General features: G+C 71.7%; 50 protein-coding genes and 5 pseudogenes (2 of these 55 running past the window's edge). 32 read left to right on the forward strand and 23 right to left on the reverse strand.

Going from position 1 to position 55,578, the window contains the following annotated elements; genetic code table 11:
* Window positions 1-87, forward strand: the 3' portion of a protein-coding gene (locus ACF1GV_RS18405; RefSeq protein ID WP_391681776.1) for a PucR family transcriptional regulator. The gene continues 1,209 nt to the left of window position 1, outside the view; the window shows 87 of its 1,296 coding nt (coding positions 1,210-1,296); its start codon lies beyond the left edge, outside the window; the stop codon is at window positions 85-87.
* Entirely contained in the window at window positions 84-749 is a 666-nt protein-coding gene (locus ACF1GV_RS18410; protein WP_391681778.1) for a TetR/AcrR family transcriptional regulator, read from the forward strand. Before ACF1GV_RS18405 ends, ACF1GV_RS18410 begins: the two co-directional genes overlap by 4 nt.
* A 357-nt stretch (window positions 750-1,106) precedes the next feature.
* Here ACF1GV_RS18410 and ACF1GV_RS18415 read toward each other — a convergent pair whose 3' ends face one another.
* The 5 genes and pseudogenes from ACF1GV_RS18415 to ACF1GV_RS18435 all read right to left on the reverse strand — a co-directional run bounded on the left by ACF1GV_RS18415 (window position 1,107) and on the right by ACF1GV_RS18435 (window position 4,764).
* The gene (locus tag ACF1GV_RS18415; RefSeq protein ID WP_391681781.1) at window positions 1,107-2,336 is read right to left on the reverse strand and encodes a cytochrome P450; all 1,230 of its coding nucleotides are present in this window, start codon (window positions 2,334-2,336) and stop codon (window positions 1,107-1,109) included.
* Between the two features lie 209 nt (window positions 2,337-2,545).
* A pseudogene (locus ACF1GV_RS18420) lies at window positions 2,546-2,857 on the reverse strand (8-amino-7-oxononanoate synthase); the annotation flags it as partial.
* 519 nt (window positions 2,858-3,376) lie between these two features.
* On the reverse strand, window positions 3,377-3,556 hold the full coding sequence (locus tag ACF1GV_RS18425) for a hypothetical protein (protein ID WP_391681783.1): 180 nt from the start codon (window positions 3,554-3,556) through the stop codon (window positions 3,377-3,379).
* A 263-nt stretch (window positions 3,557-3,819) separates the two neighbouring features.
* Complete coding sequence (locus ACF1GV_RS18430) at window positions 3,820-4,203, reverse strand: hypothetical protein (RefSeq protein WP_391681786.1); 384 nt, start codon at window positions 4,201-4,203, stop codon at window positions 3,820-3,822.
* A gap of 267 nt (window positions 4,204-4,470) precedes the next feature.
* The gene (locus tag ACF1GV_RS18435) at window positions 4,471-4,764 is read right to left on the reverse strand and encodes a hypothetical protein (RefSeq protein ID WP_391681788.1); all 294 of its coding nucleotides are present in this window, start codon (window positions 4,762-4,764) and stop codon (window positions 4,471-4,473) included.
* Window positions 4,765-5,537: 773 nt separating this feature from the next.
* Here ACF1GV_RS18435 and ACF1GV_RS18440 point away from each other — a divergent pair.
* Complete coding sequence (locus tag ACF1GV_RS18440) at window positions 5,538-5,990, forward strand: universal stress protein (RefSeq protein WP_391681791.1); 453 nt, start codon at window positions 5,538-5,540, stop codon at window positions 5,988-5,990.
* Between the two features lie 28 nt (window positions 5,991-6,018).
* Here ACF1GV_RS18440 and ACF1GV_RS18445 read toward each other — a convergent pair.
* The 4 genes and pseudogenes from ACF1GV_RS18445 to ACF1GV_RS18460 form a co-directional block, all read right to left on the reverse strand.
* A pseudogene (locus tag ACF1GV_RS18445) lies at window positions 6,019-6,172 on the reverse strand (AAA family ATPase); the annotation flags it as partial.
* 250 nt (window positions 6,173-6,422) lie between these two features.
* Window positions 6,423-7,175 carry a glucose 1-dehydrogenase gene (locus ACF1GV_RS18450; protein ID WP_391681794.1) on the reverse strand — a complete coding sequence of 251 codons (753 nt, stop codon included), beginning with the start codon at window positions 7,173-7,175 and terminating at the stop codon, window positions 6,423-6,425.
* A gap of 363 nt (window positions 7,176-7,538) precedes the next feature.
* Window positions 7,539-9,947: a glycoside hydrolase family 65 protein gene (locus ACF1GV_RS18455; protein ID WP_391681797.1), complete on the reverse strand. Its 2,409-nt coding sequence runs from the start codon at window positions 9,945-9,947 to the stop codon at window positions 7,539-7,541.
* Window positions 9,948-9,975: 28 nt separating this feature from the next.
* Window positions 9,976-10,875: a universal stress protein gene (locus ACF1GV_RS18460; protein WP_391681800.1), complete on the reverse strand. Its 900-nt coding sequence runs from the start codon at window positions 10,873-10,875 to the stop codon at window positions 9,976-9,978.
* A 334-nt stretch (window positions 10,876-11,209) separates the two neighbouring features.
* Between ACF1GV_RS18460 and ACF1GV_RS18465 the strand changes: the two genes are divergently transcribed.
* Together ACF1GV_RS18465 and ACF1GV_RS18470 are read left to right on the forward strand one after the other, a co-directional pair.
* Entirely contained in the window at window positions 11,210-11,665 is a 456-nt protein-coding gene (locus ACF1GV_RS18465; protein ID WP_391682920.1) for a Crp/Fnr family transcriptional regulator, read from the forward strand.
* Between the two features lie 26 nt (window positions 11,666-11,691).
* The gene (locus ACF1GV_RS18470) at window positions 11,692-12,363 is read left to right on the forward strand and encodes a CBS domain-containing protein (protein ID WP_391681803.1); all 672 of its coding nucleotides are present in this window, start codon (window positions 11,692-11,694) and stop codon (window positions 12,361-12,363) included.
* 4 nt (window positions 12,364-12,367) lie between these two features.
* Here the strand turns inward: ACF1GV_RS18470 and ACF1GV_RS18475 are convergent, their stop codons facing one another.
* Window positions 12,368-13,285 carry a pyridoxamine 5'-phosphate oxidase family protein gene (locus tag ACF1GV_RS18475; protein ID WP_391681806.1) on the reverse strand — a complete coding sequence of 306 codons (918 nt, stop codon included), beginning with the start codon at window positions 13,283-13,285 and terminating at the stop codon, window positions 12,368-12,370.
* Window positions 13,286-13,398: 113 nt separating this feature from the next.
* On the opposite strand from ACF1GV_RS18475, the pseudogene ACF1GV_RS18480 reads away from it, so the two are divergent.
* Window positions 13,399-13,747: pseudogene (locus ACF1GV_RS18480) on the forward strand (CBS domain-containing protein); the annotation flags it as partial.
* Here ACF1GV_RS18480 and ACF1GV_RS18485 read toward each other — a convergent pair.
* Window positions 13,747-14,365, reverse strand: a pseudogene (locus tag ACF1GV_RS18485) (universal stress protein); the annotation flags it as partial. The pseudogenes ACF1GV_RS18480 and ACF1GV_RS18485 overlap by 1 nt on opposite strands.
* Window positions 14,366-14,588: 223 nt before the next feature.
* Between ACF1GV_RS18485 and ACF1GV_RS18490 the strand changes: the two are divergent.
* From ACF1GV_RS18490 to ACF1GV_RS18510, 5 genes and pseudogenes are all read left to right on the forward strand, one after another.
* Window positions 14,589-15,458: a universal stress protein gene (locus tag ACF1GV_RS18490; protein ID WP_391681809.1), complete on the forward strand. Its 870-nt coding sequence runs from the start codon at window positions 14,589-14,591 to the stop codon at window positions 15,456-15,458.
* 79 nt (window positions 15,459-15,537) lie between these two features.
* Window positions 15,538-17,013, forward strand: coding sequence for an AAA family ATPase (locus tag ACF1GV_RS18495; RefSeq protein ID WP_391682923.1), 1,476 nt, complete (start codon window positions 15,538-15,540; stop codon window positions 17,011-17,013).
* 167 nt (window positions 17,014-17,180) lie between these two features.
* The gene (locus ACF1GV_RS18500; protein WP_391681811.1) at window positions 17,181-17,747 is read left to right on the forward strand and encodes a hypothetical protein; all 567 of its coding nucleotides are present in this window, start codon (window positions 17,181-17,183) and stop codon (window positions 17,745-17,747) included.
* Window positions 17,744-19,360, forward strand: a complete 1,617-nt coding sequence (locus ACF1GV_RS18505) for an FAD-dependent monooxygenase (RefSeq protein ID WP_391681813.1) — start codon at window positions 17,744-17,746, stop codon at window positions 19,358-19,360. The genes ACF1GV_RS18500 and ACF1GV_RS18505 overlap by 4 nt, the downstream gene beginning before the upstream one ends.
* Window positions 19,361-19,470: 110 nt before the next feature.
* Window positions 19,471-19,782, forward strand: a pseudogene (locus tag ACF1GV_RS18510) (alcohol dehydrogenase); the annotation flags it as partial.
* 146 nt (window positions 19,783-19,928) lie between these two features.
* On the opposite strand, the gene ACF1GV_RS18515 reads toward ACF1GV_RS18510, so the two are convergent.
* Window positions 19,929-20,894 (reverse strand): pirin family protein, encoded by a 966-nt coding sequence (locus tag ACF1GV_RS18515; protein WP_391681816.1) that lies wholly within the window; start codon window positions 20,892-20,894, stop codon window positions 19,929-19,931.
* An 87-nt stretch (window positions 20,895-20,981) separates the two neighbouring features.
* Between ACF1GV_RS18515 and ACF1GV_RS18520 the strand changes: the two genes are divergently transcribed.
* The 4 genes from ACF1GV_RS18520 to ACF1GV_RS18535 all read left to right on the forward strand — a co-directional run bounded on the left by ACF1GV_RS18520 (window position 20,982) and on the right by ACF1GV_RS18535 (window position 23,082).
* Window positions 20,982-21,476: a MarR family winged helix-turn-helix transcriptional regulator gene (locus tag ACF1GV_RS18520; RefSeq protein ID WP_391681819.1), complete on the forward strand. Its 495-nt coding sequence runs from the start codon at window positions 20,982-20,984 to the stop codon at window positions 21,474-21,476.
* Window positions 21,473-21,925 carry a MarR family transcriptional regulator gene (locus ACF1GV_RS18525; protein WP_391681821.1) on the forward strand — a complete coding sequence of 151 codons (453 nt, stop codon included), beginning with the start codon at window positions 21,473-21,475 and terminating at the stop codon, window positions 21,923-21,925. The genes ACF1GV_RS18520 and ACF1GV_RS18525 overlap by 4 nt, the downstream gene beginning before the upstream one ends.
* 68 nt (window positions 21,926-21,993) lie before the next feature.
* The gene (locus ACF1GV_RS18530) at window positions 21,994-22,374 is read left to right on the forward strand and encodes a tetratricopeptide repeat protein (RefSeq protein ID WP_391682925.1); all 381 of its coding nucleotides are present in this window, start codon (window positions 21,994-21,996) and stop codon (window positions 22,372-22,374) included.
* A 60-nt stretch (window positions 22,375-22,434) separates the two neighbouring features.
* Window positions 22,435-23,082, forward strand: coding sequence for a peptide deformylase (locus tag ACF1GV_RS18535; RefSeq protein ID WP_391681824.1), 648 nt, complete (start codon window positions 22,435-22,437; stop codon window positions 23,080-23,082).
* 53 nt (window positions 23,083-23,135) lie between these two features.
* On the opposite strand, the gene ACF1GV_RS18540 is transcribed toward ACF1GV_RS18535, so the two are convergent.
* On the reverse strand, window positions 23,136-24,566 hold the full coding sequence (locus tag ACF1GV_RS18540) for a dihydrolipoyl dehydrogenase family protein (protein WP_391681827.1): 1,431 nt from the start codon (window positions 24,564-24,566) through the stop codon (window positions 23,136-23,138).
* A 182-nt stretch (window positions 24,567-24,748) separates the two neighbouring features.
* Here ACF1GV_RS18540 and trxA point away from each other — a divergent pair, with 182 nt between their 5' ends.
* Complete coding sequence (gene trxA, locus ACF1GV_RS18545) at window positions 24,749-25,135, forward strand: thioredoxin (RefSeq protein ID WP_363266095.1); 387 nt, start codon at window positions 24,749-24,751, stop codon at window positions 25,133-25,135.
* A gap of 107 nt (window positions 25,136-25,242) precedes the next feature.
* On the opposite strand, the gene ACF1GV_RS18550 is transcribed toward trxA, so the two are convergent.
* A complete protein-coding gene (locus tag ACF1GV_RS18550) occupies window positions 25,243-26,277 on the reverse strand; it encodes a LacI family DNA-binding transcriptional regulator (protein WP_391681830.1) in 1,035 nt (344 codons plus the stop codon).
* Between the two features lie 120 nt (window positions 26,278-26,397).
* On the opposite strand from ACF1GV_RS18550, the gene ACF1GV_RS18555 reads away from it, so the two are divergent.
* Both ACF1GV_RS18555 and ACF1GV_RS18560 read left to right on the forward strand, forming a co-directional pair.
* Window positions 26,398-27,081, forward strand: coding sequence for a TetR/AcrR family transcriptional regulator (locus tag ACF1GV_RS18555; protein WP_391681832.1), 684 nt, complete (start codon window positions 26,398-26,400; stop codon window positions 27,079-27,081).
* A 20-nt stretch (window positions 27,082-27,101) separates the two neighbouring features.
* Window positions 27,102-28,238: an FAD-dependent oxidoreductase gene (locus ACF1GV_RS18560; RefSeq protein ID WP_391681834.1), complete on the forward strand. Its 1,137-nt coding sequence runs from the start codon at window positions 27,102-27,104 to the stop codon at window positions 28,236-28,238.
* A gap of 176 nt (window positions 28,239-28,414) precedes the next feature.
* Here the strand turns inward: ACF1GV_RS18560 and ACF1GV_RS18565 are convergent, their stop codons facing one another.
* Window positions 28,415-29,074 carry a TetR/AcrR family transcriptional regulator gene (locus ACF1GV_RS18565; protein ID WP_391681836.1) on the reverse strand — a complete coding sequence of 220 codons (660 nt, stop codon included), beginning with the start codon at window positions 29,072-29,074 and terminating at the stop codon, window positions 28,415-28,417.
* A 116-nt stretch (window positions 29,075-29,190) separates the two neighbouring features.
* Between ACF1GV_RS18565 and ACF1GV_RS18570 the strand changes: the two genes are divergently transcribed.
* Complete coding sequence (locus ACF1GV_RS18570; protein ID WP_363266090.1) at window positions 29,191-29,754, forward strand: NAD(P)H-dependent oxidoreductase; 564 nt, start codon at window positions 29,191-29,193, stop codon at window positions 29,752-29,754.
* Between the two features lie 169 nt (window positions 29,755-29,923).
* Here the strand turns inward: ACF1GV_RS18570 and ACF1GV_RS18575 are convergent, their stop codons facing one another.
* On the reverse strand, window positions 29,924-30,292 hold the full coding sequence (locus ACF1GV_RS18575; RefSeq protein WP_363266089.1) for a hypothetical protein: 369 nt from the start codon (window positions 30,290-30,292) through the stop codon (window positions 29,924-29,926).
* Window positions 30,293-30,398: 106 nt separating this feature from the next.
* On the opposite strand from ACF1GV_RS18575, the gene sigJ reads away from it, so the two are divergent.
* From sigJ to ACF1GV_RS18610, 7 genes are all read left to right on the forward strand, one after another.
* Window positions 30,399-31,319 carry an RNA polymerase sigma factor SigJ gene (gene sigJ / locus ACF1GV_RS18580; protein WP_391681839.1) on the forward strand — a complete coding sequence of 307 codons (921 nt, stop codon included), beginning with the start codon at window positions 30,399-30,401 and terminating at the stop codon, window positions 31,317-31,319.
* A gap of 427 nt (window positions 31,320-31,746) precedes the next feature.
* Window positions 31,747-37,920 carry a DNRLRE domain-containing protein gene (locus ACF1GV_RS18585; RefSeq protein WP_391681842.1) on the forward strand — a complete coding sequence of 2,058 codons (6,174 nt, stop codon included), beginning with the start codon at window positions 31,747-31,749 and terminating at the stop codon, window positions 37,918-37,920.
* Complete coding sequence (locus ACF1GV_RS18590) at window positions 37,914-38,414, forward strand: hypothetical protein (protein WP_391681845.1); 501 nt, start codon at window positions 37,914-37,916, stop codon at window positions 38,412-38,414. Before ACF1GV_RS18585 ends, ACF1GV_RS18590 begins: the two co-directional genes overlap by 7 nt.
* Before the next feature lie 136 nt (window positions 38,415-38,550).
* Window positions 38,551-40,074 carry an alpha-N-arabinofuranosidase gene (locus tag ACF1GV_RS18595; protein ID WP_391681847.1) on the forward strand — a complete coding sequence of 508 codons (1,524 nt, stop codon included), beginning with the start codon at window positions 38,551-38,553 and terminating at the stop codon, window positions 40,072-40,074.
* Window positions 40,075-40,216: 142 nt separating this feature from the next.
* The gene (locus tag ACF1GV_RS18600) at window positions 40,217-41,224 is read left to right on the forward strand and encodes a LacI family DNA-binding transcriptional regulator (protein WP_391681850.1); all 1,008 of its coding nucleotides are present in this window, start codon (window positions 40,217-40,219) and stop codon (window positions 41,222-41,224) included.
* A 129-nt stretch (window positions 41,225-41,353) separates the two neighbouring features.
* On the forward strand, window positions 41,354-42,247 hold the full coding sequence (locus tag ACF1GV_RS18605; protein ID WP_391681852.1) for a hypothetical protein: 894 nt from the start codon (window positions 41,354-41,356) through the stop codon (window positions 42,245-42,247).
* A 14-nt stretch (window positions 42,248-42,261) separates the two neighbouring features.
* Window positions 42,262-42,765, forward strand: a complete 504-nt coding sequence (locus ACF1GV_RS18610; RefSeq protein ID WP_391681855.1) for a hypothetical protein — start codon at window positions 42,262-42,264, stop codon at window positions 42,763-42,765.
* A gap of 57 nt (window positions 42,766-42,822) precedes the next feature.
* On the opposite strand, the gene ACF1GV_RS18615 is transcribed toward ACF1GV_RS18610, so the two are convergent.
* The 3 genes from ACF1GV_RS18615 to ACF1GV_RS18625 all read right to left on the reverse strand — a co-directional run bounded on the left by ACF1GV_RS18615 (window position 42,823) and on the right by ACF1GV_RS18625 (window position 46,742).
* A complete protein-coding gene (locus tag ACF1GV_RS18615; protein WP_391681858.1) occupies window positions 42,823-43,512 on the reverse strand; it encodes a restriction endonuclease in 690 nt (229 codons plus the stop codon).
* Window positions 43,513-43,594: 82 nt separating this feature from the next.
* Entirely contained in the window at window positions 43,595-45,169 is a 1,575-nt protein-coding gene (locus ACF1GV_RS18620; protein WP_391681861.1) for an amidohydrolase, read from the reverse strand.
* A gap of 58 nt (window positions 45,170-45,227) precedes the next feature.
* Window positions 45,228-46,742 carry an APC family permease gene (locus ACF1GV_RS18625; RefSeq protein WP_391682928.1) on the reverse strand — a complete coding sequence of 505 codons (1,515 nt, stop codon included), beginning with the start codon at window positions 46,740-46,742 and terminating at the stop codon, window positions 45,228-45,230.
* 116 nt (window positions 46,743-46,858) lie between these two features.
* Between ACF1GV_RS18625 and ACF1GV_RS18630 the strand changes: the two genes are divergently transcribed.
* On the forward strand, window positions 46,859-47,476 hold the full coding sequence (locus ACF1GV_RS18630; RefSeq protein ID WP_391681864.1) for a TetR/AcrR family transcriptional regulator: 618 nt from the start codon (window positions 46,859-46,861) through the stop codon (window positions 47,474-47,476).
* On the opposite strand, the gene ACF1GV_RS18635 is transcribed toward ACF1GV_RS18630, so the two are convergent.
* Window positions 47,477-47,950 (reverse strand): hypothetical protein, encoded by a 474-nt coding sequence (locus ACF1GV_RS18635; RefSeq protein WP_391681867.1) that lies wholly within the window; start codon window positions 47,948-47,950, stop codon window positions 47,477-47,479.
* Between the two features lie 184 nt (window positions 47,951-48,134).
* On the opposite strand from ACF1GV_RS18635, the gene ACF1GV_RS18640 reads away from it, so the two are divergent.
* Window positions 48,135-48,515, forward strand: a complete 381-nt coding sequence (locus ACF1GV_RS18640) for a luciferase family protein (protein WP_391681870.1) — start codon at window positions 48,135-48,137, stop codon at window positions 48,513-48,515.
* Here ACF1GV_RS18640 and ACF1GV_RS18645 read toward each other — a convergent pair.
* Window positions 48,415-49,116, reverse strand: coding sequence for a DUF664 domain-containing protein (locus tag ACF1GV_RS18645; RefSeq protein ID WP_391681872.1), 702 nt, complete (start codon window positions 49,114-49,116; stop codon window positions 48,415-48,417). The genes ACF1GV_RS18640 and ACF1GV_RS18645 overlap by 101 nt on opposite strands.
* On the opposite strand from ACF1GV_RS18645, the gene ACF1GV_RS18650 reads away from it, so the two are divergent.
* The 4 genes from ACF1GV_RS18650 (at window position 49,040) to ACF1GV_RS18665 (ending at window position 54,673) form a co-directional block, all read left to right on the forward strand.
* A complete protein-coding gene (locus tag ACF1GV_RS18650) occupies window positions 49,040-49,228 on the forward strand; it encodes a hypothetical protein (protein WP_363266074.1) in 189 nt (62 codons plus the stop codon). The genes ACF1GV_RS18645 and ACF1GV_RS18650 overlap by 77 nt on opposite strands.
* Window positions 49,229-49,332: 104 nt before the next feature.
* A complete protein-coding gene (locus ACF1GV_RS18655) occupies window positions 49,333-51,660 on the forward strand; it encodes a SpoIIE family protein phosphatase (protein WP_391681875.1) in 2,328 nt (775 codons plus the stop codon).
* A gap of 93 nt (window positions 51,661-51,753) precedes the next feature.
* On the forward strand, window positions 51,754-53,199 hold the full coding sequence (locus ACF1GV_RS18660) for a glyceraldehyde-3-phosphate dehydrogenase (protein ID WP_391681878.1): 1,446 nt from the start codon (window positions 51,754-51,756) through the stop codon (window positions 53,197-53,199).
* A gap of 169 nt (window positions 53,200-53,368) precedes the next feature.
* Window positions 53,369-54,673: a M20 family metallopeptidase gene (locus ACF1GV_RS18665; RefSeq protein WP_391681880.1), complete on the forward strand. Its 1,305-nt coding sequence runs from the start codon at window positions 53,369-53,371 to the stop codon at window positions 54,671-54,673.
* A 20-nt stretch (window positions 54,674-54,693) separates the two neighbouring features.
* Here ACF1GV_RS18665 and ACF1GV_RS18670 read toward each other — a convergent pair whose 3' ends face one another.
* On the reverse strand, window positions 54,694-55,107 hold the full coding sequence (locus tag ACF1GV_RS18670) for a VOC family protein (RefSeq protein WP_391681882.1): 414 nt from the start codon (window positions 55,105-55,107) through the stop codon (window positions 54,694-54,696).
* Window positions 55,108-55,190: 83 nt separating this feature from the next.
* Window positions 55,191-55,578: the end of an arylamine N-acetyltransferase gene (locus tag ACF1GV_RS18675; protein ID WP_391681885.1), read on the reverse strand. It continues 530 nt past the right edge of the window; the window shows 388 of its 918 coding nt (coding positions 531-918); its start codon lies off the right edge, out of view — the gene reads right to left on this strand; it ends in the stop codon at window positions 55,191-55,193.

The raw sequence follows: 55,578 nt of genomic DNA on the forward strand, positions 1-55,578 counted from the left end.
AATCCGCGCCGGATCGCCGACCTCCTGGACCTACTGGTCGCCCTCGCCATCCGCGACGGGGCCACAGAAGGCGGGGACAGCCAGTGAGCGGCATCGTGGAGACCGCCGGGACCGAGCCGACGCGTCAACTGCCGGACCACCAGGGCGGCTCGGGCCTGTCCGAGGGGAGCGCCGTGCAAGACCCGACGCTCCGGCGCGCACTGCTGGACGCCGCGCTGGAGGTGTTCACCGAGCGCGGTTACACCGATGCCTCTCTCACCGAGATCGCGACGCGCTCCGGCATCGCGCTGGGCAGCCTCTTCCAGCACTACGGCGGCAAGCGCGGGCTCTACCTCGCCCTGTGGGAGGAGTTCCGGGAGGAGCAGGAGCGCAGGACCGCGGCCACGCTGGCCGCCGAGCGCGGCCGTGGTGTGGCCGACCCCGTCGTCCTGTTCGTGGCGGGAGCCAGGGCGTACCTGGACGGTGTGTGGGACAACCGGCGGCTCGGCAGGCTCCTGGTGGAGGACGACGCCCCGGCGGGGTTCGACGCGCTGCGCCGCCAGTGGGACCGCGCCTGGGTACGGCGCAACGCCCGGCTCCTGGAGGTCGACGAGCGGCATCGCGCCGGCCGGGTCCGGGTGAGCGTGCTGACCACCGTCATCGGAGGGGCGGCACGCGAGCTGGGGGACTGCGGCGACGAGACGGAGGCCCGGGAGATCGTGGACGAGGTGTGCGGCATCCTGATCCACCTGACGGCACCCGCCGCCTGAGAGGCCCGGCGGGCGGCTCGGCGGGGAGGCTCCGCGCTGCGGACCCGCAGGTGATCTCGGTCCGGGCTACTTCCCCAAGCCGGACGCGGGCCTCAACGACGTGTCGAGCACCGAGTCCAGAGAGCGCCTGCCGTCCTCGCCGGCCGGAAGGGTCTCCGGCACGGCGTGGGCCAGTTGCGTGTGTCCGAGGTAGCCGGTGTACGCCGGCAGGGCACGGCGGCGGGTCTCGTCGGCGCGTAGCTCCAGGCCTACGCGAAAACACCACCGCCGGCGCCCGTTGCGGGGCGCCGGCGGTGGTGTGTGCTCGTCGATCGAGCCCGAGGAGGGGGCCAGGCGGCTGGACCTGTCGTCCTGTCCTCAGGCACGCCTGACCGGGAGGCGGCGGGGACCACGGACCAGGAGGCCCGGACGGTAGGGAATCTCACCCGGATCCTCGGCGAGCTGGAGGCCGGGCAGGGCGTCGAAGAGGACCGGGAGCGCGACGGCCGCCTCCAGACGGGCCAGCCGGGCTCCCACACAAAAGTGCGGGCCGTGCCCGAACGCCGCGTGGGGCGCGGCCCGCGTCCCACCGGCGGCGGGCCGGTACCGGTCGGGCCGGAAGGCGTCCGGATCCGGGAAGTGGGCCGGGTCCCGGTTCGCCGCGGCGAGGACGGCCAGGACGGAGGCGCCGGCCGGTATGAGCCCGCTCCCGCCGAGGTTCACCTCCTGCGTCGTACGCCGCCAGGTCGTGGCCTCCAGCGGGCTGGCGTGCCGCAGCGCCTCCTCCACCACCGCCGTCCAGCGCGTGGCGTCCCGGCGGGCGGCGGCCAGCTCGCCGGGATGGGTGAGCAGCAGCAGCGACGCCGACGCGAGCAGGTTCATCGTCGTCTCGTATCCCGCGAACAACAGCAGAAACGCCATGGCGAGCAGCTCGCCGTCGTCGAGCCCGCCCTCGGTCACGTCGTGCACGAGCGCACTGAACAAGTCCTCGCCCGGCCGGCGCCGCTTGTCTGCGATCAGTTCCGTGAAGTAGGCGTGGAGCCGGATCCACGCCTCGTCGACCGCCCCGGCCGGAAGCGCGTCCGCGGGCGAGCCGACCCGGTAGGTCCACTTCCGCAGATCGTCCCGGTCTGCTTCGGGCACGCCCAGCACCTCCCCGATCACCAGCACCGGCAGCGGGAACGCGAACGCGTCGACCAAGTCGACCACCGCGCCGTTCTGCGTCCGGGTCGCTGCCTTCGCGATCAGCTCGGACGCGAGCTGCTCGATCCTCGGCCGCAGCGCGTCCACCCGGCGCGGGGAGAAGGCGGCGGACGTCAGCCGCCGTAGCCGGGTGTGGTCGGGGGCGTCGGAGTTGAGCATGTGGCGGGCCAGGCAGGCTCGGGCGCGCTGCGCCGGGGAGTCCGGCCTCGGTCTGCCCGCGCCCGGGGGTGGCACGTTCGAGAAGCGGGAGTCCGCGAGCACCGCGCGAACGTGCTCGTAGCCGGTGACGAACCAGGCGTGGGTGCCGTTGGCCAGCGCCACCCGGACAGCCGGTCCCTGTGTGCGAAGCCGCGCGTAGTACGGGTAGGGGTCGCGCGCGAAGGCGGGATCTGCTGGGTCGAGCACGTGCGTATGTCCTTTCGTGGTGCATGGGGCGCTCACCCGTGCCCGCGGCGGCGTCGGGCCACGGGTGGGGCATGGACGATTCTCGGTGCACAACCGAGGAACCGGATGTGCGATGGAGCACCCGGCAGGGACAGGTGGTGGACATCACTGCCCCGACGGCTCGTCCACCGGCTTCACGCCGGGCGGCTCGCGCGACCGCTTCTTTGTGATCAGTCGGCCGGAGCCGTCCGCACGGTCACCGCCGCCTCCGTGATCTGCTCGTCCGTCAGGTCGGCTCGGGCTGTCAGGCGCAATCACGAGATGCCGTCGGGCACGGACGGCGGACGGAAGCAGCCCACCGCCAACCCGGGCGCGCGACAGTCGGCGGCCCAACGCACCGCCACCTCCGGCGTGGGGGCGGGCACGGAGCTGACAGCGACGTCCGGACGGACCGCCGCCAGGCCGGCGTCGGTCAGCCGCCGGTGCAGTGCCGGGCCCGGCACAACCACTCGGCTGGTGAACACAGTTCGTGGCTCCACTCGATCGTCGCCCGCAGCGTCTGATGCCGTTCATCGACGGCGCGCGACGACTTCAGAGGTCGGAACGGGTTCTCCAGCCTGCTCGAGATCTGCTGAGGGGAGAGCACCCTGAGCCGAGCCGCCGCCAGCTCGATGGCCAGGGGAAGGCCTTCCAGCCGCCTGGCGATGTCAGCAACGGCATCCGTGTTCTCAGCGGTGCGCTGGAGTCCGGGGACGATCGGTCTGCCACGGTTGATGAAGAGGGCAACGCTTTCGAACCTCGCCAGGTCTGCCGGTCCGAGGCCCCGCCATCCAAAGGGAAGGCGAGCCCTTCCACATGCACGAGCTGCTCGCCACCTACACCCAGTGCCTGGCCAGAATGTGGCAAGCACACGCACGTGTCTTGTGCGTGATCTGCGACGGAAGACTGCCCGATGAGGACGTTGGCGCTGGCATCAGGCGAGAAACCGTAAACGCGTGCACGACCCGGGTATATGGCTGCGCGCCGCCCGAAGGCCGGCACCCAGTGGTGCGCGCTAAGGGTCAGTGCCGCCCCAGCGCTCTACGAATGAGCAAGTACGCCCCTGCTGCGATCAAGGCCACCCCCATGAGGATCAAGAGCATCCCGGCAGCAATCAAAAAAGCTCCGAGAGCGATCAAAATCGTCCCGAGGACAAGCAAGATCGTCCCGATGACGAGAAGAAGGGTAGCGAGGACGATCACGGCATTCTCCTGTCTCCACTCCCGACTGTGGACCCTCCTCACGGCCAGTGCAAACACTCGGCGGGACGGCCTCTCGGCACCTTGACACCGTCGCGTCCTGACCGCCACATCGGATGGGGAAACCATGGGAGAACCACACAGACGCCTACCCACGCGTAGCGCCGCGCCGCTTGCAGATGTGCAGGTCGGGGGCGTTGTCTCGAGCTATGCATCACGTTCAGATGCCATGACAGGGAGCCGCCACCATCATGACGCCTGCGAGGTCACGTGAGATCACGGCTTTGGGCCCTGCCGGCCGCAGAGACCTGGTCATCACCGCACACCCAGGCAAGAGCCGTGCGAACCCCGCGCACGAAGTCAAGGCTGCCGGGCTGATCATCAGGGATTTCGAGCAGGACAGCAGCCGCGTCCAACTCAGACGTCAGCCGAGGCAGATCAAGGGCGCCACGGCCGCCTCGGCCGGTCACCGGGGGATTCTCGATACGCCCGAGCGCCCACTCGTACGCCGCAGTCGCCCCGATGAAGAACTGCGCCGAGCGCTCCGCGCCGTTGACCACCAGTTCGTCAAGTGCACGTTCAACTTCGGCGAACGGCCTCGCGCCCACCCTCGTGACACCGCTTCCATTCCTGTCCTCAGGCAAAGTCATGTCCTCGGCATTCCCCCTTCGCCGGTCTCTGGGCTCCGCCCTTCGGGTGGGCTCCTCAGGGATGCGGCGACGCGCAGGGCTCACGCCGGCCGATCTGAGCGGCTCACGGCGCCGTGTCTGTCTGTACCGGCGGGCGAATCAGGGGAGGTTCCGGTGCAAACGCAGGTGGTGCCCCGGTCACCGATGTGGAGCGGACGTCCCTCAGGCCCCGATCCTTTGACGGTACACAGGGCTGTCGTGTGCGCCCGATTGCGCGAGCCGGAATGATCAAAAGGGAGCCGTGCCCTCGCCCAGGAAGGGAACGGACAGGCATTCCGCGTCCTCGTCCCAGCCCGGCTCCACATGGAGGAGACGGATGTGACGCTCCTGGCCACAAGACAGGCGGAGTCGCACGCCCGCCTCCCCGCGCGCATCGTCGACCAGTCCGGCCGGAACCCGATACAGGATTCCGCCCCACCTGCTCACCTCGCCGGCCAGAAGCAGACCGAGATCCACTTCTGCCGGTACCCGCCGGTCTCCCACGATCAGCGTGGCGTAGTCGCAATAGAACGCCCGCGTCATGACCCCAGCGTGCACCGCGAGGGCACACATGGCGAGGTCACCGCTTTTCGGCGAGCTGCTCAGCCCTGCGCCGCCGACGCAGCCGCAAGCCGAGGCGCCGCGGGCTCGGTGCCGCAGGTGAAGGGCCGCCGGGCCCGAAGGTCACCGCCGCCTGACCCATGAGGTACAAGCCGGGCACCGACGACCGGAGCTAGGCATCCAGGATGCGGGAAGCTCCCCCGTTCGGCTCTGTGCGGCCCGTAGATCCGGCGCGAGAAAGTCCAGCGCGCCGAGCCGGACCCGGTAGCCCGCGGCGGCCAGGACGTGACCGGCCCCCTTCTGTGAACCCACCCCTTGATGTCCCGCGTGGTGAGGGCGACCCCCGTCGCCGGACCGCGCTGCCCGCGGCGGAACGGGACGAGTCCCTCCAGGCGCAGCCTGAGTCACCAGGATCCAAACGGTCCCAGCACCCGCCTGACCAACCGAAGTCGCGCAACCGCGGACAGGAAGCGGAAGGCCGCCGCGTGGTGCACGAGCCCGTACTGGCCAGGACCGGCCCAGCGGAGTGTCCGACTGCCGGCGCGGGGGCGGTGCCGGAGCCGCACCGAAGACCAGCCGCCGACCACGGATGAGCATCCGCACCCGCGCTCCCGCCTCGCCCAACAAAGCCGCGCTCTCCTACGCCGACTGGCCGGCGCCGACGACAACCACGACCCTGCCCCGGCCCGGTTGGCGCTATGCCGAAGGGCCGGGCAGCGTAGAGGTAGCACCGTCGAGAGCGGGGTGAGGTCACCATGCAATCCACCGAGCCGGAGCGTCGGGTGGTGGTGGGGGTCGACGGGTCTCCGTCGTCGTACGAGGCGCTGCGATGGGCGACACACTATGCGCAGACAGTCAACGCCGTCGTGGAGGTGATTCATGCCTGGGACACGCCCTCGGCCATCAGCTGGAGCGGACCGGCGATTGACCCGGAGTTCGACCTTGAGCAGGCCCAGCAACGCTTCGCCGAGGAACTGCGCGCCGTCTTCCCGGATGAGCGGCCCGCGACTCTGCAGGAGCGGCTCGTCGAAGGCGACCCTTCTGAAGTGTTGATCAGGGCTTCTGAGGGGGCGGAAATCCTCGTCGTGGGCCGGCGCGGGCGAGGCAATTTCGCCCGGGCCATGCTCGGATCCGTCAGTCAGCGTTGTGCCCAACATGCTGTCTGTCCGGTCGTCGTGGTCCCGCAGGAGCGAGATCCGGCACACTGAAGCCTCGCGTCCTTCCGCTGCCACCGCCCTCGCAGCCGGCGAGAGTATGGGCGGTGGCAGGGTCGATCTCCGAGTTGGCGTCCAAGTCGAAGGTCCGTAACGACTTCCCCCGAGGAAAGCCGGCTCTCCCCCATCCGCCGCTCGGAGCGACGCCGTGCCCGGTCGTCGCAGTCGGCCGTCAGGGGCACCCGCGCTCCTGCCTCTACGGCCTCAACACCGTCCTTCGCCTGCACTACCCAGGAAGAGGAGAACTACTTCTCCCTCGCACCATAGGCGCCGCTGCCGCTCGACTGCCGGGCCGATCAGCGGAAGGACGATGAGCAGGCGTGCTGCGCGGCCGCACGGTCACCGGACAGCCTGCCCGGCTCGGGCGCCGCATCACGAGGACCTGCGGCAGGCTGCTGTTCGGCCCGGACGGTTTCCCTGGCCGGGTCATTGGGCGGGCGTGAGGACGGTCGGAGGACCGGCGGTGACACCGCCGTCCAGGACGAACTCCACGCCGGTCGAGAAGGTGGCATCGGCGGCGATGAAGAGCACCATACGGGCAACCTCCTCCGGCTCGCCGAACCGCGGGAGGGGCTGGCCGGCGGTGAAGGAGTCGTCGAAGTCGGCCGTCATCGCGGTGCGTACCGCACCCGGGTGAACCGAGCAGACACGGATCCCGGCCGGGGCCATTTCCAGTGCCGCGGCCTTGGTCAGCCCGCGCAGGCCCCACTTGCCGGCCACATACGCCCCGATGCCGGCATAGCCGGTGATGCCGGCGATCGAGGAGATGTTCACGATCACACCGCCGCCGGCCCGCCGAAGGGACGGTGCCACCGTACGCATGCCCAGCCAGGCACCCTGAAGGTTGACGTCGATGACCCGCCGGAAGGACTCGAGGCTCTGTTCCTCGATCGTGCCCCACTCGAGGATCCCGGCGTTGTTGACCAGCACCGAGACCGGCCCCAGGTCCCGCTCCGTCTCCTCCACCACCGTCCGCCAGCCGTCCTCGGTGCTGACATCCAGGTGCGCGTACCGGGACGGGCCGCCGAGCTCCGCCGCCAGTTTCTCCCCGTCGGCGTCGAGGATGTCGGCGACCACAACGGTCGCGCCCTCGGCCGCGAACAGACGGGCCACGGCGGCGCCGATCCCTCTGGCACCACCGGTGACGATCGCCACCCGCTCGTCGAGACGTCCCATCATGACCTCCTGGTGCTTGCGTCGGTGGAGCTCTGTGAGAGCGGGCTGGCCGCAGCCGACTCGTCCGATCGGTCACCGGGGCCGCGACCCGACGGCCGACAGGCCGGTCAGGGGGCCGCGCGGATCACTCGGCGAAATGGCCCACCTGGTCCTCGGACGGGTGAGGTGCGTGGTCTGCCTCTCTGATCTGCCGACGAGGCGGCCCCGGAGCCTGGCTCTCCCTCCGGAAGAGTCCTTTAGACCAGTGTCGATTCCGCGCATCCCGCACGCATGCCGGGCGACAGGGGCTCACGCCACCGGGGGCCCGGTGCCCGGGAGGGCCGTTCCGCTCCCACGGCGACCAGCAATGACGTAGTGCCGCGCGGCTCAGCTCTCCGGCAGCACCAGCGTGCAGGTCTCGCCGGGTGCGATGGTGACGGCCCGGTCGGCCAGCACGACGCGGATAGGTGACTCCTCCGAGTCGGGGACATCGATCTCCAGTTGTCCGCTCCGGCGCTTCAGGCCGACGCCACCGTGACCGCGATAACGCAGCGAGAAGCCGTACTCGGAGAGCGCCGGCAGAGGCACCGGGTCGAACCACAGGGCGTCCTCGCGGGTCTGGAGCCCCGTCAGGCCGCGCTGGACCAGGTCAAGGGTTCCAGCCATGGCTCCGAGATGGATACCTTCACCGGTCGTGCCGCCCTGAATGTCGGCGATATCGGCCTTCAGGGCCTCCTGAACGTACTGCCATGCCTCGGAACGTCTGGCCTTTGCGAGGACCAGGCCGTGAACGAGACCGCTGAGGGTGGAGCCATGGCTGGTGCGCCGCAGGTAGTAATCGACGGTCCTGCGCCAGATCTCGTCGTCCAGGTGGTATCCGAGACGTCCGAACAGATCCACGAGCTCGGCGGGTGAGAAGAGGTGGCCGAGCATGAGGACATCGGCCTGCTTCGACGCCTTGTAGCGGTTGACCGAGTCGCCCTCGGCCTCGAGGATCCGGTCCAGCCGCCGGATGTTGTGGTATCGCGCCCGGTAGGCGTCCCAGTCCAGTTCAGCGAGGTCGCCGTAGCCGGCGAACTGGCTGATGACGCCGTCGTGGAACGGCACGAGAAGGCGCCGGGAGACGTCCTCCCACGTCGACAGTTCGCCGCTGTGCAGGTCGATGCGTTCGAACAGTTCCTGCCGACGCCATGCGGGCAGGCGTCGTACGAGCTCCAGCGCGCGGGTGAGGACCCATGCGGCGGTGACGTTGGTGTACGCGTTGTCGTCAAGGCCCGGCCGGGCGGCATCCGGGTAGCCGTCGTGGTACTCGTCGGGGCCGACCACACCACGGATGCGGTAGCGGCCGAGTCCCTCAGCGAGCTGCGCGCCGTCCGCCCAGAAGCGGGCGATCTGCAGCAGCATCTCCGCGCCCTTGGTGTGCAGGTACTCGGTGTCACCGGTCGCTTCGCAGTACTGCCACACGTTGTAGGCGATGGCCGAGCCGACGTGGTGCTGGAGCCGGGAGTTGTCGGGCAGCCAGCGGCCGGAACTGGGATTGAGATGCAGCTGCTGGGTCTCTTCGCGCCCGTCGCTGCCGGACTGCCATGGGTACATGGCCCCGGCCCGTCCTGCCGCACCGGCCGAGCGGCACGCCTGCGGCAGGCGCCGGTGCCGGTAGTCCAGCAGCGCCCGCGAGACCTCGGGGAAGTGCAGGTTCAGATATGGCAGGACGAACAGCTCGTCCCAGAAGACGTGGCCCCGGTACGCCTCGCCGTGCAGCCCCCGGGCCGGCACTCCGACGTCGAGTTCCGCGGTGTGCGGCGACAGCGTCTGCAGGACGTGGAAGAGATGGAGGCGCAGAATGCGGCCCGCCTCCCCGGGCACCTGGATGTCCGCTCGCCGCCACAACCGCGCCCACGCGGCGACGTGGGATTCCAGCAGCGCCGAGAAGCCGGGAGCCTCGGCCAGCCGGTTCAGCGCCGCACCAAGCGGGTCACTGATCGCCGCGTCGCGTGAGGTGTGCAGTGCGACCGTCTTCTCGACAACGGCGGGCCGCCCCGGAGCGACGGGTACCACCAGCCGGTGCACGGCGCGGCGGCGGGAGGAACCCTGCTGAGACGACGTGGGCGGATGTCCGACGGCCACCGTACGGGCTGCCATACCGATACCGACGTAAGAGGCGCTGGTCCGGCACCGCAGCCATGTCGTGTCGTCTCCGTCCGCCCCGGTCCGCACATGGGCCAGGTGGCTTCGGTTGAGGGAGCGGTAGCGGTGGACATTGCCGTTGGTCACGTCGCCGTCGAGGACGGACTCGACCTCGATCTCCCCCGTCCAGTCCTCGGTGGTGAACACGGTCTGCAGCGCGGCCAGGTGGGGATCGGCCATGTGCACCAGACGTACCTGTTTCACCCTCAGCACGCCCGCCTCGCCGGCCCGGAACGAGAACGTGCGGGTGAGTGTGGCGCGGTGCAGGTCCAAGGTGTGCCGGTGGTCGTAGGGGTGCCGCAGGTCGGGAGAGAACCACGGGACCGCCGCTCCGTCGGCGGAGCGCGGACGAAACCGCAGGAGAAGCCAGTTCGGGAGGTTCACCAGATCCTCGTTCGTCACCTGGCGCCCCGCCACGGTCGACTCCAGGCGGTTGTACACCCCTGCCGTGTAGGTGGCCGGATAGTGCACCAGGCCCGCCCTGCACTCGGGCACCGCACCGCGGGTGGCGAAGTAGCCGTTGCCGAGCGTGCACAGCGACTCACGCAGCCGCTCGACGGCAGGGTCGTAACCGTCGTACTCCCAGATCCACTCGTCCGTCGGCCTCACCCTCTTCCGCCACCACTCGTGCGTGAGTTCAGGCCCGCTGCGGGACGACAGCCACCGGGCACTCGGCGTGATGAAGCAGGGCATGGGCGACCCTGCCGAGTTGCAGGCCGAAGTGGCCGTGCCGCCGCAGGGCGCCGACGATCACCAGGTCGGCGTCGGCCGCTGCGTCCAGGAGAACCTTGTGGGCAGGGCCTTCCACCGCTCGGCGGCGTACTTCGACGTCGGGGTGATTCCGTGCCGCGTCACGCAGTGCGTCGGTGAGGAGGGTGGAGGCACGTTCCTCGTGGACACGGGGGGCGACTTCGCGCTGGGCGTCTCCCGGGAGGGAGTCCGTGAGAGGTTCACCCGCGTGCTCATGAGCGGGGTAGCGCCAGGCCCGCACGGCGTCCACGGCGCTGCCGCGCACCTGCGCCTCGTGAAAGGCGAACCGGACGGCGGCCGAACCATCGGTAGAATCCCCGACTCCGAGGACCAGCCGGCCGAAAGAGCTCTGCTGGTTCCGTTCCCCGCCTCGGACCACGATGACTGGGCACACGGCGCGGGCCGCCACCGTGAGGCTGACCGACCCGAGCAAAGTCCCGGTGAGCTCGCCACGGCCGCGGGAGCCTGTGACCAGGGCGAAGGATTCACTGCCCGCGTGCAGCAACACGGAGACTGGGTCGTCGGGCAGCACCTCGCTCGACACCTTCAGCTCCGGGTGGCGAAGTTGCGCGCGTTCCGCGCAGGACGCTGCGATGTGCTCCGCCATGATCTCTTCGGACGGGCGGTTGGTGGTGAAGGACGGGCGGCCCCCTTCGTACCGCTCCCACAGGGATGCATGGACCAGCCGCAGCGGTAGTCCGTGGCGTGCGGCCTCGTCCGCCGCCCAGTCCACGGCCTGCAGGCTGGAATCCGATCCGTCGACCCCCACGACCAGCGGAAGCTCCATCGTCGACACCGCCTTCCCGCACGGCAACCACGAGACGTCCTGTGAATACCGTCGCACCACCCTGGGCGCGTCGCGACACGTGAACCGGCTTCGATGCGGTCGGGTCGGCTTCGGGAGCAGACCTCCGTCCCGGTTGCACCGCGCCCGTTTGCGGCCATCGTGGAATTACGGCCCAAAGGAACACACCGCTGGGGCGGCCCCATCGCCGACGCGGCCACCAAGCCGAAGAAGACCGCGGCCCGCAGGGTGAGAGGTCCGTGATCGGATGCCAAGCCGACCGGACGCGAAGCCCGCCCTCCACCTTCGAGGCCATGGAGAAGGGAAGGCCATCGTGGTGACCAGGCCCGGCGTTTTCGGCGCCCTGACCCAGGAACATCGCGAGCAGCTGATGACGCTCGCCCGCGAGGTGTCGTTCGAGACGGGCGAGCGCATCTTCAACGAGGGAGGAAGGGCCGACCGTTTCTGGATCATCCACACGGGCACGGTCGCACTCGACGTCCACGTGCCCGGCCGGCAGGCAGCGGTCATCGAGACCCTCGGCGCCGGACGACTGCTGGGCTGGTCCGCGCTGGTCCCTCCCTGCCACTGGCACATGGGGGCGGAGGCCGCCAGCCCGGTGCGCGCCTATGAGTTCGATGCGGAGGCGGTCCGTGAGATGTGCGTCGAGGACCCGGCTCTGGATCACGAGCTGTGCACCTATGTCACCGGCGTGATCGCGCGCCGGCTCAGGTCCGCCCGGGTGCGCCTGCTCGACCTGTACGCGCCCCACGGTGCGGGCGAGGTGCCCTGACACGACAGAACGAGGTGTCCGGAGACATGCCCGAAACCCCGCACATCGTGAGCGATGTGATGACCCAGACGGTCGTGGCCGTAGGACGCGACGCGTCCTTCAAGGAGATTGTCCGGACCATGGAGCAGTGGAAAGTCAGTGCCTTGCCGGTCCTGGAAGGCGAAGGGCGCGTCATCGGCGTCGTCTCCGAAGCCGACCTGCTGCCCAAGGAGGAGTTCCGCGACACCGACCCCAGCCTCTACGAGCAGCGCGGACGGCTCTCCGACGTGGCCAGGGCCGGCGCGGTGACGGCGGAGGAGCTCATGAGCACTCCCGCCATCACCGTTCACCCTGACGTCACCCTGGCTCATGCGGCCAGGATCATGGCCCTCCGGCGCGTCAAGCGGCTGCCGGTGGTCGACGACATGGCCATGCTTCAGGGCATCGTCAGCCGTGCCGATCTGCTGAAGGTTTTCCTGCGGTCGGACGAGGACATCGAGGAGGAGGTCCGCCGCACCGTGGTGTCCTACCTCTTCCCGGCCACCAGCCACGCCATCCACGTGAACGTGCATGAGGGCGTCGTCACCCTGCGCGGGCACATCCGTGACACCTCGCTCATCTCGGTCGCCGTGCGCCTGGTGCGCGCTGTGGAGGGGGTCGTGGACGTCGAGCCTCATCTCGAGTCCACCGCTCCGGGCCACCCGGAGGGCTCGCCGTGACCGCTCACTTATCGTCCGAAGTGATACGGCGTCCCGTGAGGCGCATGGGCTCGATCGACACCCACATCTCGCGTTCGCCCCCCGCCCATGGCGTGGTGTGAGCGCGGTCGACCAGCTGCCTCACCGCGCCGGCTTCGGTGACCACCCGCGCGGGTCCGACGACGAGCACGCTCCAGCCCTGGCTCAGCGCCTCGTCCACGTGGTCGACCTCGAAGGCCACTTCCGATCCCACAGTCCGCGCCGGGATCGAGTCCGGCGCGGTCCGGAACGCGATCGCGCCGTCAACGATCTCGTAGTTGACCGGAACCACCGCCGGCCCGCCCGGCGTCGACACCGCGACGCGCCCCACACCGTGTGTCGAGAGCAGGTGGCGGCAATCTTCCGGACCGAGATCCCGCAGCCGAGGGTGCAACAGCGCCTGGCCCTGGCCTGGGGGGAGATCGATGCCTGCCCCGCGCAGCGCGGTGGCTGTGGTGCCCAGCGCATCGGCCAACCTGATGAGGGTCGCCACACTCGGGTCGGCGGGCTGCTCCTCCAGGTACTGCAGGTAGTGGGGCGACATGCGGGCGCGGCGGGCTGTCTCCCCCAAGCTGAGCCGCTGCTTGTGACGCTCGGCGGCCACACGTCGGCCTATGTCACCGGGGTTGTGTTGCCCGGTTGGCGCGACGGCTGCCGACACGGTCTCCGCCGCAGTCGCGTCCGGTTGGGGAACTCGGTGCCCGGTTTCGGGCTGTCCGTGCTCGACATGGCGGATGTGTGCGTCGGGCCCGGGGAAGACCAGCGTCACTTCGTCCGTGTCCGACCAGCGCACATCGTACGGAGGTGTTCCGTCCTCATGATGGAGACCGACGATCTCGCCGTCGCGCCTGGCCCAGGACTTCGGGCTTTCGATGACGAGTTGGTCGCCGAGGTGAGCTCGCATGGTCGCCGCCCTCTCCTCAGATGGTGCTGTATCCAACGTGCCACGCGCGCCACGCCGCCGCATCGGACGACAGGCGCCTTTCACGCGCGAGCGGCTCACAGCCGGGAGGCGACATGCACCGCCGTACGGTTGCAGAGCTCATGACCCGGAGCGTCGTGCGGGCCGCGGCGCGACATGCCGTTCAAGGAGATCGTCAAGCTGCTCGCAGAGAACGACGTCACCGCGGTGCCCGTGGTCGACGACCTGGACCACCCCCTGGGCGTTGTTTCCGAAGCCGACCTGCTGCGCAAGTCCTCGGCCCAGTCCGACCTGTCCGGCCTGACACCGGTCCCCCGCCTCGATGAATGGGAGCGTGCCAAGTCTGAAGGTGTCCGGGCCGAGGAGCTGATGTCTGCTCCCGCCGTTTGTGCGCGTCCCGAGTGGACCGTGATCGAGGCGGCGCGCCTCATGCCGGCCCACAACAGCTGCAGACCGATGTGCCCATGCCGCCTGCGAGCCCCGACGACGAGCAGATCAGCGCCGGCCGCGGCGTCCAGGAGCGCCCGTCGCACCGGACCCTCGACGACCTCGCTGCTCACCGGCACGTCTCGATACCGCTCCGCCGCCTCGCGCAGCGCCTCGGCGAGCACCTGCGCCGGCGGGCGACGCGGAGCCTGAAGGGCATACCCGGACAGGCCCGGAGGCGCGGGGTTCCCGACCGGGACGCTCCAGGCGTGCACCGCCACCAGCCGGCACCGTCGCACGTGGGCCTCACGGAACGCGAAGTCCACGGCCGTACCGCTGCCCTCCCCGTCCTCCACACCGACGACGATGTTCCCGAACCGGCTGCCCCGGTGCTCCACCCCGCCGCGCACGACGACGACCGGGCAGTCGGCGTGAGCGGCGACGGCCAGACTCACCGAGCCCAGGAGCATCCCGGCGAGGTCTCCGAGCCTTCTGGAGCCGAGCACCAACGCGTAGGCATTGCGCCCCTGTCCGGCCAGGGCGGACGCCGCGTCGGACCGCCTCGTCGGCGGCCCAGTCCACCGCCTCCAGGCTCGCCTCCGACCCGTCGACACCGACCACCAGGGGCATCGTCACCGCACCTGTCTCCTCCCTGTGCCGGATCCGGTTGTACCGGACCCCGCGCCGGAGGTCCTCTCCTCCGCAGGTCCACATGCGCCACGGAGGGGATTGGGGTACTCCTCGAAAGAGAGAACGCACCGCTCTGCGTGTCGGCGCTGTCCGGACCGTCCACGCCATCGGACTCGTTCACCGTCATCCACCGTCGTTTCCAGCTCCCTACGAGACGGAGGCCGCCGCCATGGAGCCAGTCGTCACCGTGGGCCTCGACGGCTCACCCGAGAGCCTCGCCGCTGCCCACTGGGCCGCCGACGAGGCGGAGAAGCAGGGACTCACCCTGCGTCTGCTGCACGCGTGGCCGCTGCTGGCGCCGGAACCGATCAGCATTCCCTCGGAAGTCGATCAGAACTACTGGGCGAAACGTCTCGTCCACACGGCGCGGGCGGAGCTCCAGGCACGCCACCCGGCTCTGTGCGTCGTCGGGAACCTGGTCGCCGACGACGCCCAGGACGCGCTGCTCCAAGCGGCGTCGGACTCCGCCATGCTCGTGCTCGGTTCGCGAGGGCTGGAGTCCGTCGAGAGCTACTTCCTCGGTGACGTCAGTATGCCCGTCGCGGCACGGGCCGAGCGGCCGGTGGTGCTGGTCCGCACCGCCGCGCGCGAGGAGGGGCCGCCCCCGTCGTCCGTGAGCCGCGTGGTCGTGGCCTTGAAACTGCACACGTCCTCCGACGACCTGCTCGACTTCGCCTTCCATGCCGCAGCGGCCAGAGGTGTTCCTCTCGTCGCCGTCCACGGCCGAAGCGTGCCGCTTCACGCACGCGTGCCCTGGGGTGTGGACCACGGCATCACCGAAGAGATCACGCAGGACGCCCATCAGCAGCTGAGCCAGGCGCTCAGGCCCTGGCAGGAGAAGTACCCGCAGGTGGAGGCGGCAAAGAGCATCCGTCTGGCAAGTCCAGCCAAGGCCGTCGTAGAGGCCGCCGAAGGAGCCACGCTGCTGGTCGTCGGCCGGCGCAAGCGCAGTCCGGACCCGGCGCCGCACCTGGGTCCGGTGGCGCAGGCCGCCATTCATCACGGTCACTGCCCCGTCGCAGTCGTCCCGCATGACTGAGAACGGCCTTCCCCGGACAGGCGCCTCCGCGCCGCGGACCGGTGCTGAGCACGACGTCCAGCCGCCGCCGCGGGCAGAGGTGTACGAGACCCACAGCGCGATCGTGTTCTTCGCCGGCGACCGCGCCTACAAGGTCAAGAAGCCGGTCGACCTGGGGTTCTTGGACAACACCACGGTGACGGCGCGCCGGGCCGCGTGCGAGCGCGAAGTCGCTCTCAACCGCCGCTTCGCCCCCGACGTCTACCTGGGCCTGGGCGAGATCCGCAGCCCCGATGCCACGGAAGCCGAACCGATGGTGGTGATGCGCCGGATGCCCGCGGACCGCCGCCTGTCCCGGCTGGTACGGCAAGGGGCGGCCGTCGACGATGTCCTGCGGGCCGTCGCCCGGCACCTCGCCGCTTGGCACGCGGAAGCACCCCGCGGCCGGGACGTGGCGGAACAAGGCACGCGCGACGCGCTGTCCTCGCGCTGGGAAGCGAGCTTCGCGCAGGTCGACGCGCTGGCCGTGGACGGCCTCGTGCCCGACGGGGTGACGGAGATCGAGCGGCTCGTGCGCCGCTACCTCGCAGGCCGCGAGCGGCTGTTCGACGCCCGCATCGAGCAGGGCCGGGTGGTCGACGGTCACGGCGACCTGCTTGCCGAGGACGTCTTCTGCCTTGACGACGGCCCACGCGTGCTGGACTGTCTGGAGTTCGACGACCGCCTCCGCTACGTCGACGGCCTCGACGACGCCGCCTTCCTCGCCATGGACCTGGAACAGCTCGGCGCACCGGATGCCGCGGCGTACTTCCTCGCCAGGTACAGCGAGTATTCCGGCGACCCCGCGCCCCCTTCCCTGTGGCACCACTACGTCGCCTACCGCGCGTTCGTCCGCGCCAAGGTCTCCCTGATGCAGGCACGGCAGGGAGCGCCCGGAGCGGAGACAGCGGCGCGGCGACTGGTCTCGACGGCGCTGCGCCACCTGCGCACCTCCGCCGTCTGCCTAACGCTCGTCAGCGGGCTCCCGGGCAGCGGGAAGTCCACCCTCTCCGGGGCCCTGGCCGACCGGCTGGGGGTGACGCTGCTCAGCAGCGACCGCCTCCGCAAGGAGCTGGCGGGCATCCCCGCGGAGCACTCCGCGGCGGCCGATTACGGCGAGGGTCTGTATACGCCCGAGTGGACCGCCAGAACCTACGCCACTCTGCTCGACCGTGCGGCGGCCCTGTTGTCCTCCGGCGAATCCGTCGTCCTGGACGCCTCCTGGTCCGACGTGGCGCAGCGCGAAGCGGCCGTGCGCATGGCCGAACGCGCCAGCGCCGACCTCGTGGCCCTGCACTGCCACGTTCCCCACGACGTGTCAGCGGCCCGCTTGTCCACGCGCGGGTCCGGCCCGTCCGACGCCGACCTCGGCATCGCCACTGCCATGGCTGCCCGGGAATCGCCGTGGCCCGAAGCTGTCGCGGTCGACACCCGCGGCCCGTTGGAGTCCACGGTCGCCCAGGCATTGGCCGTCATACGCCCCTGGGGCACTGGCCAGGCCCCGGCCTTCCGCCGCCCTTACATGGAGCCGGGCTGAAGGAGTGCTCATCCCCGCGGGCGTCCGGGGATGAGCACCGCGTCGCGTCTCCACTTTCGCGGGAGGTGGTGGATTCCCTCATGGTGGGTTGTACGGGGAACGTCTGACCGGCAGGGGCAGTGGTCTCGGTGCCGTGCCCCGTTACGGCTTCTCGCAAGGAGGCCACCATGGGCGAACAGAGACCGCTCGCTCCCGGCGAGGCATGGCGGGCCGTTGTCTCATGCTTCCTCGCCACGTCTGCGCTGCTCGCCCGACGCCGGATCCGCCTGCCGAAGGAACGGGTGGGGATGCGGATCCACTTCGCCGACGGCACCTCGGCCCGGGTGTACCGGGAGACTCGCCTGGGCAGCGGCCTGGCGAAGGACCCGTGCACGCTGGTGGTCACCTTCAGGCTGCGCCTGGTGCGCGGGCCCGGGCACGCGCTGTTCCGCAGGGAGAGCCTGCTGAACACCCCGCTCTTCGTCGGGTTCCCCGGTTTCACCTCGAAGCTGTGGCTGGCCCACGACGAGCAGGGCCGCTACCGCGGTGTGTACGAGTGGGACGACCCGCAGCGCGCCGAACACTACGCGCGTTCCCTGTGGCGGGTTCTTGCCCTGGTCAGCGCGCCCAGTTCGATCAGCTATGCCATTGTGCCCGGGGTGCGCCGCGACGACATGATCACAGCGCCCGGTCCGGTCGAGGCCCATGCGTCGCCCGACGCCGCGGCATGGTGGCGCGTTCAGGCCGGGATGTGACGACAGCGGTGGACATCCTGGTCGTCGGCGCCGGTACGACGGGCCTCACCCTGGCGCTACAGGCTCATGCCCATGGAGCGCGGGTCCGCGTCGTCGAGCGGCGTACCGAGCCGTTCCGGCCGTCCCGCGCGCTCATCCTGCACCCGCGCACCCTGGAGGTCCTGCGCCCACTCGGCGTCACGGACGCGCTGCTGGAGCTGGCGGACACCGCCCCGACGGCACATCTGCATCTCGGCTCGCACGTCGTCGAAGCCCGGCTCGCCGACCTCGCCCTGCCCGACACAGCCTTCCCGCACCTGTCACTCCTGCGGCAGATGGACGTCGAAAGAGTGCTGACGCGGGCGCTCGCCGAGCGCGGGGTTCCGGTTGAACGGGGCACCGAACTGCTCAACGCCCGCGACGACGGGGACAGCACGCATGCCGTGCTGCGATCACGCGACGGCATCCAGGAGATCCGCTGTCCCTTCGTCGTCGGCTGCGACGGCCCGGCCAGTACCGTGCGGGGCTGTGTCGGCATCGGGTGGCACGGCAGGCCCTACGCCGAAGAGGTAGTCCTGGCGGACCTCGAACTCGACCTCGACGGCATGTCCGGCCCCTTCGGGGTTTCCTGTGCTCAGGTGTTCGCGGGACGCCAGGGACTGTTGTTCCTCTTCCCACTCGGAGAACAGGCCACCTGGCGGCTGCTGGCCACCCGGCCCTCCGCCGGCGGGGCCGGCCACAACTTCGGCGAGCCGGGATCCGCCGTCCCGCCAGCCGAGCTTCAGCGCCTCCTGAACGACGCGGGGATGCCGGCCCGGATCGAGCGTGTCGCGTGGTCCGCGCGGGTGCCGCTGCAGTGCCGCCTCGCCCGGCGATTCCGGCGGGGACGGCTCTTCCTCGCGGGGGACGCGGCGCACAACTACTCGCCGGCCACCGGCCAGGGCATGAACTCCGGCATCCAGGACGCGGTGAACCTCGGATGGAAGCTCGGCTTCGCGGTGAGCCGCTCCAGGAGGGAGTCCGCCGACGGGACGGGTGCCGGGAAGAGGGGCGCCGACACGCTGCTCGACTCCTACGACATTGAGCGCAGGTCGGCTGCATACCGACGGCTGATCCTCACGCACGCGGCGTTCTGGGCAGAGGCATCCACCGGCCGGATTCCCTCATGGCTGCGCGCGGTGGCCGCTCCGCGCGCGGCCCCGGCCATACCCGCCCTCCTGGGCCGGCAACGGCCGGTCGCCGAAGCCGTCCGTCTCATCTCCCAGCTGCGGGTGAACTGTCGGCACAGCCCTCTCTCGGTGGAGGGCACATCGCGCCTGCGTGGCGCTCCTCGCCCTGGAGACCGTCTGCCGGACGCGACCGTCAGCGTCGAAGGAGTTCCCCGGCGGCTGCACCAGTTGCTGGCCCGTCCGGGCGTGCACGTGCTGCTGCAGTGCGACGCCGACTCGCCGCCGGAAACGGTGCTCGGCCCCCTGGTCACCGTCGTCCGGCTGGCGAACAGCCCCGGTCGCGGTCTGCTGGCCGTCCGCCCGGACGGACACGTCGGCTTCCGGAGTGGGACCGCCGATCCGGCCGCCCTGACCGGCTGGCTGTCACTGGTCTGCGCGCCGGCGTCTGCACCCGTCCGGCCATGACCGGCTCCGACGGCGGTCACAGGCTGAGGTCGCGGTTGCCCAGGAGTTCTTCCAGGGCGACGGTGAAGAGGGGCGGCCGAGCCGGCCAGGGAGTGGGTGACCATGCGTCGCTCAAGGACGCCGTCCTGCTCGCCGAAGTACTGCCCACCGCCTACGAGGTGGGGGTGCGGAACGGACACGTGCTTCCGGGAGACACCGTCGTGGTCGTGGGAGCCGGTCCCGTCGGGCTCGCCGCGGTCATCACCGCCCGGACCTACTCACCGCGCAGAATCATCGCGGTGGAAATGTCCTCCCCCCGGCTGGAGGCCGCCCACCGGCTGGGTGCCGACTCCGCCGAGGTGCCCCGCCGGCTCATCGCCGGTCTCGCCGACGGACCCGGCGCCGATGTGGCCATCGAGGCCGCCGGAGGTCCGGAGAGCTTCACCCCGGACACACCCTGGAATGCCGCAGCACCGCGCGTGGGGCTTGCCGCACACCGCGCCACCCCCGCACACGCGATGGAACAGCGGAAGAAGACGCACCACGGCAAATGGCCTACCGTAACCGAGCGATCAGCCCTTTACCCAGGTCAGCGGACCCGCCCCCGCGGCTTGAGCGGTGTCGCCGGCAGGTCTGGGGCCGGCAGCGGCTCCCCGTCGTACCCCTTCACCTCCCCGAACCGTGTCCCTTCCGTCCAGTCCCGGCGGGCCTGCTCGATCTCCTCCTGGGAGCGCCCGATCCAGTTCCAGAACATGATCAGCTCCTCCTCGAACGGCTCGCCGCCCAGGAGCATCAGGCCCGCCTCCGACTCGGCCCGCAGAGGGAGTTCCGTGCGGCCGCAGCCCAGGTAGAGCATCGATCCGGGGAGGAGCGGTACGCCGGCCACGTGGGCCTCGCCCGACATGGACAGCACCGCGTACTCGAAGTCCGCTTCCAGAGGCAGGCGGACGTCCGCGCCACGGGTGAGGGCGAGGTCGGCGCCGACGAGGGGTGTGTACGTCGTTCCGGGGGACGTCGCGCCGTCCAGGTCGCCGAGAATCAGGGTCGCCGTGAGGCCCGGTGCCGTGACCATCGGCAGGTCGGCGTGGTACTCGAAGCGCGGGTCGGTGTGCCGGTGGGGGCCGGGGAGGGCAAGCCACAGTTGCGCGCCGTGCAGGAAACGGGCGTGCGAGCGCGGGCTCTCCTCCGAGTGGCTGATCGCCCGGCCGGAGGTCATCAGTCCCAGTTGCCCGGGACGGATCAGCTGGAGGCTGCCCGTGGAGTCGCGGTGCAGCACCTCGCCCTCATGCAGCCAGCTCACCGTCTGCAGGCCCATGTGCGGGTGTGGGGGCACCCGCATGCCGGGCTCGTCGGCGATGTCGTCGGGGCCGTAGTGGTCGACGAAGCACCAGGCGCCCACCATGCGGCGACCGAGATTGGGCAGCAGCCGGCGGACCTCGGTGGACTCGCCGAGCGGGACACGGCGCGGACTGAGGAGTTCGCGGACCGGCTCGGCCACCACGAATCCACGCCCGCCGCACACGGCGGGCACCGCACGGCGATCGAGATTGCTCATACGGAACAACGTAGTCCTGCCGGACTTGTCCCGTCAGTCGGGAGAACATAGTAGCCATGGACATAGTTGCCATGTACTGTATTTGCCATGAGCAGCAACGCGTTCGCCGGCCCGACCCCCGGTTATCTGGTGTGGCGCCTGTCGACCAAGTGGCGGGTCGCCGTCGATCGCGCCGTCGCCCCGCTGGGGCTGACCCACGCGCAGTACTCGCTCGTGGCCTCCCTGCACGGCATGCAGCGTACGGGCGAGCGCCCCAGCCAGCGGCGACTCGCCGACCACACGGGGCTGGAACCGCTGTACGTGTCGAAGCTGGCCCGCTCCCTCGAGGCCGCCGGGCTGCTGGAGCGCGCCCGCGATCCACGCGACCCGCGCGCGGTGCAGCTCGCGCTGACCGAGCAGGGGCGGGCGACCACCGAGCGGGCGATCGAGGTCGTCCAGCGCCTGCTCGACCAGTTGCTGCAGCCGCTCGGCGGCCTCGGCAGTCCCCGCACCCGGCAGTTCACGAGCGAGCTGACAGCCCTGCTCGACACACCGCTCGACCCGTCGAACGTCCACGGCGACACCGACAAGGAGCAGTCATGACCACCACCGCACCGCTCGCCGACAGCCGCGCCATCGGGCTGGCCCACTACGCCGCACGCGCGGTTCTGGAGCAGGTGATGGGCCGGCACGGCCTGAGCTTCCTGCAGACCACCGTGTTGCGGCCGCTCGCCGCGGCCGGGGAGCCACTCTCCCGGGACCGGCTCGTCCAGAGCGTCGTCGACGCCGTCAAGATCACTGCCCTGGAGGCGGACCGGACCGTCGACGAGCTGATCGGGCGGAGGCTCCTCACCGTCGACGAGAGCGACACCGTCCGGATGACGGAGGAAGGGCGGGAAGTGTACGACGCCGGGGCCGCCGAGACCGCGCAGGCATCGGCGCGCGTCTGGGCGGGCATCCCCGAGGCGGACCTGGTCGCGGCCGGCCGGGTGCTGGCCCTGGTGACCGAGCGGGCGAACGCCGAGCTGCACGCCCTTGGACGCAACCAGTGAAACAACCAGTGGAATATTGAACCAACCCCGTCGGTTGTCGGCCCCGAAGGAGGTCGGCCGTGCAGACGATGTTCAACGCGGCGCAGCAGCCGCAGCAGTCGCAGGAGTCCGCGTACTACACCCACGGAACGCCCGCGGAGCGCTGGGAGCGTGCCCGGATGTTCTTCGACGCCAAGGACTACGCCGCCGCGGCGCGGGTGCTGGGTCCGTTGGTCGAGGAGGTGCCGGAGCAGACCGGTCCGCGTCTGCTGCTGGCCCGCGCCTACTACCACTCCGCTCAACTGGGGCGTGCTGAAAGCGAGTTGCGGCTCATCGTGGAGCGCGACCCGGTGGAGCACTACGCCCGGCTGATGCTGGGCCGCACCCTCGAACGCCAGGGCCGTGGCGCGGAGGCCGACACCCATCTGCGGATCGCCTCCGCCCTCGCCGGAGCCTTCGAGGAGGAGTGAGTCCGTCGCCATGGCCCGGAGGGCGCCCGTCGCCTCTCCGGGCCATGGCATGCTGGCGCGATGGCCCCACCCCGTGATCACGCACCCCTGGCCGAGCGGATCGAGGAACTGCTCGCCCCCGGCGGCCCGTTGCCCATCGTCGCGGCGGGCGACCCTGTGCTGCGCCGCGGCACCGAGCGGTACGACGGACAGCTCGCCCCCGCGCTGCTCGCCCGCTTCGTCGAGGCGCTGCGCGTCACCATGCGCGCGGCGCCCGGCGTCGGGCTGGCCGCGCCGCAGGTGGGGGTGGAGCTGCGGATCGCGGTGATCGAGGACCCGGCGCCGGTGACGGAGGAGGTACGGGTGGCGCGAGGGCGCGTCCCGCAGCCGTTCCGGGTGCTGGTGAACCCCTCGTACGAGCCCGTCGGACCCGAACGCGCCGCCTTCTTCGAGGGCTGTCTCAGCGTGCCCGGCTGGCAGGCGGTCGTGGCGCGGCACGCACGCGTGCGGCTGACCGGTGAGGACGAGCACGGCCGGGCCCTGGACGAGGTGTTCGCGGGCTGGCCGGCGCGCATCGTGCAGCACGAGACGGATCATCTCGACGGCACGCTGTACCTGGACCGGGCCGAGCCGCGGTCGCTGTCGTCGAACGAGGCGATGGCCGAACGGTGGAACCAGCCGACACCGGACACCGCTGCCAGGGAACTCGGCTTCCGGCTGCCCCACTGAGTGCTGTCCCCGGACGCCGGCCCTCCCCGAAGTGACCGGCGCCCGTGGGGTGTTCAGCCCCGGTACGCCTCCAGCAGCCGCAGCCACACCTCGCTGATGGTCGGGTAGGACGGCACAGCGTGCCACAGCCGGCCGACGGGGACCTGACCGGCGACGGCGACGGTCGCCGAGTGGATCAGCTCGCCGACGCCGGGGCCGACGAAGGTCACCCCACGCAGGATCTCGTCCTCGAGGTCGACGACCATGCGGGCACGGCCCTTGTAGCCGTCGCGGTACAGGCCGGCCCCGGCGACCGACGCCATCTCGACGTCGACGGCCCGCACCCGGTACCCGGCCTGTTCCGCCTCGGCGAGGGACAGGCCGACGGCGGCGGCCTCCGGCTCGGTGAAGACGACCTGCGGTACGGCGTGATGATCGGCGGTGGCGGCGTGCGCGCCCCACGGCTCGTCCTCGGGCAGTTCGTCGCCGGCGGCGCGGGCGGCGATCGCGGCGCCGGCGATCCGGGCCTGGTACTTGCCCTGGTGGGTGAGGAGGGCACGGTGGTTGACGTCGCCGACCGCGTACAGCCAGTCGGTGCCGGGGACCCGCAGGCTGTCGTCGGTCTCCAGCCAGATGCCGGGCTTCAGGCCGACGGTGTCCAGGCCGATGTCGTCGGTGCGCGGGGCGCGGCCGGTGGCGAAGAGGATCTCGTCGGCCTCGATACGGTCGCCGGAGCCGGTGACGGCCACGACAGTGCCGTTCTGCCTGCTGACGGACTCCACGGAGGTGCCGGTGCGCACGTCGGCGCCCGCCTCGGTGAGGGCCTCGGCGACGAGTTCGCCGGCGAACGGCTCCATCCGGTTGAGCAGGCCCTTGCCGCGCACCAGGAGCGTGACCTGGGTGCCGAGTCCCTGCCACGCGGTGGCCATCTCGGCGGCGACCACTCCCCCGCCGACCACGATCAGCCGCCCCGGCACCGCCTTGGCACTGGTGGCCTCCCGGCTGGTCCACGGCTTGACGTCGGCGAGGCCGGGCAGGTCGGGCAGCTGGGCGCTGCTGCCGGTGCACACGACGACCGCGTGCCGGGCGGTCAGGGTGCGGCGCGTGCCGTCGGGCGCGGTCACCTCGACGGTGCGGGGGCCGGCGAGGCGGCCGTGTCCGCGGTACAGGGCGGCGCCGATGCCCTCAAGCCAGCCGACCTGGCCCTCGTCGTTCCAGTCGGAGGTCTCGTAGGTGCGGTGGGCGAGCACCTCTGCCGCGTCCAGCGGGCCCTGCACGGCGCGGCGCAGGCCCGGGGTGCGGCGGGCGTCGGCGTGGGCGATGACCGGACGCAGCAGGGCCTTGCTGGGCATGCACGCCCAGTAGGAGCACTCGCCGCCGACGAGTTCGCTCTCCACGACCGCGGTGGTGAGGCCGGCCGCGCGGGTGCGGTCCGCGACGTTCTCCCCCACGGGTCCGGCACCGAGCACCACGACGTCGTACGCGATCGTTTCCGTTTCCGTCATGGGGTCAGTCTGGTGGGTGGCGGGCGTGCGGGCCACAGAACCGTTCGATCGGGGCGCGGGTGTGCGCCGTCGGGACACAGGTGTGCGCCCTGGCCACATGGGTACGTGCGCGGAATACGCACGTCGTCGGCAGTGTTGTGCCGATGCTCGCCCCCCGACACCAGGAATGAGGGATGCAGGCCATGAGCAGCACCGTGGAGCTCACCAAGGAGAACTTCGACCAGATGGTCACGGACAACGATTTCGTCCTGATCGACTTCTGGGCGTCCTGGTGCGGCCCGTGCCGTCAGTTCGCGCCGGTGTACGAGAAGGCCGCGGAGGAGAACCCGGACCTGGTGTTCGGCAAGGTGGACACGGAGGCGCAGCCCGAGCTGGCGGCGGCCTTCCAGATCCAGTCGATTCCGACGCTGATGATCGTGCGCGACCAGGTCGCGATCTTCGCCCAGCCGGGTGCCCTGCCGGAGGCCGCGCTCACGGACGTCATCGGTCAGGCCCGCAAGCTCGACATGGACGAGGTGCGCAAGTCGATCGCGGCCCAGGAGGGCCAGGGCCAGGCGGAGCAGCAGTAGGGCTTCGGGGCTCGTCCACAGCGCGGGAGGAGCCTTCGGCCGGGACGGGGGCGCCCGGGCCGAAGGCTCCTTTTTCTGTGCCTCACTTTCCCGCCCGTGCATGCCCCTCAGCTGGAGTCGCGGTGCACCACCGTGGCTCCGACCACGTTGTGGATGCCGGGTGCGGCGCCCGGCTCGCGGACCGCGCGGTCGACCAGTTCGGCGAGGTCGCGGCCGGACGGCAGTTCGATGTGGACGGTGCTCAGCCGCGGCCGCAGCAGCCGGCCGAGCATCAGGTCGTCGGCGCCGACGACCGCCGTCTCCTCGGGCACGCGCACACCCTCGTCCTGCAGCGCGCGCATCAACAGCATCGCGTACTCGTCGTTGTAGGCGAACACGGAGTCCAGGCCGAGCCCGCGCCAGCGCGCCGCGAGCCGCGCGGCGGGTTCCTCCTCGTAGGCGAGGGGCAGTGCGGTGACCGTGGCGTCGGTGCCCCGCAGAGCGCGCCGGGCGCCTTCCAGGCGGGGGCGTGAGAAGGACTCCAGGCCCGCTTCCTCGGGGACGACGACGCCGATCCGGCGCCGGCCGCGGGCGTACAGATGGGTGGCCGCGGCATGGCCGACGCCCTCGTGGTCGAGCAGCAGGGCGTGGGCGCCCTCGACGGCCTCGGAGCCGAGCGTGAGCACCGCGCGTGCGCCGGCCCGCTTGAGGACGGCGACGCCGTCGGGGCCGAGGCCGGTGCCCGGGACGAGGACGGCGACGGGGCGCAGTTCCGCCCAGGCGCGGGCGGCGTCGTCGCCCTGCGCGCCGGCCGTGCCGTACTGCACGACCGTGTAGTCGAGGCGGCCGAGCGCCCACTGGAGTTCGTTGAGGAAGCGGCTGTAGAGCGGGCCGGCCGGGATGGCCGGGGCGGGCATCAGGACGATGCGGCTGTGGCCGGCGCGCAGGCTGCGGGCGGCCGCGTGCGGGACGTAGCCGAGTTCCTTTGCGGCCTCGTGCACCCGGCGGCGGGTGGCGTCGCTGATCCGTACGGAGCTGGTGTTGTTCAGCACGTAGGAGACGGTCGCGCGTGAGACGCCGGCCAGCCGTGCGACATCGGCGCTCGTGGGGGCGGAGCGGGGTGCGGGCGACGCGGGCGGGGGCGTGTTCGGTATCTGCACCATGACGGTACGCATCTTGGCAGAAGCGGACGGGACCCTCCTGGGCGGGGCAGCGCGCCACAGCCCCACGAACGCGTTCGTACCGAACTTGTTCGTAACGAACATGTTCGGTACGGTGGAGTCATGACCGACCGTCCCGACACCTCCCGGAGCCGCCGCGAGCGCCCGGCCAAGCCCGCCCTCACCCGCGACGGCATCGTGGCCGCGGCGGTGGCGATCCTGCGCGCCGAGGGCCTGCAGAAGGTCACCATGCGGCGGCTCGCCCAGGAACTCGACACCGGCCCGGCCTCGCTCTACGTCTACGTGCGCAACACCGCGGAACTGCACGCGGCCGTCCTCGACGAACTCCTCGGCACCATCGGCCCGGCGCCGTCGCAGGGCTCGTGGCGGGAGCGGCTGGAGGGGGTGCTGACCGCGTACACCGCGATGCTGTTCGAGCACCCGGGCCTGGCCCGCAGCGCGCTCACCGCCCGGCCGAGCGGCCCGCACTACCTGAACCTGATCGAGGCCCTGCTGACGCTGCTCGACGAGGGCGGTGTACCGCCCGAGCGAGCCGCCTGGGGCGTGGACCTGCTGCTCCAGCACGCCACCGCGACCGCCGCCGAGCACGCGGAAGACGACGGCTCCGCCACCGCCTGGGCCGCCCTCACCCAGGCCCTGCGCGGCGCCTCCCCGCAGACGCACCCGCACCTCGCCGCCCTCGCCGGGCCCCTGCTGTCGGGAGCGCCCGAGGCCCGCCTGTCCTGGGGGTTCCAGGCGCTGATCAGCGGCATCGCGCAGACCGCCGTACCGGACGAGACCAGCTGAACCAGCAGAGGAGACCGAAGATGACCCTCCCCCACCACCCCATAGCCGTCGTCGGCGCGGGGCTCGGCGGGCTCGCGCTCGCCCGCGTCCTGCACGTGCACGGCATCGAGGCCGCCCTGTTCGACCTGGACGACTCCCCCGCCGCGCGCACGCAGGGCGGCATGCTCGACATCCACGAAGAGTCCGGACAGGTCGCGCTGCGCGCCGCGGGGCTGCACGAGGAGTTCTCCGCTCTCGTCCACCCCGGTGGGCAGGCCCTGCGGGTCCTGGACAAGGACGCCGTGGTCCACCGGGAGGAGCCGGACGACGGCACCGGCGGTCGGCCCGAGATCGACCGCGGCGACCTGCGCGACATGCTGCTGCGCTCCCTTCCCGGGGGCACGGTGCGCTGGGGCGCCAAGGTCACCGGTGCGCGGGCCCTGGGCGGTGGGCGGCACGAGGTGACGCTCGCCGACGGCACGGCGTTCACCACCGACCTCCTGGTGGGCGCCGACGGGGCCTGGTCGCGGATACGGCCGCTGCTCTCGAACGCCCGGCCGGCCTACACCGGCGTGTCCTTCGTGGAGGTCGACCTGCCGGAGGCGGACGTACGGCATCCGGCGAGCGCCAAGGTCGTCGGCGGCGGCATGCTGTTCGCGCTCGGCGCCGGGCGCGGCTTCCTCGCCCACCGCGAGAGCGACGGCAGCCTGCACGTGTACGTCGCCGTCGAGACCGGCGAGGAGTGGCCGGCCGGGGTGGACTTCACCGACTCCGCGGCGGCCAAGGCGTACGTCCTGGCGGAGTTCGCCGGCTGGGATCCCTCGCTGCGCGCGCTGATCGCCGACGCGGAGGGACCGCTGGTGCCGCGCCGGATCCACGCACTGCCGGTCGGCCACCGCTGGCCGCGGGTGGCGGGGGTGACGCTGCTCGGCGACGCGGCGCATCTGATGTCGCCGTTCGCGGGCGAGGGCGCCAACCTGGCGCTGCTCGACGGTGCGGAACTCGGCCTGGCGCTCGCCGCACACCGCGGGGACGTCGAGGCGGCGCTCGCGGCGTACGAGGAGGCGCTGTTCCCGCGCAGCGAGGCCGCGGCGGCCGACTCCGCGCGCAGCGGCCGGCTGCTCTTCCGGCCGGACGCGCCGCGCGGGCTGGTGGAGATGTTCACGGCGCACGACTGAGCCGGGGGCTAAGGAGCCGGGGGCTCGGCGCCGCACGAAGGCCGGGGGCTCGGCGACGCAGGGAGCCGGGACCCAGGCGGCGCGGTACGCGAGGAGCCGGGACCACCCCTGCAGCGGCACGCGAGCCGCCGAGTCCGGACCCCCCTATCAGCGCCCGGCGTCCGGCCGAACCCGGCTCAGCCGCGCGGCTCGGTGCGGGTGACGCGGTCGACGAGGTCCACCCAGCTCGCCTCCAGCCGCTCGACGGGCATCCGGCACTGCCGGGTCAGGTGGTGGACCAGGGACGGGCTGAGCTGGCCCATCAGCGCGTGCGCCAGCAGCTCGGTGTCGGCGTCCGGGGCCGCCTGGCGCAGCAGCAGGGCGACGTGGCTGTGCAGCACCCGGCGCGGCGGCACGACATAGCGGCGGTCGGGGCTCGGCTCGGCAGCCAGCTCCAGTTCCAGCTCGGCGACGGTCCTGCGCAGCAGCGCGCATCCGAAGGCGCGCAGCCGCTCCACCGGCGGGGCGCCGGGACCGAGCGGCGGAGGGCCGGTGAGGAACGCGGCCTGGAACTTGCGCTCGGAGTGGTCCAGGAGCGCGGTCAGCAGTCCGGTGCGGTCGCCGAAGCGCCGGAAGACGGTGCCCTTGCCGACGTTGGCCGCGGCGGCCACGGCCTCCATCGTGACCCCGGCCACGCCGTGCTCGGCGATCAGCCGGGCGGCGGCGTCGAGGAGCTTGGCTCGGTTGCGGGCGGCGTCGGCGCGCAGGCACGGCTCGTCGGCGGCTCCGAGGGTGAGCAGTTCGGGCGCGCCGTCGGTCTCCTGCGGGTGCGGAACGGGTGGCAGGGGCACGGACATGAACTCAGCGTAAAGCATGGGAATGAAACTGGACCCTGGTCCGGTTAGGGTGATAAAAATAAACGGACCCCGGTCCGCATCTTGACAACAGTGTTTCAGCAGCCCTTGGAGTTCTCATGTCCGTTCGTATCCTCGCTCTCGTCGGCAGCCTGCGCGCCGGTTCGCACAACCGTCAGCTCGCCGAGGCCGCCGTCAAGCTCGCCCCCGAGGGCGCCGAGGTCGTGGTGTTCGAGGGCCTGGCCGAGATCCCGTTCTACAACGAGGACATCGACGTGGAGGGCAACGTCCCCGCCCCCGCCGCCGAGCTGCGCGCGGCCGCCCAGGCCGCCGACGCCTTCCTGCTGTTCTCGCCGGAGTACAACGGCACCATCCCGGCCGTTCTGAAGAACGCCATCGACTGGCTGTCGCGTCCGTACGGCGCCGGTGCCTTCGGCGGCAAGCCGGTGGCCGTCATCGGCACCGCCTTCGGCCAGTACGGCGGCGTGTGGGCGCAGGACGACACCCGCAAGGCCGTCGGCATCGCGGGCGGCAAGGTGATCGAGGACATCAAGCTGTCCATCCCCGGTTCGGTGACCCGCTTCGCCGAGACCCACCCAGTGGACGACGCCGAGGTCGCCGCGCAGCTGACCGAGGTCGTCGCCCGTCTGCACGGCCACGCGGGCGAGGCCGTCGCCGCCTGACACCGGGGCGCTTCGCACCCTCGCACCTCCCGGTCCTCACGGTGAAGGGGCGGCAGCTCACGGGCTGCCGCCCCTTCGTCGTTTCCCCGGTACTCCCCCAGTCGGCGGTGGTCGGGAGTCCCCGCACCTCGCGCACAGCGCTCACACCCCGGGCCGCTCGATGATCCGGTCAGCGGCGGGAGAGCGCCAGCACGCTCAGGCCGAACATCAGCACGCCCAGCGGAAGGTGGACCGAGGGCACGTGCGCGATGCCGAGCACGACCTGGACCGAGGCCAGCACGAGGAATCCCGACGCGTGCCAGATGGGCCGGGGCGAGTTGCCGCCCGGCTTCCACGCCAGCACCGCGGCGAGCACGTACAGCATCGACGCCGCGTACATCACCCGGGCTCCGACACTGTGCAGCGTCTCTCCGTAGGAGGCGGTCAGCAGCAGCCCGGCGGAGACGGCCTGAAGGAAGATCGTCAGGGTCTGCACGGCGATCGCGGCCCTCAGGAACGAGGATGTGCGTCGGGCGTTCGCCGTCACCTCGGTGGCCATGGCGGGGTCCCCCTTCTTCTCCGCCCTCGGGCGGTGGATCGATAAGGTCTCGTCAAGCCCGACGACGCGGGCCTGCGGAAGGTAAGGCGAGGGGGCGGCCGCACGGATGGGGACTGTCGGGAACGGCACCGAGGAGACAGCCGGCGAGCGAGGGCAACTGATCAACGTCGCCTACCGGTTGCTCGGTTCACTGGCCGAGGCCGAGGACGCCGTACAGGAGGCCTACGCACGCTGGTACGGACTGCCGCGCAGCCGGCGGGAGGAGATCGTGTCCCCCGGCGCCTGGCTGACGACGGTGACCGGCCGCGTCTGCCTGGACGTGCTCGGCTCGGCGCGGGCCCGCCGGGAACGCTATGTCGGCGCGTGGCTGCCCGAGCCGCTGCCCGACCGCGCCGAGCGGGACCGCCCGGCAGGCGGCACCGGCACCGCCGGGCCCGCGGACCCCGCCGACCAGATCGTCCTGGACGAGTCGGTGACCATGGCCTTCCTCGTCGTCCTGGAGTCGATGACGCCCGCCGAGCGGGTGGCGTTCGTCCTGCACGACGTCTTCCGCTACCCGTTCGCAGAGATCGCCGGCGTACTCGACCGGAGCCCGGCGGCCTGCAAGCAGCTGGCCTCGTCCGCCCGGCGGCGGGTGAGCACGGCGCGCCCTCCTGTGACGGCGACCACCGGTCGGGCCGACGTGGTGCGGCACGTCAAAGAGGCATGGCAGAGCAAGGACATCGCGGCCCTCGTCGGTCTCCTCGACCCGGGCGCCGTGATGACCGCCGACGGCGGCGGCATGGTCGGTACCGTCCTGCGCCCGATCGAGGGCGGCGCGCGCATCGCCCAGTACATGGCCGCCATCGCCGACAAGGCCCCGGACCTGGAACTCCTGGAGCGGTCGGTCAACGGCATGCCGGGGCTGGTGGCCCGACGCGCGGGCGTCGTCGCGACCGTGGCCGCCTTCGACGTCTCCGACGGACGCGTCACCCGGATCTGGGTGGTCCGCAATCCGGAGAAACTGCGCCGGTGGGTTGAGAACTGACGATGTGTCCGGCCGGCGCCGGGGGCTTCGTACGGCCGTCCAGGCGATCTCTCCCCTTGGTCCGGTTGTTCCGTCATTTCTTGGGAAAGTCTTGGCACGCCGCTGGGAACCCGCACACCGTGCCATGGCCTCGCGCACGCCAGACGCAAGGGTGCAATGCGCACAAGAGGACCGCGCGCAGAAGCCGGACGAGGCCGGGACTTTCCATTCCCTTGAACCTTTGTTGGGTGTTCCTGGAATGTTCGTGATCACCGGCCCGCCGACGCGGTGATCTCCCTGTGAGAATCAGCCCGTTTCTGTTGGCTCCGTCACAAACGGAGTGTCAGAGAGGAAGCTGATGAAGCGTCACAGACCCAGGGGCTACGGCAGACCTGGAGGAAACAGACTCCGGACGTCTCAGCTGCGCCGGACAGCGATCAGCGTGGTCATGCTGCTCGCCGCGGAGACCGCCCTGCTGTCGCAGAACACGGGAGTCGCCTTCGGCGGGGACACCGCCACCGCGGTGGCCACCAGCGAACAGCAGCCGCACACCGCGGCGTTCGGTCCCGCCGAGGCGCAGGACGAGGCGTCGGCGATGCTGATGGCGCGCCTGCAACACCGGAAGATCGAGGTGCTGTCGGCGCGCACGGCGGATTCGTCGACGTACGCCCTGCCCGGCGGGCAGGTGCGGAGCGAGATATACGCCGGTCCGGTGCGGGTGAAGCAGGGTTCGGTGTGGAAGAGCATCGACACCGCCCTCGCCGACACCGGGGCCGATCTGACGCCGAGGGCCGCCGCGGCGGATGTCGCGGTCTCCGACGGCGGGGATCAGCGGCTGGCGTCGGTGCGTCGGGGCAAGGCGTCCTTCGGGCTCGGCTGGCAGAGCAGCCTGCCCGCGCCGGTGGTGAAGGGCAACACGGCCGCCTACCGGCTCGGCGGCGGGCAGACCCTGTCCGTCACCGCGCTCGCGCAGGGCTTCTCGGAGGACATCCAGCTCACCCAGCGGCCGAGCGGTGACACCGTCTCCTACCGGATTCCGCTGGATCTGGCCGGGCTGAAGCTGTCCCAGGCCGCTTCCGGGCACCTGCTGCTGAAGGACGGCTCGGGCAAGCTGGTCGCCGAGGCGCCGGCGCCCATGATGTGGGACGCGTCCAAGGACCCGGCCTCGGGTGAGTCCGCGCACCGGCAGCACGTGACGACGCGGATCGAGACCGGCGCCGACGGCAGGCAGACCCTGGTCCTCACCCCGGACCAGGGCTTTCTCGCCAAGGCCACCTACCCGGTGACGGTCGACCCGACCACGACGCTCGCGGTCACGACCGACACCTGGGTGCAGAACCCGGACTACCCGGACTCACAGGTCTCCTCCGAGGAGCTGAAGTCCGGTACGTACGACGGCGGCACCGACACCGCCCGCTCGTATCTGAAGTTCGATGTGTCGAAGCTGGCGGGCAAACAGGTCACGGCGGCAACGATGTCGCTGTACAACTACTACTCGGCGACCTGTTCCACCTCCGGCGCCGCCACCCAGGCCAGACGGATCACCTCCACCTGGTCCTCGTCGTCGATCACCTGGGGCGCGCAGCCGTCGACCACGACGACGGACATGGCGACCAACACCGGGCACTGGGGCTATTCGTCGTCCTGCCCGGCGGCGTGGTCGAACTGGAACCTCCAGGCGATGGTGCAGTCGTGGGCCAACGGCACCACGAACTACGGCATCCAGCTGCGCAGCGCCGACGAGGCGGACTCCACCACCTGGCGCCGCTTCCGCTCGGCGAACTACTCCACCGCCGGGTACGCGCCGAAGCTGTCGGTGACCTACAACTCCTACGCCACCGCCACCTCGGCGGCGATCTCGCCGAACTTCCCCAACCCCTACAACGGCAAGACATACGTGACCTCGCTGACGCCGACGCTGGCGGCGAAGGTCACCGACCCCGACGGTTCCACGGCCTCGGCGCAGTTCGAGGTCACCGCGGACCCGGCGTACGCGGACACCACCTACACCTACACGGGCACCTCGCCCGCGGTGGCCTCGGGGGCGACCGCGAAGCTGACGGTCCCGTCGGCTAACGCGTTCCCCGCGGGCAAGCACCTGCGCTTCCGTGTCCGGGCCTACGACGGGACGGACTTCGGATCCTGGTCGGGCTACAGCACCTTCGTGCTGAACACGGCCCTACCGGCCGCACCGACGCTCTCCTGCACGCCGTACAGCGAGAACACGTGGACGGCGACCAGTGACAGCGGGGCGACCTGCACCCTGGACACCTCGGCCACGGACGGCATGGGTTACTACTGGGGCCTGGACGACTCCTCGGTGCCCAACCGGGTGTACGACACCACCGACGGCACCGGCGGCGACCCGCTGACGATCACGATCAAGCCGGGCGAGGACTGGCACAAGCTCTACGCCAAGACCGTCGACTCCGGCGGCAACCTCTCCACCTCCGCCACCGCCTACGCCTTCGGCGTCGGTGACGGGGCCGGGCTGCTCACCCCGGGCGACGGCGACAGCGCGGCCCGCCGCGTCAGCCTGACCGCCACCGGCAAGCCCACCTACACCGGCGTCACCTACCAGTACCGGCGCGGCGAGACCGACACCTGGCACGACGTACCGGTCGCCCATGTCACCAGGTCCGCCGACGGTTCCGCCGTCTCCGCGTGGCCGCTCGCCGTGACCAACGGCTCCCCCGCCGCGCTGACCTGGGACGTCACCACGTCCCTCGCGGAGGACGGCCCGGTCGACATCCGGGCGGCGTTCACCGACGGTGCCACCACCGCCTACGCGCAGCCGCACACCATCACCGTCGACCGCAACGCCGGCACCGCGCCCAGCGAGGAGGTCGGTCCCGGCTCGGTCAACAGCCTCACGGGCGACTACACGCTGTCGGCCACGGACGCCTCCGGCTTCGACCTGTCCGTGACCCGCACGGCCTCCTCACGCCGCCCCACCGCCGGTGCGGACGCGGAGGGCCAGGCCGCGATCTTCGGTCCGCAGTGGACCTCCGGCACGACTGCCGAGATCACCGACTCCGACTGGGCCTACGTCCGCAAGACCTCGGCCACCTCGGTGGCGCTGGTCGACGTCGACGGCGACGGGACCGGGTTCACCGCGACCTCGTCCGGCGGCTGGAAGCCCGAGCCGGGCTCGGAGGACCTGACCCTGACCGGGTCGCTGACCGGCAGCTTCACCCTGAAGGACGACGAGGGCACCACGACCACCTTCGCCAAGGTGGACCCGGCGGCCACGACCTGGCAGGTCTCCAGCACCTACCTGCCCACCGACAACTCCACCACCAAGGTGGTCTCGGAGAAGGTCACCGTCGGCACGAACACCCTGGCCCGGCCCAAGTACGTCATCGCGCCCACCACGGCCGTGACCGCGGCCGGCTGCCAGACCACACCGGCGACCAAGGGCTGCCGGATGCTGGAGTTCGTCTACGCGGCCTCCACCACCGCCACGTCCACCGCGCTCGGCGACTACACCGGCCAGGTCAAGCAGATCAAGCAGTGGGCGACCGACCCGGGCGCCGCGGCCGCGACGGCCACCGTGGTGGCGCAGTACGCCTACGACTCCTCCGGGCGTCTGCGCGAGGAGTGGGACCCGCGGATCAGCCCCGCGCTGAAGACCGCGTACACCTACGACTCCGCCGGCCGTGTCGCCACCCTGACCCCGCCGGGCGAGCTGGCCTGGACGTTCACCTACGGCAAGGCCGGCAACGCCGCCACCGCCGGTGACGGCATGCTGCTCAAGGCATCCCGCCCGAACCTCACGCAGGGCACCAAGAACACCACGGACGGCACCAACGCCGTCACCAGCGTCGTCTACGACGTCCCGCTGACCGGCACCAAGGCGCCGTATGCGATGGGTACGTCGGACGTCGCCGCCTGGGGTCAGAGCGATGTCCCCTCGGACGCCACCGCGGTGTTCCCGGCCGACTCCGTCCCGCTGTCCAACACCGGCTCCAACCTGGCAGCGACCGACTACAGGCGGGCCACGGTCACCTACACCGACGCCTCCGGCCGTGAGGTCGACTCCGCCGAGCCGGGCGGTCACCTCACCACCACCGAGTACGACCGCTTCGGCAACACGATCCGTGAACTGACCGCCGCCAACCGGGAGCTGGCCCTGGCCACCAGCGGCGCCGGCCAGGCCGAGCAGGTGGCGCTGAGCATCGACCAGCTCACCTCTGCCGACCGCGCCGAGCTCCTGTCCACCCGCTCGGTGTACTCCGCCGACGGCCTGCGCCAGACGGAGGAGTTCGCGCCGCTGCATCTGGTGACCCTCGCCGGCACGCTCAAGGCCCCCACCGGGGGCACCGACCTGCCCGCCGGCACCCAGGTCGCCGCGCGCCAGCACACGGTGAGCGCCTACGACGAGGGCCGTCCCACCGACGGCACGGCCACCATCGCCAACCAGGCCACCACCACCAGTGTGGGCGCCCATGTCGACGGCTATGCCTCGGACGCGGAGGTGCGCACGACCAAGAACGAGTACGACTGGGTGAAGGGCCTGCAGACGGCCACCGTCACGGATCCGTCGGGTCTGGCGCTGAGGACGACCACGTCGTACGACGCCCAGGGACGGGTCATCAAGACGACCCTGCCGAAGTCGTCCGGCACGGACGCGGGCGCCACCGTCACCACCTACTGGTCGGCCACCGGCACCGGTGCCTGCAACGGCCGCCCCGAATGGGCCGACCTGGTGTGCTCCACCGGCCCCGCCGGCACCATCGCCAATGGCGGATCCAACCCCGCCCAGCTGCCCACCAGGACCGTCGAGTACGACCGCTGGGGCAACACCGCCAAGATCACCGAGACGGCGAACTCCGTCACCCGGACGTCGAGCAACACCTACGACGCGGCCGGCCGTCTCGCCACGACGTCCGTGACCGGCGGCGTGGGCACGGCGGTGCCGGACACCACCACCACCTACGACCCCGCCAGCGGTGACGTCGCCACGGTCACCTCGAACGGCCAGACCATCACCCACACCCACGACGCCCTCGGCCGGGAGATCTCTTACGCCGACGGCTCCGGAAACACCGCCACCACCGGCTACGACGCCCTCGGGCGACCGGTGAAGACCACCGACTCCGCCCCGTCCACCACCACCTACACCTACGACACCGCCAAGGACCCGCGCGGCCTGGAGACCTCCCGCACCGACTCGGTCGCGGGCACCTTCGCCGCGGCCTACGACGCCGACGGCGACCTGGCCACCCAGTCCCTGCCCGGCGGATACACCCTGGCCATCGGCCAGGACGAGACCGGCGCGACCACCTCGCGCACCTACACCAAGGACAGCGACGGCACCACCGTCGCCTCCGACACCGTCGACGAGACGATCCACGGCCAGGTCGTGGCCGACGCGAACACCGCGGGCCGCAGCCGCAGCCGCAGCTACGTCTACGACGCGACCGGACGCCTCACCCGCGCCGACGACACCGACCCGGACGGAGCCTGCACCCGCCGCGACTACACCTTCGACGACAACACCAACCGCACCGCACTCGCCGTCGCCCGCGCCGACGTCGGCGCGGCCTGCACCTCCACCGGCGCGGCCACGACGTCGTACGCCTACGACAGCGCGGACCGACTGGTGACCGCCGGCACGGTCTACGACGCCTTCGGTCGCACCACCACCCAGGCCACAGGTGCAGTGATCGACTACTACGCCGACGACCTCGTCCGCCGGCAGACCTCCGGCACCAGCCGGCAGACCTGGAACCTGGACGCGGCCGGCCGCCTCGCCACCTGGACCACCGAAACCCAGGGCACCGACGGCACATGGACCCAGACCGGGGCCAAGACCGACCACTACGGCGCCGACGGCGACAGCCCCGACTGGATCCAGGAGAGCGCCGGAGCCGTCTCACGCAACGTCCAGGGCATCGGCGGCGACCTCGGTGCCGTCACCAGCGCCACCGGTGACACGGTGCTGGAACTGACCGACATCCACGGCGATGTGACGGTCCAGCTTCCGCTGGACGCCACCCAGGCGCCCACCGCGTTCGCCTACGACGAGTACGGCAACCCCGAGGGCGACGCCACCGCGGCCCGCTACGGCTGGCTCGGCGGCAAGCAGCGCTCCAGCGAGACGGTCACCGGCGCCACCCTCATGGGAGTACGCCTCTACGACCCGACCACCGGACGCTTCCTCAGCGTGGACCCGGAGCCGGGTGGCAACGCCAACGCCTACGAGTACTGCAACGGCGACCCGCTCAACCGCTACGACCTCGACGGCAGGTGGGGCTGGTTCAAGAAGCTGAAGCGCAAGTTCAACCGCTGGTCCGCCAACGCGTTGGGCTGGGGCCTGTCCAAGGTCGGCAGCCACTACCTCGGCTACCGCTGCTCCTACCGGTACGGCCTGCGGGTGTGCCGGGGCGGTTACCTGCTGCACGCGCGCGGCGGGACGACCCTCGGCAACACGTACTTCACCTCGAACAACCGGAAGTACATCACGCGCAACCGGATCCGCCACGAGAAGCGGCACGTCCGGCAGTGGCGGCGCTACGGGCTCGGGTTCATGTTCCGGTACATGCGCGCGGGGCGGAACCCCTGCCACAACCGGTACGAGCGCCAGGCCAACCTGAGGTGGGGTGGATACAAGTGCTGATCCGCCGGGCAGCCTGCCGTGCGGTTCTGATCGGGGCGCTCGCCCTGCTCGGGTCGGGGTGCGGGCTGTTGCCGTCGGATCCGGCGGACACACCCCTGTTCGGTGCGCGGGCCGAAGGGGAGACGATCGTCGTCAGGCTCCCCCTCTGTGCCACGGACACCGTGCGGCGGATCGATGTCTTCGACTTCGACGACACGCGCGAGACGCCGCGGACCGTGTGGTGGGCCTCCGATCCGGTGACGCCCTCGGCGAAGCGGGGAGTCGTCACGCTGTGGTCGGGAGAGGGGTTCGCGCATCACGCCGGCACGCCGGCCGCGATCCCCGAGCACCTGGATCTCGGCTACACGGATCCCTCGGGTGACGGCCGCGGCGATGTCCTCGACCTGCCCGCGATCAGCAAGGCCACGCTGAGAACCGGCGAGTACTGGACCAGCGACGGCACCAAGACCGCCGAGCAGATCGACGCGCAACTCGGCTGCCACGGCGGTAAGTGAACCAAGCACCGACGGCCCCCTCGGAGACTCTCCGAGGGGGCCGTCCCATTGCCATGCCGCCCTCTTGACGGTGGCACACGAGCGGTGCGAGCGTCTACGCGGGAATTTTTATCGATACAAAACCCAGGGAGCCCCCGTGCCCACCGCCACCGCCGTCGTCAACCTCGACCTCGAAGGCCCGCGCATCAGCCGCCACTTGTACGGCCATTTCGCCGAGCACCTCGGCCGCTGCGTCTACGGCGGCTTCTGGGTGGGCGAGGACTCCCCGATCCCGAACGCGGGCGGCATCCGGCTCGACGTCGTCGAGGCCCTGCGCGCCCTGGACATCCCCAACCTGCGCTGGCCGGGCGGCTGTTTCGCCGACGAGTACCACTGGAAGGACGGCATCGGTCCGCGCGAGCAGCGGCCCCGGATGGTCAACACGCACTGGGGCGACGTCGAGGAGAACAACCACTTCGGCACCCATGAGTTCATGGTGCTGTGCGAACTGCTCGGCGCCGAGCCGTACATCAGCGGCAACGTGGGCAGCGGCACCGTGCGGGAGATGAGCGAGTGGGTGGAGTACCTCACCCGCGACGGCGACAGCCCCATGGCGCGGCTGCGCAGGGCCAACGGCCGCGAGGAGCCGTGGCGGGTGCGTTTCTGGGGCATCGGCAACGAGACCTGGGGCTGCGGCGGCAACATGCGCGCCGAGTACTCCGCCGATCTGGCCCGGCAGTACGCGACGTACTGCCGCGACCACGGGGACAACACGCTGTACCGGATCGCCTCGGGCGCCCGCGACGACGACTACAAATGGACCGAGACGCTGATGCAGCAAATCAGCTGCTTCGGCTGCGAGGCCACGCCGCGCACCTTCTTCCAGGGTGTCTCCGTGCACTACTACACCCTCGGCGGACCGTGGGAGGCCAAGGGCAGTGCGACCGGCTTCGGCACCGAGGACTACTACCGGACCATGGTCAGCGCCCGGCGGATCGACCGGATCCTCACCGGCCACTCCACGGTGATGGACGTCTACGATCCGGGGCGCAAGGTCGGGCTGGTGCTGGACGAGTGGGGCACCTGGTGGGACGTGGAGCCGGGCACCCACCCCGGCTTTCTGTTCCAGCAGAACACTCTGCGCGACGCGCTCGTGGCGAGCACACACTTCGACATCTTCCACAAGCACGCGGCCCGGCTGGCCATGGCGAACATCGCGCAGACCGTGAACGTCCTGCAGGCGATGCTCCTCACGGACGGGGACGCGCTGGTGACGACCCCGACCTACCACGTCTTCGAGATGAACAAGGGCCACCAGGACGCCACGTCGCTCACCGTCCATCTGCGGGCGCCCGGTGCCCGCCGCCGCGTGGGCGACGCGGAGCTGGAGACGCTGTCCGCGTCGGCCAGCGTCAAGGACGGCACGGTGCTGTTCTCGCTGACCAACCTGGACGCCGAGGAGAGCGCAGAGATCACGCTCGACCTGCGCGGCGGCGGCATCGGCGAGCCTGTCGCCCGGTTGCTGACCGCCGACCGGCTCCAGGCGCACAACACCCCGCAGGCGCCGTGTCAGGTCGCGCCAAGACCGTTCGACGCGCTGAAGGCCGTAGACGGAGGGCTCGTTCTCACTCTGCCGCCGCACTCGTTCGTCACGGTCCGGGCCCCGCTGGCGAGCCGGTGACCTGCCCCCTTCGGCCGAGCATCTCCTGCCGTACGGCTGGGACACGGTGGCCGTGGACCTCCAGTGGTACGAGCCGACCGTCCGCGCACGGGGCGAGGCTCTATCGTCTGGGCTGGGGACATGGACGAGGAGTGAGAGCGGCGTGGCGACGATCCAGGACGTGGCGAGGGCGGCCGGTGTCTCCGCGATGACCGTCTCCAATGTGATGAACGGGCGTCCCCATGTGCGCCCCGCGACCCGGGAGAAGGTGCTCGCGGCGATGGACCGGCTCGACTACCGCGTCAACGTCGCCGCCCGCAATCTGCGCAAGGGCCGCACCGGCACGATCGGTCTCGCCGTGCCGGGAATCAACCAGCCCTACTACGGCATCCTGGCCGACGCCCTGATCGGCGCGGCCGCCCGGTACGGCCTGCGCGTGAGCATCGAGCAGACCGGTGCCTCCCGGGAGGGCGAGCTGGAGGCGCTGGCGCTGTCCCGCAACCGGCTGTACGACGGGCTGATCCTCGCCACCGCCGGCATGGGCCCGGCCGACGCCGAACGGCTGCGCACCGACCACCCGGTGGTCATCCTCGGCGAGCGCATCTTCGGCGGTCCCGTGGACCACGTGGCCATGCCCAACGCGGCGGCGGCGCGGGCCGCGACCGCGCATCTTCTTCAGCGGGGCTGTCGGCGCGTCGCCGTGCTGTGCGGGCCGGTGACCGAGGAGGCCGACGTCTCCAGCCTGCGGTACGCCGGTTACCGGCAGGCCCTCGACGAGGCCGGGCTGCCCGTCGATCCGGCGCTGGTGCGCGACAGTACGCAGCTCACCATGGCCGGGGGCGCGCGGGCGGTGCGGGCGCTGGTGGAGGCAGGGGTCGACTTCGACGGACTGTTCTGCGTCACGGACACGGTCGCCATGGGCGCGCTGCGCGGTCTGGCCGACGCGGGACTGCGGGTGCCGGAGCAAGTCAGGGTGATCGGGTTCGACAACGTGGCGGAGAGCGCGTATCTCGTGCCCTCCTTGTCCACCGTCGATCCGGACCACGAGGCGATGGCCGAGCGGGCGGTGGCGCTGCTGGTGCGGCGAATGGAGCGGGGCGGCTCCCCGGACGCGGCGCAGGAGTTCGTCGGTCCGTTCACGCTCGTGGTGCGGGAGTCGACCGGCGGCTGACGTCCCCTGTGTCCCGGCAGCGCAGGGTCGCCGGAGAATCCGCGCAGGAGTCTCACACGGACTGCACACAGCCTTTCAACAGTCTCGTTAGCGTGACTGGCCGTCCGTACCACCGTCAGGAAGACGCCGATGGATTACTGCTCCTCGTGCCGCCGCCACCTCAACGGCGCCCTGGTGTGCCCGGGGTGTGGCGCCTACGCGCCGGACATAGACCCGGGCCTCGACGCCGGTCCCACCGCCACGGCGCAGTCCGGAGAGCCGGTGAGCATCGCTCCGGCCCGGGAGCCGTGGGGCACCGCCCCGGGCCGGGAGCCGGTGAACACCGTGCCGATCGACCAGCCGTCGGGCGCCGCCGGGGTCTGGGAGCCGTCGGCCGCCGGTTCCGTCGCCGACGAGGCGGGCGCGCAGGACATCGCGTACGAGGGTGGTCCCGCGCCGTCGGGGCGGGCCGCGCGGCGCCGGCAGCGGGCCCGCTGGCAGAAGAACCGGCGCCGGGCGGCGGTCGCGACCGCTGTCGCGCTGGTCGGCGGTGGGCTGACGGTGGCCGCGATGGACCGCGGCTCCGGGGGCCGTGCGCAGGCCGCGACCACGCCGGACGAGCACACCATGAACGTCGCCGAGGAGCCGGCGCAGACCTACGCGCCTCCGGTGGCTCCCGAGCCGCGCCGCCCGGCCGGCCACTCGGCGCCGAGCCACGTGACACAGCCCACGACCCCGGTGCGGCAGCACACGGACAGCATCGCGACACCCGCCGCCGTACCGACGACCCCCGCCCGGCCGCAGTCCGCGGTCCCGGTGCAGCCGGTGATCCGCACCGCGCCGCTGGGGCACACCTCGGCCCCGCAGCCGTCCGGCGCCCCGGTCACCGACCCCGGCGGTACGTCCACGTCGGCGCAGCAGCCGTCGACGCCCGCCGGCTCCGGGAACGACACCGCGCCCGCTCCGGCGCCGTCGGCGACCTCGCCGTCGAACACGACGCCGTCACAGCAGCAGCTCTGCCTGCTCGTGGTGTGTCTCGGCTGACGGGCTCAGTGTCCATGCCGAGCCGTCACGAGGTGCGCCTGCACCGTATGGGCCGCTGGTGGGCCGTCGACATTCCGGGCCTGGACGCGCACACCCAGTGCCGCACGCTCGACGAGGCGGAGGACCTGGCGCGCGAGCTGCTCGCCCGGGCGCTGGGCACCGGACCGGAACAGGTCGCCGTGCACCTGGTGGTCCCGGAGCTGGCGCCCGAGCTGGACTCCGTGGCGGGGGCGCGCAGGCGCCGGGAGGCCGCGGTGGCCGCCGAACGGGAGGCGGTCACGACAGCCGTGCGCATCCTGGTCGAGACGCTGGGCGTCGGTCCGGGAGACGTGGGCCGGCTGCTGGGCCTGCCGCCGGACGAGGTCGCCCGCCTGACTCCGCGCCGCACCTCGGGCACGGCCCACCTCACCCGCGTGCCACCGCCGGGCATTCCCCGCCCGGACCGGCGTCCGGGCCCGCGCACGACCGCGCTCCGACGTTCGCAGAGTGTGCCTGGCCTGGGGCCCGCACCGCGCTGACGCGGCGCGCGGCCCTTGTGGAGTTCTGGGCACCCGGGTGGTTCGGCCCGTGGTCCGTCACTTGCCGTACGCCTGCTTCCAGCGCGCCCGGTGGCGGGCGTCGCCCTGGCCGTGGCCGCTCATCGCGCCGAGCGCCGGCAGGGCGGTGCCGTTGTGCCACAGGCCGAGCAGGTCGCGGTGGACGGCGAGGATGCCGTTGTGCCGGGCGAACTCCTCGGCGGGGCGGCTGAACCGGGTGGTGGTGACGAACACGGCGACCTCGGCGCCGAAATGCACCTTGGCGCCGAGCAGATCGCGCAGTTCGCGGCTGGCCACGGTGCGGCTGGGCGCGTACCGCTTGCACTGGACGACCATGGTGCGGCCGTCCGGCAGGCGCCCCATGACGTCGGCCCCGCCGTCGTAGGCGCCGCCGACGCGCCGCACACGCGTGCATCCGTCACGCCGGCACAGTGCGGCGATCAGTTCCTCGAACTCGCCGCCGGTCATGGCGTCGACGGTGGCGAGGCTGCGCCGGCCGGCTTCGACGGCCTGTTCGTGCCGCCACCGGCGGTCGGTCCGGCGCAGGCGTCGGTCGGTGCGCCACAGCCGGCAGCCGACCGCCGTGAGACCTCCGGCGAGCACCACGGCCAGGGCGTACGCCCAGCCGGCCGCCGCACCGGCCACCAGCAGGGCGGCGGCCAGGCCCGTGCCGTACGCCGTCGCCCCGCGCCCGCGAGCGGATCCGCCCCGTCCACGCCCAGCCGCCACACCGCCTCCTCTGCCGTCCGTACCGGCAGTGTGGGTGGGGCGGCGCGGCGGCAGTAGGTGCGCGTCGGCCAACTGTGCGTGCTCAGCCCACCGTTCGGTGCACGATGTGGCCGCCGGTCACGGTCAGCGGCACCGGGGCGTCGGCGACCTCGTCGGCGGGGGCGGTGACGGGATCGACGCCGAGCGCGGTCAGATCGGCGCGCAGCCCGACGGCGATACGGCCGGCGACGGTCTGTTCCCCGGCCGCGAGGGCGGCGTGGGTGGTGCAGCCCTGAAGTGCCTGGAGGCCCGTCAGCCCGGCCCGGTCGGAGGCGGCGCCGCGGGGCGCGCGGGCGGTGGCGAGGACGGCGCGGGCGTCGTAGTGGGCGATGGGCCAGTCCGAGCCGAGGGCGAGGACCGCGCCGCCGTCGCGCAGGTCACGCAGCCGCCAGGCCCGCCCGGCGCGGGTCTCGCCGAGGCGCGTGGACCACTCGTCGGTGCGGTCGGGCCGGGTGTAGGCGGTGTGCGGGGGCTGCATGGAGGCGATCACGCCGAGCTTCGCGAAGCGCGGGACGGTCTCGTCGGGCACGGACTCGATGTGCTCGATCCGGTGCGCGAAGCGGGCGTCCTCCCCCAGTGCCTCCACGGTGTCCAGGACGTGCCGCACGGCCGCGTCGCCGATGGCATGCGTGGCGGTGCGCACTTTGGCGCGGTGCAGGAAGCGCACCGCGTCGCCGTAGGCCTCGGGGTCGGGCCAGAACGCCTCGGTGCCCTGGCCGTGACAGTCCGGGTGCTCCAGCCAGGCGGTGCCGCCCTCGACGGTGCCGTCCATGAAGAACTTCACGCCGCCCACCTGCCAGTGCCGCCCGGCCCGCCGCTGCAGGGCGACCAGTTCCTCCAGCGCGGCCCTGTCGGCGCCGGGCATGCACCAGGGGGCGAAGCGCAGCCGCACCGGCAGAACGGTCTCCTCGGCGACGGCGCCGACCAGATCGGGATCACCGCCGTCCATGACGTGGGCGCCGGTCAGCCCGGTCGCCGCCATACCGGTCAGCAACTCGACCAGCCGCGCCCGTCGTTCGGCGTACGGCAGGCGGGGCGCGACCTCGTGGACGAGGTCCATCGCGGCGTGCTCGACGAGGTGTCCGGTGAGCCGGCCGTCGGCGTCGGTGGTGATGGTGGCGCGCTGGGCGAAGGTGCGCGGGCCGGTGATGCCGGCGGCCTTCAGGGCGGCGCCGGTGACGAGGGCGGAGTGGCCGTCGTACAGGCGCAGGAAGGCGGGCGCGCCGTCCAGGACGTCCTCGACGAGGGCGCGGTCGACGGGTCGGCCGCCGAAGACGTTGTGGTCCAGGCCCCAGCCGAGGACCCAGCCGTCGGTGCGGGGCGCCGTGGCGAGCGCGCCGCGCAGCCCTTCGAGGTCGCGGACGTGGGAGAGGTCGGTGCCGGAGGTCATGTCCAGGCCCCACACCGGGTGGCTGTGCCCGTCGACCAGGCCGGGCACGAGGCTTGCGCCGGCCAGGTCCACCACCTCGGTTCCGGCCCCGCACCAGTCGCGTACGCCGGTCTCGTCGCCGACGTACGCGATCAGTCCGTCGCGGACGGCGACCGCGCGGGCCTCGGGCCGGTCCGAATCGAGGGTGCGGACTCGGGCACCGGTGAGGACGAGGTCGGCGGTCGGCATGGGTCTCCTTGGAGCTCGGGGGGATGGCCGGGTCGGTGGGGCTCGGCGGGGTGGCGGGTCAGTCGCGGGCGAGGACGGCCGGTTCGGCCGGGGAAGCCGCGGTCTCACTGCCGGGTTCGGCGGCGAAGTGGGCGTACACCTCGGGCCGGTGGCGGCGCAGCCAGCCGGCGAGGGCGAGCCCGATGAGGAACACGGCCGGGACGACGGCCACGAGGACGGTGTTCACGGTCGCGGAGGCGCCGGTGAACAGGTCGAGGTGGGTGACCACCAGGGCGATGGCGGTGGCCAGCAGCACCGCGGCGACCACGGGCGCGACGACGGTGCGCAGGGCGCCCTCACTGTGCCGGATGCGCCGGAAGTAGCAGGGGATGGCGAGCGCGGCCAGCAGTTGCAGCGCCAGCAGGCCCAGCATGCCGGGGGTGTTGACCCACAGCAGCAGCTGGTTGTACGGGTCGGCGCCGGCCGCGGCGAAGGCGAGCACGACGGCGGCACCGAGCACGGTCTGCCCGATCCCGGCGACGTACGGGGAGCCGTGGCGGGAGTGGACGCGGGCCAGCGCCCTGGGCAGGACGCCCTCCTCGGCCAGGGCGAGGCCGTAGCGGTTGATGGCGTTGTGGAAGGAGAGCAGGGACGCGAGGACGCTGGTGACGATCAGGACGTGCATGACGTCGGCCGCCCAGCCGCCCACATAGGTCGTGATCGCGGAAAAGAACAGCCCGGCGGGCTCCTTCCCGGCCGCCTCCACCACGTGGCTGTCGCCGAAGGCCTGGACGGCGGTCCACACCACGAACGCGTAGAAGAGACCGAGGAACGCGACGGCGATGTAGGTGGCGCGCGGCACCGTGCGGTCGGGGTCGCGGGCCTCGCGGCGGTAGATGACGGTCGACTCGAAGCCGGTGAACGCGGCGAACGCGAACGCGAGGACGGCGGCGGTGCCGGGCACGAGGACGTTGCCGGGTGTGAAGGACGCGAGGGACAGACCGTGCGCGCCGCCCTTGAGCAGGACGCCGCCCGCGAGCAGGACGAGGATGCCGGTTTCGGCGACCAGCAGCACACCGAGCAGCTTGGCACCGAAATCGATGGAGCGGAATCCGCCGTATCCGATGACCAGCAGGCCGACCAGGGAGACGGGGAGCCAGGGCACGTGCGAGCCGGACAGCGCGTGGACGGTGTCGCGGGTGGCGGTGCCGAGGAGGCCGTAGACGCCGATCTCCATGCCGTTGTAGCCGATCAGGGCGAGCAGGGCGGCCCCGACGCCGACGCTGCGGCCGAGGCCGCGCGTGATGTACGCGTAGAAGGCTCCGCCGCCGTGGACATGGCGGCTCATGGTGGTGAAGCCGATCGCGAAGACGGCGAGGGTGACACCGGCCAGCAGATAGCCGACGGGTGCGCCGATCCCGCCGAGCAGGATCGCCAGCGGGGCGACCCCGGCCATGACGGTGAGCGGGGCGGCGGCGGAGACGACGAAGAACGCGATGTCGGCGGTGCCGAGGGAGCCGCTTCTGAGCGCTGCGGCGGACGGGGGTGAGGCGTGGGTGTCGGGCACGGCGAAGCCCTTCTGAGCTGCGGGCAGGGGACGGGACACGGGCCTACGGGATCTCCGGCGCCGTAAACCGAAAGGCTTTCGGTTTGCGCAATGTAACCTCCCCTTCAGACGACTGGGAAGACCCTGAGGGGGAAGATCGAGACATGGGACGGCCGCGCACACCCCTGCTGGACCGGGAGCGCATCACCACCACGGCGCTGGAACTCGTGGACGAGCAGGGCGAGTTCAGCGTCCCGCAGATCGCGCGGCGGCTCGGGGTGCAGACCGGCTCGGTCTACCACCATGTGGACGGCCGCGACGGCATCGTGGAGCTGCTGCGCGAGCGGGTGGCACAGGTCATCGAGATCGCCACGCTCGAGGTCCGTCCCTGGGACGCGGCGCTGGCGGCCTGGGCGCGCTCCTACCGGGCCGCGTTCGCGGCGCACCCGAGGGCGATCCCGCTGCTGATGACGAATCCGGTGCGGGCACCGCGGGTGCTGGAGCAGTACGAGCGGGCCGTCACCTTGCTGCTCGACGCGGGCTTCCCGACGCCGGAGGTGATGCCCGTGCTGGTCGCGCTGGAGAACGTGGTCCTGGGCTCCGCGCTGGACCTCGCCGCACCCGAGGCGATGTGGGAACTCGGCGACGCCTCGGTCACCCCGCGGCTGGCCGAGGCCCTGGACGCGGCCGGCCCGCACCGGGCCGACCGCGCCTTCGAACTGGCCCTGGAGGCCTTCCTGGCCCACGCCAGGCGCAGGCTTCAGGAGTGCCGGCAGGACTGATCAGCGGCAGACGTTGCCGTGCCGGACGTCCAGGACGACGCGCCCCGGGGAGTGGAGCGTGTAGGTGCGGTAGTGGGGGTCGCTGTGGAAGGCGGCGCCGAAGGAGACCACTCCTTCGAAGTCACCGGTCAGGGCCAGCCCCCGGAGCTGGGACAGACGGATGGTGGTCAGACGCGGCCCCCGGTACACGGACTGCCCGGCCGCGTTGTGCGCGGCGGCGGGCGACAACCTGATGGAGAGGAAGTGGCGTCCGGCAAGCGGTACCCGCTTGCCCGACGCGTCGTAGCGCAGTTGCCTGACCGGCGTCACGGTGACCTTGGGTACGGCGCCCCGGACGTCGATCACGAGCCGGTCGTAGGTGCAGTGACCGGCCCAGCGGGCGTTGGTGACCAGCGCCGTGCTGGGCACCGACCCGGCCTGCGGAGCGGCGGAGGCCGTGGCGCCGGCCACGGAGAGACCGATCAGTGCGGCCACGACAGTTGCCGCACGGCGAGGATGATGAAGCATGACGCCCCCCGCTTTCTTCTGGGTGAGGGGACGGAAGTGTCATCAACAAGGACATTCCAGTCGGCCGTACGGTTGCACTCCTCAGGATGCGGTTCGGTTACGTATTGCTCACCCCTTGGTGGCCGGGCCGTAAGCACACCATGATGAGCGCATGACGTTGGCCCTGCGAGCCATGGACCGGCTGGCGAACTGGGCGGATCTCGACGAGACCGCCCCGAGCTGCGGCAACGGACGCGCTCTGCGTTCCGCCCAGGCCGAGATCGCCCACTTCCACACCGCCCGTGATGTGGACCTGCATCTGACCACCTGGGCCATACGGCGCTTCGAACAGGACCTCGGCAGCGCGACCGCGGTGCGGCTGGTCCCGGGGGCGCAGTGGGTGACGGTGCGCCTGGAGGTCGACACGGACATCGACCTGCTGATGACCCTGGTCAGCCTGGCCCTGCGCGCCCATCAGCGGGGCCCGGTCCAGCACGGCACACCGCCACCGCGCTGCACGGCCCACCCCGGCGTCCCGGCCCAGCGCCGCTAGGTCCTGTCGTTCGGATCAGGCCGGCCATGAGGTGCGGCACCTCTGGGTCGACCCGAGCGGGGCCTGGTGCGTACAGCTGCAAGGCGGAGGAGGGAGTCGACGCGAAGCGTCGGTAGATCTCGTTGCTTCGGGCGCACTGGGCCTCGTTCTGCGCGAGCAGTTGCTTCAGCGGGACGCCGTCGGTGCGCCAGTCGGCGTCCTCGTCCGTGTCGTCAAAGGACGGGTTCTGCGTCTTGTCGCCGCCGAGGAACAGCACCTCCAGCCAGGTGTGCTCGACCCACCGCATATGGCTGATGAGCGCGGCCATCGTCATCGCCGGCGAGGTCGGGACGACGGAGCGGTGCGCGTCCGTCTCGCTCGGGCCAGTGCACTTCCATCTCAGGATCTGCCGTGCCCTGACTGTCGTCTGATTTTCAGCTGCGCCCCGAGACCGGCTCACCCGACTGGCCGCCACAGGGAGCCAGCCCTGTGCCGTCGTGCTCGGATGGAGACGTCCCTCCCCATTCCGAACCGAGGTAGCTGAGATGCACGAGATGTGGTGCGGCGCAGACACCCGGGGTGAACCGGTGTGGCACGTCCTGACGACCGACAAGACCTCCACGCTGTGCGGAATGAAGAAACGCGAGGAGAGACTCCAGGACCCCGACGACACCGACAGGCACTGCTTCCACTGCATGAAGACCTTCCAGGAGGCCGTGCAGGCGACGATGTGACCGTCGGCGCCGGAGACGGCGGGGGTGCCCCCGCCGGAGACGGTGTGACCGACGGCGCCGGCGAGCGCTGGGCCGGGCGGCCCCATCCGGCGTACCGTCCGACTATGGGCGGCAAGCGCTCCGTACGCCGCAACGAGCGGCCGCGCCCCCCGGCGGGGGGCACCCTGCCCGCGGGCGCCGGCACGCCGGAGCACGCCCTGGACGCGGCCCTGGCCGACACGGTGCGCCGCACCGGCGCTTCCATCGGCGGGCTCTATCTGATCGTCCGGCGCGAGCAGACGGACGCCATGCCCGAAGCGGCGGGCGCCTGGCGCGAGGCGGCGGAAGGCCGCGACGAGAGCGGTGCGCAGGGCGGTGCGGAGGGCGGCGGTGCAGAGGGTCGTGCGGAGGACCGCGCGGCGAGCCGCCCGGAGAACCGGCCGGAGCACCGGCCGCCGATGTTGCGCCTGGTGGCTCTGTGCGGGCTGCCCGAGGAGTTCACCACCCCCTGGCAGCGCCTGCCGCTGGACGCTCCCGTCCCGGTCGTGGACGCGATCCACGGCGACCGGCTGATGTGGGTCGGCAGCCAGGACGACATGGTCCGCCGCTACCCGCGGGCCGCCGCCGTGCTGCCGTACCCCTTCGCGCTCGCCGCGATGCCCGTGCGCGGCGCGGACCGCTGCTGGGGCGGCATCGTGCTGATGTGGCCGGCGGACCACCCCCGCCGCACCACCACCCGCGAACGCGCCCGGATCATCTCCGGCGCCCGCCGCCTGGCGCAGCTGCTCGACGACGCGCCCACCGCGCCGTCGCTGCCCGAGCGGCCGCGCAGTGTCCCCGTCGACGCGGCACACCACCCGCGGCAGACGGGCCTGGCCGCGGCGGACTACGTGGAGCGGCTGCCGTGGGGAGCCCTGTCACTCGACCTGGAGGGCCGTATCACCTTCCTCTCCCGCACGGCAGCCCGGCTGATCGGCCGCGGTGCCGACCGGCTGCTGGGCACCCGGCCCTGGGAGTCGCTGCCCTGGCTGGACGCTCCGGTCTACGAGGACCACTACCGCACCGCCGTCGTCAGCCGTGCCCCGGTGTACTTCACCGCGGTGCGCCCGCCCGGCGAGGCGCTGGCCTTCGAGCTGTACCCGGACGCCAGCGGCATCAGCGTGCGCGTCACCCCGCAGAGCGGGCCGCTGCCGGACGGGGCACCCGCGGCACCGGCCCGGCGTCCGGGCCTCGCCCCCACGGGCCGCCTGTACCAGCTGGTCCATCTGGCGGCCGCGCTCGGCGAGACGGTGGGCGTGCGGGATCTGGTCGCACTGATCGCCGGGCAGATCCTGCCCGCCTTCGGCGCCCAGGGGCTGGTGCTGTCGGCGGCCGACGCGGGCCGGCTGCGGATCACCGGTCACCACGGCTACCCGCCGGACGTCGTCGAGCGGCTCGACGCACTGCCGGTGGACACCGAACTCACCCCGGCCGGCCAGGTCCTCGCGAGCGGCGCGCCGGCGTTCCTCTCCTCCCCCTCCGAGCTGGCGGCCGGCTATCCGCGCGCGCCGCGCATCAGCGGGAAGCAGGCGTGGGCCTTCCTGCCGCTGACCGTCGCCGGACGGCCGGTCGGCTGCTGCATCCTGTCGTACGACAAGCCGCACTCCTTCACCGCCGACGAGCGGGCCGTGCTGACCTCGCTGGCGGGTCTGATCGCGCAGGCCCTGGAGCGGGCCCGCCTCTACGACGCCAAGCAGCTCCTCGTGCAGGAGCTCCAGCGTTCCCTGCTGCCGCGCACCCTGCCGACCCTGCCGGGCCTGGCGGTGGCCGCCCGGTATCTGCCGGCCGGCCACGGCGTGGAGATCGGCGGCGACTTCTACGACGTGCTGCGGCTGGACTCGCGTACGGCGGCAGCGGTGATCGGGGACGTCGAGGGCCACAGTGTCGCCGCGGCCGCCCTGATGGGCCAGGTCCGCACCGCCATCCACGCGCACGCGACCTCCGGAGCGGCCCCGGACCAGGTACTGGCCAACACCAACCGGCTGCTCACCGACCTGGACTCCGAGCTGCTCGTCTCCTGCCTCTACGTCCATCTCGACCTGGACCGGCACCTCATCACCCTGGCCAGCGCCGGTCATGTCGCCCCGCTGCTGTGCGCCGGGCCGGGGCAGGCCGGGCCGGTCGAGGTGGAGCCCGGTCCCCTGCTCGGCGTGGACACCCGGGCCCGCTATCCGACCACCTCGCTGCCGCTGCCGCCGGGCGCGGTCCTGGCCCTGTACACCGACGGTCTCGTGGAGGTCCCCGGCGCGGACGCCTCGCAGGTCACGGCGGACCTCGTGGCGCACCTCGCCGACGCGGACCACGGTGATCTGCAGGGGCTGCTCGACGGCCTCGTGGACCGTGCGTGGCCCACGGGCCGCTACAGCGACGACATCACCGTCCTGCTGCTGCGGGCGGGCCCGGTGGCACGGTGAGCGCGGTCACGTGACGGTGCAGGGGACCACCTGGCGGAGCCATCGGACGGTGCGGTTAGCATATGAGCGCCACCTAGCTCGAAAGTTGGACCCGTGACTGTCAACGACGACTCGTTCACCAACTGGAACCACCGCGAGGAGATCGCGGAGTCGATGATCCCGATCATCGGGAAGCTGCACCGCGAGCGGGACGTGACGGTCCTGCTGCACAGCCGTTCCTTGGTGAACAAGTCGGTGGTCAGCATCCTCAAGACCCACCGATTCGCCCGTCAGATCGCCGGTGAGGAGCTCTCGGTCACCGAGACGATGCCCTTCCTGCAGGCACTCACCACCCTCGACCTCGGCCCGTCCCAGATCGACATCGGCATGCTCGCCGCGACGTACAAGAGCGACGACCGGGGCCTGAGCATCGAGCAGTTCACCGCCGACGCCGTGGCCGGTGCCGCCGGTGCGAACAAGATCGAGCGCCGCGAGGGTCGCGACGTCGTCCTCTACGGCTTCGGCCGCATCGGCCGCCTCGTCGCCCGCCTGCTGATCGAGAAGGCCGGCTCCGGCAACGGCCTGCGGCTGCGCGCGATCGTGGTGCGCGGCGGCGGCGCCCAGGACATCGTCAAGCGTGCCTCGCTGCTGCGCCGCGACTCCATCCACGGCCAGTTCCAGGGCACCATCACCGTGGACGAGGAGAACAGCACGATCCTCGCCAACGGCAACGAGATCAAGGTCATCTACGCCAACGACCCGAGCGAGCTCGACTACACGGCGTACGGCATCAAGAACGCGATCCTCATCGACAACACCGGCAAGTGGCGGGACCGCGAGGGCCTCTCGCAGCACCTGCGTCCGGGCATCGACAAGGTCGTGCTGACCGCCCCCGGCAAGGGCGACGTGCCGAACATCGTGCACGGAGTGAACCACGACACGATCAAGCCCGACGAGCAGATCCTGTCCTGCGCCTCCTGCACCACCAACGCCATCGTGCCGCCGCTGAAGGCGATGGACGACGAGTACGGCGTGCAGCGCGGCCACGTGGAGACCGTGCACTCGTTCACCAACGACCAGAACCTGCTGGACAACTACCACAAGTCCGAGCGCCGTGGCCGTTCCGCGCCGCTGAACATGGTCATCACCGAGACCGGTGCCGCCTCGGCCGTCGCCAAGGCGCTGCCGGACCTCAAGGCGCGGATCACCGGAAGCTCGATCCGGGTGCCCGTGCCGGACGTCTCGATCGCGATCCTCAACCTGCAGCTGGCCCGCGAGACCACCCGCGAGGAGGTCCTCGACTACCTGCGGGACGTGTCGCTGACCTCGCCGCTGCGCCGCCAGATCGACTTCATCAGCGCGCCCGACGCGGTCTCCAGCGACTTCATCGGCTCGCGGCACGCGTCGATCGTGGACGCCGGCGCCACCAAGGTCGAGGGCGACAACGCGATCCTCTACCTGTGGTACGACAACGAGTTCGGCTACTCCTGCCAGGTCATCCGGGTCGTGCAGCACGTCTCCGGCGTCGAGTACCCGACGTATCCGGCTCCGGCGGTCTGACCCCCGCCCTGACGGCAGCGACGAGGCCGGCGCCCTGTTCCGGGGCGCCGGCCTCCGGCGTGGGTGGGGTCTGTCCAGGTGCGGTCGGTCCGGGTGGGACGGGCCTACCGTGGAGACGGGCCGCGCCGCGCGGCCGGGAGGGGCGGCGGGAGCGAGCGGGAGGCACGCCATGAACGGCGGCGGGATCACCGGCGGGGGCGGGTTGCGCGGGGAGCTCGACCGGCTGGCTGCCACGGTGGCCGGGGAGGTCGTCGCGTGGCGGCACCGGCTGCACCGACATCCGGAGCTGTCCAACCGTGAGCGCGCCACCGCGGACCTGGTCGCCGGTCATCTGCGCTCGCTCCGGCTGGCCGAGGTGCGCACCGGCATCGCCGGCCATGGAGTGGTCGGCGTGCTGCGCGGCGGGCGGCCCGGGGAGCGGACGATCGCGTTGCGCGCGGACATGGACGCGCTGCCGGTGCCCGACCGGTGCGGCACCGACTTCGCCTCGCGAGAGGTCGACGAGGACTACCCGGGCGGCCCGTTCCCCGTCTCGCACGCCTGCGGGCACGACTGCCACACCGCCATGCTCATGGGGGCCGCCACGGTGCTCGCCGGAGTGCGCGAGCAGCTGTCCGGGACCGTGCTGTTCGTCTTCCAGCCGGCCGAGGAGGGGCCGCCGGTCGAGGAACCGGGCGGGGCGCGGGAGATGGTGGCCCGGGGTGCGTTCGACGACCCCGTGCCGACCATGGCGTTCGGGATGCATGTCACTCCGTACCCGAAGGGCTTCGTGGGCTACCGGCTGGGAAATCAGTACGGCGCCTCGTGTCTGGTCAGGATCGTGGTCAACGGGGAGCAGGTGCACGGCTCCACGCCGTGGCAGGGCATCGACCCGATGCCGGCCGCCGGTGCCGTGCTGACCGGGATCGGCCAGCTCTACCGCCGGATCGACGCCTTTCACCCGGTGACGGTGACCATCGGGCATGTGGAGGACGTCGGCCGGTTCAACATCATCGGCGAGCGGGTCACGCTGTGGGGCACGATCCGCTGCGCCGTCGCCGGCGACCTCGAGAAGGTGCGGCAGCAGCTGGCCACACTGGCCGGTCACACCGCGCGGGCGTACGGCTGCACGGCCGCCGTGGAATACCTCCAGGACGTGCCGCCGGTACACCACACCCGGCAGTGGATCGAGGCAGCGCTGCCCGCACTGCGCCGGGTCGTCGGCGAGGAGCGGGTGGTGCAGACCTCCGCCACCCTCGCCTACGACGACGTCTCCGAGCTGGTCAACCGCTTCGGCGGCCTGTACGTCATGCTGGGCGTCCAGGACGCCGAACTCGACGAGGACGGGCGCCCCGTGCCGACCCCGGGCGGCCGGGGTCTGGTGCCGAACCACCATCCGCGCTTCTACGCCGACGACGACACCCTCGTCACCGGGGTCCGGCTGCACGCCCATGTGGCCCACGACCATCTGGCCGGGCAGCCGCCCGTGGACTGACGGGCATGCCGCTCGGCGGCTCAGCCCTGCGGCTGGGTGATGTTCACCATCCAGGGCACGCCGAACCGGTCGGTGCACATGCCGAACACATCGCCCCACATCTGCTTCTCCAGGGGCACCGACACCGACGCGTCGGCGGACAGCTTCTCCCAGTAGCCGCGCAGCTCGCTCTCGTCGTCGCCGCTGATGCTCACGGAGTAGTTGTTGCCCGCCGTGCGCTGCATCTCGGGCGGGGTGTCCGCGCCCATCAGCGTGAAGCCTGCGGGCGTCTCCAGCATGCCGTGCATGATCTTGTCCGCCTGTGCGGCGTCCGGGTGCCCGAACTCGCCGAAGGTGTTCACTGTGAGGGTGCCGCCGAAGACGTCCTTGTAGAACTCCAGCGCTTGGCGGGCGTCGCCGTCGAAGCTGAGGTAGGGGTTGAGACGCGAGGTCATGAGAACCTCCCCGAATCGGGCGAATGGTCAGGTGTCCGCAGACTAGTTCCGGGCACTGACAACGGCCCGCCGGGGCGGAGCGATCATGATCGGGTGAGCAGGGGCAGGCCGCCGGGGACCGCGATGCCGAACTCCTCGTCCAGGACCCGGCGGACCTCGCGCTCGTCCGTCAGCTCGCGCTCGGTGACCGTGCCGTCCGCGCTGGTGGTGGTCAGCAGCCGGTCGTCGAGGGACAGATGGCCGCCGTCGGCGGTGAGCCGCTGCGCGTGGAGCCTGCGGCTGAACGGCGAGCGCGGGTTGGTCGCGATGTGCCAGTTGATGACCTCGAAGTCGGGGTGCTCGAAGGGCTCGACGGTGAAGGCGTACTGCGCCTCCCAGCCGTTCTCGGCTCCGTCCGCGGCCTCGGTGCGCTCGGCGATCTCGGTGTGCTGCCGACCCGCGGCCTGCTCGGTGACGTCGGCCTTTCCCGGC

This window comes from Streptomyces sp. NPDC014006 (genome assembly GCF_043088925.1).
GTDB lineage: Bacteria > Actinomycetota > Actinomycetes > Streptomycetales > Streptomycetaceae > Streptomyces.

Excerpts from the sequence above, each read along its gene's own strand:
- ACF1GV_RS18430 (WP_391681786.1), bottom strand. The coding sequence starts at position 4,203 with ATGACTTTGCCTGAGGACAGGAATGGAAGCGGTGTCACGAGGGTGGGC.
- ACF1GV_RS18435 (WP_391681788.1), bottom strand. The coding sequence starts at position 4,764 with ATGACGCGGGCGTTCTATTGCGACTACGCCACGCTGATCGTGGGAGAC.
- ACF1GV_RS18440 (WP_391681791.1), top strand. The coding sequence starts at position 5,538 with ATGCAATCCACCGAGCCGGAGCGTCGGGTGGTGGTGGGGGTCGACGGG.
- ACF1GV_RS18450 (WP_391681794.1), bottom strand. The coding sequence starts at position 7,175 with ATGATGGGACGTCTCGACGAGCGGGTGGCGATCGTCACCGGTGGTGCC.
- ACF1GV_RS18460 (WP_391681800.1), bottom strand. The coding sequence starts at position 10,875 with ATGGAGCTTCCGCTGGTCGTGGGGGTCGACGGATCGGATTCCAGCCTG.
- ACF1GV_RS18470 (WP_391681803.1), top strand. The coding sequence starts at position 11,692 with ATGCCCGAAACCCCGCACATCGTGAGCGATGTGATGACCCAGACGGTC.
- ACF1GV_RS18475 (WP_391681806.1), bottom strand. The coding sequence starts at position 13,285 with ATGCGAGCTCACCTCGGCGACCAACTCGTCATCGAAAGCCCGAAGTCC.
- ACF1GV_RS18490 (WP_391681809.1), top strand. The coding sequence starts at position 14,589 with ATGGAGCCAGTCGTCACCGTGGGCCTCGACGGCTCACCCGAGAGCCTC.
- ACF1GV_RS18500 (WP_391681811.1), top strand. The coding sequence starts at position 17,181 with ATGGGCGAACAGAGACCGCTCGCTCCCGGCGAGGCATGGCGGGCCGTT.
- ACF1GV_RS18515 (WP_391681816.1), bottom strand. The coding sequence starts at position 20,894 with ATGAGCAATCTCGATCGCCGTGCGGTGCCCGCCGTGTGCGGCGGGCGT.
- ACF1GV_RS18520 (WP_391681819.1), top strand. The coding sequence starts at position 20,982 with ATGAGCAGCAACGCGTTCGCCGGCCCGACCCCCGGTTATCTGGTGTGG.
- ACF1GV_RS18525 (WP_391681821.1), top strand. The coding sequence starts at position 21,473 with ATGACCACCACCGCACCGCTCGCCGACAGCCGCGCCATCGGGCTGGCC.
- ACF1GV_RS18530 (WP_391682925.1), top strand. The coding sequence starts at position 21,994 with ATGTTCAACGCGGCGCAGCAGCCGCAGCAGTCGCAGGAGTCCGCGTAC.
- ACF1GV_RS18535 (WP_391681824.1), top strand. The coding sequence starts at position 22,435 with ATGGCCCCACCCCGTGATCACGCACCCCTGGCCGAGCGGATCGAGGAA.
- ACF1GV_RS18540 (WP_391681827.1), bottom strand. The coding sequence starts at position 24,566 with ATGACGGAAACGGAAACGATCGCGTACGACGTCGTGGTGCTCGGTGCC.
- trxA (WP_363266095.1), top strand. The coding sequence starts at position 24,749 with ATGAGCAGCACCGTGGAGCTCACCAAGGAGAACTTCGACCAGATGGTC.
- ACF1GV_RS18550 (WP_391681830.1), bottom strand. The coding sequence starts at position 26,277 with ATGGTGCAGATACCGAACACGCCCCCGCCCGCGTCGCCCGCACCCCGC.
- ACF1GV_RS18555 (WP_391681832.1), top strand. The coding sequence starts at position 26,398 with ATGACCGACCGTCCCGACACCTCCCGGAGCCGCCGCGAGCGCCCGGCC.
- ACF1GV_RS18560 (WP_391681834.1), top strand. The coding sequence starts at position 27,102 with ATGACCCTCCCCCACCACCCCATAGCCGTCGTCGGCGCGGGGCTCGGC.
- ACF1GV_RS18565 (WP_391681836.1), bottom strand. The coding sequence starts at position 29,074 with ATGTCCGTGCCCCTGCCACCCGTTCCGCACCCGCAGGAGACCGACGGC.
- ACF1GV_RS18570 (WP_363266090.1), top strand. The coding sequence starts at position 29,191 with ATGTCCGTTCGTATCCTCGCTCTCGTCGGCAGCCTGCGCGCCGGTTCG.
- ACF1GV_RS18575 (WP_363266089.1), bottom strand. The coding sequence starts at position 30,292 with ATGGCCACCGAGGTGACGGCGAACGCCCGACGCACATCCTCGTTCCTG.
- sigJ (WP_391681839.1), top strand. The coding sequence starts at position 30,399 with ATGGGGACTGTCGGGAACGGCACCGAGGAGACAGCCGGCGAGCGAGGG.
- ACF1GV_RS18585 (WP_391681842.1), top strand. The coding sequence starts at position 31,747 with ATGCTGCTCGCCGCGGAGACCGCCCTGCTGTCGCAGAACACGGGAGTC.
- ACF1GV_RS18605 (WP_391681852.1), top strand. The coding sequence starts at position 41,354 with ATGGATTACTGCTCCTCGTGCCGCCGCCACCTCAACGGCGCCCTGGTG.
- ACF1GV_RS18610 (WP_391681855.1), top strand. The coding sequence starts at position 42,262 with ATGCCGAGCCGTCACGAGGTGCGCCTGCACCGTATGGGCCGCTGGTGG.
- ACF1GV_RS18620 (WP_391681861.1), bottom strand. The coding sequence starts at position 45,169 with ATGCCGACCGCCGACCTCGTCCTCACCGGTGCCCGAGTCCGCACCCTC.
- ACF1GV_RS18630 (WP_391681864.1), top strand. The coding sequence starts at position 46,859 with ATGGGACGGCCGCGCACACCCCTGCTGGACCGGGAGCGCATCACCACC.
- ACF1GV_RS18640 (WP_391681870.1), top strand. The coding sequence starts at position 48,135 with ATGACGTTGGCCCTGCGAGCCATGGACCGGCTGGCGAACTGGGCGGAT.
- ACF1GV_RS18650 (WP_363266074.1), top strand. The coding sequence starts at position 49,040 with ATGCACGAGATGTGGTGCGGCGCAGACACCCGGGGTGAACCGGTGTGG.
- ACF1GV_RS18655 (WP_391681875.1), top strand. The coding sequence starts at position 49,333 with ATGGGCGGCAAGCGCTCCGTACGCCGCAACGAGCGGCCGCGCCCCCCG.
- ACF1GV_RS18665 (WP_391681880.1), top strand. The coding sequence starts at position 53,369 with ATGAACGGCGGCGGGATCACCGGCGGGGGCGGGTTGCGCGGGGAGCTC.
- ACF1GV_RS18670 (WP_391681882.1), bottom strand. The coding sequence starts at position 55,107 with ATGACCTCGCGTCTCAACCCCTACCTCAGCTTCGACGGCGACGCCCGC.